Raw genomic sequence first — 57,644 nt, 5'->3', positions numbered from 1 at the left:
TATCGGCACCGGGGGTTCTGGCAGCCTGCCGACACGGTCAAGGAGCGCACCGCGTTGGAGGCGGCCTACCAGGGCGGCACCCGGCCGTGGATGCTCTGGGAGAACAGTGCCGGCGAACGCGACCCCCTACAGGCCACCATTGCGGCCATGAACGACGCCAACATCGAGCGATGAGATCGTGCTGAGCCTGCTGCCGGAGCGCATCGACCGGATCCTGCTGCTCGGCGCCCACTGCGACGACATCGCGATCGGCGCCGGCGGGTCCCTCATCGAGCTGTGCCGCGCTCATCCCGGCGTCACGGTCTCCGCGCTCGTCCTCACCGGGGGCGGCTCGTTGCGGGAAGAGGAGGAGCGCGCGGCCCTGGCGGCGTTCTGCCCCGGCGCTCAGCTGGAGGTGGCGGTCCTCGACCTGCCCGACGGGCGCGTCCCGACGCGCTGGGAGCGTGCCAAGCTCGCCATCGAGGAGCTGCGCACCCTCGGCGAACCGGACATCATCTTCGCGCCCTCGCCGCACGACGCCCACCAGGACCACCGGACGCTCGCGAAGCTCGTGCCCACGGTCTTCCGCGACCACCTCACGCTGGGCTACGAGATCCTCAAGTGGGAGAGCGACCTCGCGCAGCCCACCGTGTATCTGCCGCTCGCCGAGCCGGTGCTGCGCGAGAAGGTGGCCAAGCTGCACGAGCACTACGGCTCGCAGCGCGACCGCAGCTGGTTCGACGCCGAGACGTTCGGAGGGCTGGCCCGCATCCGCGGTGTGCAGTGCCATGCGCGGTACGCCGAGGCGTTCCACGCGTCGAAGCTCGTGCTCGGAGTCGCCCCTCTCACCGGGGTCGACCACCCGGTGGACTGAACCCCGCCATACGAACCACTCGAAGGGATCCCCGTGCGAGTTCTGCTGACCGGTCACCAGGGCTACCTGGGCACCGTGATGGCCCCGATCCTCACCGCGGCAGGCCACGAGGTGACGGGGCTCGACAGCGGCCTGTTCGCCGAGTGCGTGCTCGGCTCGCTGGACACCCCGGACGTTCCCGGGATCAGCACCGATCTGCGGGACGTCACCGTTGAGCAACTGCAAGGCTTCGACGCCGTCGTCCACATGGCGGCGCTGTCCAACGACCCGCTGGGCTCGCTGGCCCCCGAAATCACCTACGACATCAACCACCACGCCTCCACCCGGCTCGCCCGCCTGGCCAAGGAGGCCGGGGTCTCGCGCTTCGCCTATGCCTCCACCTGCTCGGTGTACGGCGCACAGTCCGGCGATGAGCTGGTGGACGAGGACGCCCCGCTCAAGCCGGTCACCCCGTACGCGATCTCCAAGGTGCGGGTGGAGGACGACCTGGTGGAGCTCGCCGACAGCGACTTCGTGCCGTTCTCGCTGCGCAACGCCACCGCGTTCGGATTCTCCCCGCGGCTGCGCGCCGACATCGTGCTGAACAACCTCGTCGGACGAGCCATCCTCACCGGCAAGGTCACCGTGCTCTCCGACGGCACGCCGTGGCGTCCCCTCGCCCACGCCGAGGACATCGCGGGCGCCGTGCTCGCAGGCCTCGCCGCGCCGGCCGACGTCGTGCGGGCGCGGGCATTCAACGTGGGTACCGAGAAGAACAACCGCACCGTCGCCGAGATCGCCCAGGCCGTGGTAGAGGCGGTGCCGGGCTCCGACCTCGAGATCACCGGTGAGGCCGGCAACGACCCGCGCTCCTACCGGGTGGACTTCTCCCGGGCGCGCAAGGAGCTCGAGTTCGAGGCGAAGTGGACCATCCCGGACGGCGCCCAGCAGCTCTCGAAGGAGTACCGCGACCGCGGCCTGACGCAGGACGCGTTCGACAACAAGTTCACGCGCCTGGCAGTCCTCAACGCTCGCCAAAAGGCAGGCGAGCTGGACGAGTCAATGCGCGTGCAGGGCTGACCAAGGCGTTTCGGAACCGTAGTGCTGTGGGGGCGCGGCCCTGACAGCACTACGGCTCCACAACGCCGGGGCTGTGGATGGGCGATCGCTCGCCCGCGTGTTTTGCGTCAGCCTCTTGTGCATGGCGATCTTGCTGCCCTCTGTTTTTCGTGGGTCCGAGGCTGTGGCCTGCGGGCTTCTCACTCGCGCCCAGCTGCGTGGGCCTTCGGTGCGGCGGCTCTGCCGTGACGTCTATACGGCCTCGTCGCGCCCGGTCAGCCACGAGCTGCGGTGCCGGGCGATGGCGCTCGCTCTGCCGGCCGGGGCGGTGATCACCGGTCGGTCGGCGGCAACGATCAGGGGCGTGCCGCTCTCCTGGCCCGACGACGACGTGCAGGTCCTCGCGCCGCCGGAAATGCGGCTCGGACATCGTGGCGGGCTGAACGTGCGGCGCACCGGGATCGAGCATGTCGACTGGGAGCCATGGGCCGGTGGTCGGCTGGCCACACCGATGCGGCTCGCCCTCGACCTGCTGCTCGGACGTGCCTTACCTGACGCCGTCGCTGATCTGGACGCCGTGCTGCGCGCCCGCCTGGTCGAACGCGCGGCGGTCGCGATGATGGTGGCGCAGCGGTCGGACAACGGAATCGTTGTCGCGCGTCGGGCCGTCGAACTGGCGGATCCGAGGGCGGAGTCGTTGCCGGAGTCCAAGCTCCGCGTCCACCTCGTGCTCGACGGCCTTGCGCCTGTACCGCAGTACTGGATTCAGGACGCGGGTGGCCGGATCGCGCGGGTGGACCTCGCCTTTCCTGAGCACAAGATCGCCATCGAGTACGACGGCGACTGGCGCGACGGCGAGACGTGGGCGTTGAACCGTGACCGCGACCGTCTCAACCGCGTGCACGCGGCAGGCTGGGACGTGGTCTTCGTGACAGCGCCGCTACTCCGCGACAGGGGACGACTCGTAAGAACGGTACGGGCAGCGATCCCCGGCGCCTGAACAGTTGGGAGCCGTACAGCTGTTCGAGACCCCGCTCCAACAGCACTACGGCTCCACAATGCTGCAGGATCTATCCCATGTGTCGCAATATTCGGACTCTGCACAACTTTGAGCCGCCTGCCACCCGGGATGAGGTGTACGGGGCTGCGTTGCAGTACGTGCGCAAGATCAGCGGGTCGACCTCGCCGTCGCAGGCCAACGAGGAGGCGTTCGCCCGGGCCGTGGAGGCGGTCACCGCCGCAACGCACCGGCTCCTGGACGAACTCGTGACGTCGGCGCCGCCGAAGAACCGCGAGGTGGAAGCGGCCAAGGCGCGTGAACGCGCCGCCGCGCGCTACGCCACAGGCTGAGGCGCGCGGCGGCCGCAGATCACTGCGAAGCGGCCATGGCGTCGGCGAACTCCTCGGCCTTCAGCGGCTCGAGGTCGGAGACGCGCAGGAAGTCGCCGAGCGTGGTGCCGGTGGCACCGCTGTCGACGTTGCGCGGGCCGCGGGCGGCACGCACGTCGTCGATGTTGATGGTGCGCAGGTCGTAGGAGAAGCGGGTGACGCCGGAGAGGTTCGGCGCTGACGCGTGGAGGTGGTTGGACGAGAACATCATCACGTCGCCTGCGCCCCCCGCGATCCTGATCTCGCCGCGGGACTCGATGTCCTCGAGCGGGAGCGGGTGGGGCCGGTCGTCGGTGGTGGTCTTCTCGGCGGCGGCGTGGCGGTGCTTGGCCACCCACTCGTCATAGTCGTACTGGTTCGAGCCGTTCTTCACCGGCTTGTCGAAGTAGTCGGTGTACATGCTCATGACGTTGTCGCCGACCACGGGGAAGACCGGGGTCCAGTAGTTGACCAGCTGCTGCGGGTGGCCGTACCACATGTCGCGGTGGGCCTTGTAGTTGTAGCTGACGCCGGCGGTGAGGTAGTTCTCCGCGGGGATGACGCGCAGCCGGGGGATGTCGAAGTAGGTGCGGTCGGGGTCGACTCCGAAGTCCACCGCGAACTGCTGGCACAGTTCCTTGGTGCGTTGCCCGTTGGTGAACTCGGACTTGAGCGGACCGACCCGGCCGATGAACTCGTCGACGCTCATCTCGAACTGGGCGCGCTCGGGGTCGAGGTCGCCGAACGTCTCGGCGATGAGGTTCTCGGCGTGCTTTACCAAAGCGGCCGCGCCGGGCAACCCGGTGTAAAGGTAGAAATCACCGGAGAACAGCGACTCACGTCGGCGGTCGTCGGCGATCTGACGGTTCAGATAGAGCGTGATCACGCAATTCCTCGCTTCTCCGGTCGAATGCCCTGCAAGTTCGCGGATGGAGGTTACCGTACGACCTGGACACGTCGGTCCTACGAAGGAAGTTAGTAGGCCGCAGCCACTAAGAATCGTAGTAGTCCTCGAGTAAAACGGTCAAACCGGATCGACTCTGAGGACCCGATCGTCGGTGCCATTGGATGTGGATACCAGGAGCGCGCCGTCGGGCGCGAGCCTGACGGCACGCAGCCGCCCGAACGCACCGTCGAGACCGGACGGAATGGTCACCTGGGCGACGGCGCCGTCCGCACCCAGGCGCATGAGAAGCAGCTTCTGACCGCGCAGTGCGCCCACCGCGAGCACCCCGTCGAGATCACCCCATTGTGGACCCGTGAGGAACGCGGCCCCGGACACGGCCTCCACCGGGCTGCCCGAGTTCCACGCGGCGGACACGGCGTCGGGGAAGCGCTGGAGGTCGGTCATCGGCACGGACTCGTCGTACCCGCCGACCGTGCCGCCCCGGGACGGGTCCCAGCCGTAGTTGGCGCCGGCCCGGAGGAGGTTCACCTCGTCGTCGGTGGTCGGGCCGTGCTCGGCCGAGTACGCCGCTCCGGAGCGCGGGTCGACGGCGACGCCCTGCACGTTGCGATGCCCGTAGTTCCAGACGAGCCGCTGTGCGGGGTTGCCCGCGTCGGCGAACGGGTTGCCGGGCGCGGGCCCGCCGGTGGCCAGGTCGATGCGGAGCACCTTGCCGCCGAGCGACGTCAGGTCCTGCGGAATGGCGGCGCGCGCGGTGTCGCCGGTGCCGACGAGCAGCGTGCTGTCCGAAGCTAGCGTCGGGCGGCACCCCGAGTGCCGGCCCGACGGGTTGATCGGCATCCCGCCGACCAATGGGTCGGCGACTCTGGTTGCGGCCCTGCCGTCGGCGGAGAGCTGCCAGGTGACCAGCCGCACGTCGGTGGGGGTGCCACCCTCCATATGGGTCTGGCACGTGGTGAATCGGCGGGTCTCGGCGAAGTCGGGGTGGACGACCATCCCCATCTGCCCGCCTTCGCCCCGGACGTACACATCGGACTGATCGGCGTCGACGGGCGTGACCGTGGCCCCTGGCTTCGTGCCCGACAGCATCGCGATCCGGCCGTCGCGCTGGGTCAGCAGCACGCGTCCGTCCGGCAGGAATCCCAGGTCCCACACGTGCGACAGGCCCCCTGCGACGACGCTCGCCCGTAGCTCGGGCGTGCCGGTGCGGGCGAGTGGCGTGGGGGCGGAGACCGGCGCCGAGCTCCCGGTCTCGCCCGAGATCGCAGCCTCGGGCGCTGTGCATCCGGTGAGCCCCAGCGCCACAGCGGCCACCGCCGCGACGACGAAGCGGCTGGCCGTGGTCCGCAGCATGAGCCTCATCTTGCCGCCGCCCGGGTGAGGACACAGTGTGCAAAACGCCCATCCACCCGTGAACGGGTCGATCTACGGCTCCCTGTCGACTCTGATGATCGCTACCGTCTGGACCATGCCCCGCAGTTACCTCCGCTTCCCCCACCTACACGCGGACACTCTCGTCTTCGTCGCCGAGAACGACGTCTGGACTGCGCCGGTGTCCGGTGGGAGGGCCTACCGGCTCACCGCCGACGACGTGCCGGTCGCTCATCCGCGCCTGTCGCCCGACGGCACCCGGGTTGCGTGGACGTCCTGGCGGGAAGGGGCGCCCGAGGTGTTCGTCAGCGACATCGACGGTGGCGGCGCGCGCAGGATCTCCTACTGGGCAGATCCCCGGGCGCACGTGGTCGGGTGGACGCCCGACGGCGATGTGCTCGCCGTGAGCACGGTGGGGCAGGCGTCCCGGCGGGGTTGGGCCTATGCGATCCCGCCGAGCGGTGGGACGCCGCGCCGGCTCGACCTCGGACCGGTCTCCGACGTCGCACTGGCTTCGGACGGCAACCCGATCGTGGTCGTCACCAGCGTCATATCGCGGGACATGGCCTGGTGGAAGCGGTACCGGGGCGGTACGGCAGGCAAGCTGTGGTGGGACGCGAGCGGGTCCGGGCAGTTCGTGCGGCTGGCGGCCGATCTCGACGGGCAGATGGCGGCCCCGATGCTCGTCGGCTCCGGCGACGGGAGGCGCATCGCCTTCATCTGCGACCACGAGGGCTGGGGCAACATCTACTCGCTCGGCGCGGACGGTTCCGGGCTGCGGCGCCACACCGACCACGGCGGCCCCGATGCGCCGCCGTTCTATGTGCGGCACGCGAGCACGGACGGCGAGCGGGTCGTGTACGAGTCGGCGGGCGAGCTCTGGATCCTCGACTCGCTCGACTCCACCGGACCCCGGCGCCTCGACGTGCGACTCGGTGGCCCGCGCACGGCCCGCGAGCCGTTCCGCGTCCGCACCGCCGACGAGCTCACGTGGGCCGCGCCCGACCGCACCGGCCGCACAAGCATCGCGCTGGTGCGCGGCACCGTCCACCGGCTCACCCACCGCGACGGGCCTGCCCGCACGCTCCTCGCGGAGCCGGGCGCCCGGGCCCGGCTGGCGCGGCCGCTCGGCGACAACCGCGTGGTGTGGGTCGACGACGTCGAAGGGGAGGACGCGGTCTGTGTGGCCCCGCTCGACGAGCGGGCCGACGGGGCGGCACCGCTGGGCCGGCACGGGGTCGGCGAGGTCGGTCGCGTGCTGGAGCTGGCCGCGGCCCCCGACGGGTCCAAGGTGGCGCTCGCCGCGCACGACGGGCGGCTCATGGTGCTGGAGCTCACCGGCGACCGCGAGGGCGAGCTGCGTGAGCTGGCGCGGGGAGCCGACGGGGAGATCAGTGATCTCTGCTGGTCGCCCGACAGCGCCTGGCTGGCCTACCGCGACCCGGTCGAGTCCGGCCTGACCCGGATCATGATGGCCCGGCTCGCCGACGACACGCTCGTGGCCGTCACCGAGCCGCGGTTCGTGGACATGGATCCGACGTTCACCTCCGACGGTAAGTACCTGGCCTTCCTGTCGCGCCGCAGCTTCGACCCGATCTACGACGAGCACTCCTTCGACCTCACTTTCCCGGCGTCGTGGCGTCCGTTCCTGGTTCCGCTGGCCGCCCGCACGCCCTCTCCGTTCGGGGCGAGCCCCGACGGGCGTCCGGTCTCGCCGGAGGAAGAGGGGCCCTCGGACCTGCCCGCGACGGCGGCTACCGACCCGTCGGCCGAGCCGGACGCCGCCGCCGAGAGCAAGGCCAAGCCGGAGAAGAAGAAGGGCGACACCCCGCCCGAGGTGGTGGTGGACGTCGAGGGGCTGGCCGCCCGAGTGGTGGCTGTGCCGGTCGTCGCGGCGCGGTACAGCGGGATGCGGGCCGGGAAGGACTGCCTGCTCTGGTACCGGATCCCCGTCTCCGGCGTGCTCGGCGACACCCGCGCGGGCACCGACGAGAAGGCCGAACGGCCGGTGCTGGAGCGCTATGACCTGGTGCGCCGCAAGCTCGACGTGATCGCCGACCCCGTCAGCTGGTTCACGGTGAGCGGCGACGGCTCACGGCTCGTCGTGCGTGACGGATCGGCGCTGCGGGTGCTGCGCACCGACCGGCCCGGCTCGTCGGCGCCCGGGGACGGGGACGGCGACGAGTTCGAGATCGACACCCGGCGCATCGTCGTCACGGTCGATCCCACCGCGGAGTGGCGCCAGATGTTCGACGAGGCCGGCAGGCTGATGCGCGACCATTTCTGGGCCCCGGACATGGCGGGCGTGGACTGGGCCGCGGAGATCGCCAGGTACCGGCCGCTCGTCGATGCCGTGGGCAGCCACGACGACCTCGTCGACCTGCTGTGGGAGCTGCAGGGCGAGCTCGGCACGTCGCACGCCTACGTGACGGGCCGCGGGGCGGGCGACCACTCGGGGCAGCCAGGTCTGCTCGGTGCCGACCTCGAGCCCACCGACGACGGGTGGCGCGTGGTGCGCGTGCTGCCCCCGGAGACGTCGGCCCCCGCCGCCAGGAGCCCGCTCTCCGGACCGGGTGTCGACGTCCGCGCGGGAGACGTGATCCTCGAGGTCGGCGGCAAGCCGATCGACCCCGCATACGGACCTGCACCGCTGCTCGTGTCGCGGGCCGACGAACTGGTGGAGCTCACCGTCCGCTCCGGTCCGGACCGCGAGGACGCGGGCACGGTGCGCCGGGTCGTGGTCAAGCCGCTGTCGTCCGAGGCGTCGTTGCGCTACCAGGACTGGGTGGCCGGCCGCCGGGCGTTCGTGGCCGACCGGTCCGAGGGCAGGCTCGGCTACCTGCACGTGCCCGACATGATGGCGCCGGGCTGGGCGCAGCTGCACCGCGACCTGAGCCGCGAGACCAGCCGGGAGGGCCTGATCCTCGACGTCCGCGGCAACAGCGGCGGGCACACGTCGCAGCTGGTGGTGGAGAAGCTGGCGCGCAAGGTGATCGGCTGGGACCTGCCCCGGCACCGCCAGCCCACGACCTACCCCGAGGACGCCCCGCGTGGCCCCGTCATCGCCCTGGCCGACGAGCTGTCCGGCTCGGACGGAGACATCGTCACCGCGGCGATCAAGCGGCTCGGCATCGGCCCGGTTGTCGGCGTGCGTACCTGGGGTGGCGTGGTCGGCATCGACGGGCGCTACGGGCTGGTCGACGGCACGCGCGTGACGCAGCCGCGGTACGCGTTCTGGTTCGACGACACGCACTGGAACGTCGAGAACCACGGCGTCGACCCCGACGTGGAGGTGGTGATCGCGCCGCAGGACTGGGTGGCCGGGCGCGACCCCCAGCTGGAGCGGGCCGTCGACATGGCGCTGGAGGCGCTGGCCGAGCGGCCCGCGGTGCGTCCGCCCGACGTGGCCACCCGGCCGAGCCGTCGCCGCCCGGAGCTGCCGCCCCGCCCCTGACGGCCCACCTCGTACGAACGGCACTCCCGCCCGATAGGTACGGACGGGAGTGCCGCTCGTACGGACGCGTGAAGGCGCATGTGGGGGACCGATCGGGTGAGGGTCGGCCGCCGCCGCTCACATTCGTGCCTGTCATCACGAGTGTGTGCTGGTGAGAGGGGGGTGCACCCGTGACGGCACGGCGATCGGCGGCGCTGCTTGCGCTGGGTCTCGTGCTGCTCGCGGCGTGCACAGCGCCCCCGCGCGTCCCGATGCAGCGCGGCCACAGCCCCATCACGGGCGAGCTGCGTGGCTCCGAGGTGCCCCCCACCCCGGCGCCGCTGATCGTCTCGACGAACGAGCCGGCGATCCCGTTCGCCGCCTCGAACGGGAAGGTCATCGCCACCTACGAGCTGAGCCTGCGCAACATGACGCCGCTGATGCTCACGCCCATTCGGGTCGAGGTGCGCAGTCCGTCGGGTGCGGTGCTCCAGACGCTCGACGCGGCCCAGATCCCGTCCGCTCTCGCCCTGCCCAGCGCGCGGTCGGGCGTCACCGGGCTCGGTGACGGACAGGTCGGAATGCTCTTCATGACGCTGGAGTTCGCCACGCGTGCCGAGATACCCGACCGGCTCGAGAACCGGGTGACGGTGACGGCGCCCGGGTTCCCACCGGTGGGTGTGACGTCGACGTCGGTGGCGGTGCCGGTGAGCGACGCGACGGTGCCGGTGCTGGGGCCGCCCCTCGTCCCCGGGTCCGGCTACATCGCGGCCGACAGCTGCTGCGATTCGGTGCGCAATCGCCGGGCCGGGGTGTCGGTCGACAACGGGCTCTGGTTCGCCCACCGCTTCGCGGTGGACTGGGAGCAGCTCGACGCGCGCGGCCGGACCGTCGCCGGGGACGACCCGGATGACCCCGCTGACTACACGATCTACGGGAAGCAGGCGATCGCCGCCACGGACGGCACCGTCGTCAAGGTCATCGACGGCCTGCCCGACCAGGAGCCGGGCGAGCTACCGGCGGGCATCAGACTCGACCAGGCCGACGGCAACAGCGTGATCGTGGCGATCGAGGACGGCCTCTACATGCTCTACGGGCACCTGCAGGCGGGCTCGCTGCACGTCGCGGAGGGGCAGCAGATCGCGCGAGGCGACCCGATCGGCCTGGTGGGCAACAGCGGCAACAGTTCGGCACCGCGCCTGCACTTCCACGTGACGGACGGGGCGTCGCCGGTCGAGTCCGAGGGCGTGCCCTACGTCATCGACTCCTTCACCGTCACCGGGCAGGTCACGTCGACCCAGGCTCTCGACGGGCTGCAGAACACCACCCAGCCCCTTCCGGTGCAGCCCACGCCCAGCGACGGCGCACACCGCGACCAGTACCCGCTGGACCGGCTGGTCGTCACCTTCCCCTAGGAGTGCGGATCCCGACCCCGGACCGGCGTGCCCGATCCCCGGCGTAGCCTGGGAACCGAGGCCCCACCGGGCGCCAGTCCCGGGTAGGGGTCTGTCTGTGCTGCCCAGCTCCTGCCATGCGAGGGGTATCTCGAACCGTGGCCATGCTCTCCGGTCTGCTCCATTCCACCCTGTCCGACCCCGATCTGCGCGCCGTCCTCGACGCCGCACGAGGCGTGCGACCCGTGGTGGGCGAGATGCCCGCTCTGCGGATCGAAGGACCGTCCGCGCTTCGCCCGATCCTCGCCGCCACCTTCGGCTCACCAGTGGACGACGGCGGTGCCGGGCGCACGGTTCTGGCCGTCACCGCCACCGACCGGGAGGCCGAGGACCTCGGCGCCGCGGCCGCCGACCTGCTCGGGCCCGACGACGTGGCCGTCCTCCCGTCCTGGGAGACGCTGCCGCACGAGCGCCTTTCCCCGCGCCCCGACACCGTCGGACGGCGGCTGTCACTCTTCCGCAGGCTGGCCCGCTCCGAGACCGCGCCGCGCGTGCTGGTCACAGCCGCCCGCAGCCTCATCCAGCCGATCGCACCAGGTCTGGGCCGGCTCGACCCCGTCCAGCTGCGGGTGGGGGACACCGCCGAGTTCGACGCGTTGCTCGTCCGGCTCGTGGAGCTGGCCTACACCCGCGTCGAGATGGTCACCGCCCGGGGCGAGTTCGCGGTGCGCGGCGGCATCATCGACATCTTCCCGCCCACGGCCGAGCACCCCGTCCGCGTCGAGTTCTGGGGCGACGAGGTGAGCGAGCTGCGCTACTTCGCCGTCGCTGACCAGCGCTCGGTCGGCCCCGTCGAGGAGCTGGTGGCGCCGGGCTGCCGGGAGCTGCTGCTCACCGAGCCGGTGCGCGAGCGGGCCGCGGAGCTCGCCCGCATCCACGAGAACAACCCGCCGCTGCGCGAGCTGCTGGAGCACCTGGCCGAAGGCATCCCGTCGGAGGGCATGGAGTCGCTCGTACCGGCGCTGGTCGGTGGCGAGCTGGAGCTGCTCACCGACCTGCTGCCCGCGGGATCGCCGGTGCTGCTCGCCGACCCCGAGCGGATCCGTACCCGCAGTGCCGACCTCGTCCGCACGGGGCAGGAGTTCCTCGAGGCGAGCTGGTTCGCGGCCGGCACGGGCGGGGCCGCGCCGATCGACGTCGGGGCGTCGGCCTACCGCGACCTGGACGACGTGCTCGACCACGCCGCTGCCACCGGACGGCCGGTGCTCACGCTGAGCCCGCTGCTGAGCGGGCGCGAGGACGCCCTCGCCCCGGCCGTCCACGAGGTGGAGTCCTACCGCGGCGACACGGACCGGGCGCTGGTCGATCTGCGTGCCCACGTCACCGCGGGCGGCACCGCTGTGCTCGTGGTCGGTGGCCAGGGCACCGCGCAGCGCTCGCTCGAGCAGCTGCGCGAGGCGGACGTGCCGGCCACGCTCGTGGACCGGCTGACGGAGCCGCCCGAGAAGGGCCTGGTCACGGTCACCTGCGGGCGGCTGACGGAGGGCTTCACGGCCACCGCCAGCGCGCTCGTCGTGCTGACCGAGGCCGACCTCACGGGTAACCGGGCGGCGGGCACCGAGCCGCGCAAGCTCGCGTCCAAGCGACGCAACGCCGTCGACCTGGTGACGCTGCAGCCCGGCGACTACGTCGTGCACTCCCAGCACGGCATCGGCAAGTTCGTCGAGATGCGCGAGCGCACGGTCAGCGGCGCCACCCGCGAGTACCTGGTGCTGGAGTACGCGTCGTCCAAGCGGGGCCAGCCCGCCGACCGGCTCTTCGTCCCCACCGACGCGCTCGACGAGATCAGCCGCTACGTCGGCGGCGAGGTGCCCACGCTCAACAAGCTCGGCGGTGGCGACTGGGCCAAGACGAAGGGCCGCGCCCGCAAGGCCGTCCGGCAGATCGCCGCACAGCTGGTGCAGCTCTACGCCGCGCGCCAGTCCTCGCCCGGCCACGCGTTCGCCAAGGACACCCCGTGGCAGCGCGAGCTGGAGGACGCCTTCCCGTTCACCGAGACACCCGACCAGCTCGCCGCGATCGAGGAGGTCAAGCGGGACATGGAGCGTCCGGTCCCGATGGACCGCGTGATCTCCGGTGACGTGGGCTTCGGCAAGACCGAGATCGCTGTGCGCGCGGCGTTCAAGGCCGTGCAGGACGGTAAGCAGGTGGTGGTGCTCGTGCCCACCACCCTGCTGGCCACCCAGCACCTGCAGACGTTCTCCGACCGGATGCGCGCCTTCCCCGTCACCGTCAAGGGACTCTCGCGCTTCACCGACGCCGCCGAGGCCAGGGAGACCGTGGAGGGCCTCGCCGAGGGCACCGTCGACGTCGTGGTGGGCACCCACCGGCTGCTGCAGACGGGCATCCGGTGGAAGGACCTCGGCCTCGTGATCGTCGACGAGGAGCAGCGCTTCGGCGTGGAGCACAAGGAGCACATCACCGCGCTGCGCACGCACGTCGACGTCCTCACGCTGAGCGCGACACCGATTCCCCGGACGCTGGAGATGAGCCTCGCGGGCATCCGCGAGATGTCCACGATCGCCACTCCGCCCGAGGACCGCCACCCCACGCTCACCTACGTCGGCGCCTACGACGAGAAGCAGGTCGCCGCCTCGATCCGGCGCGAGCTGCTGCGCGACGGCCAGGTGTTCTACGTGCACAACCGCGTGTCCACGATCGACCGCGCGACGCGGAGGATCCGTGAGCTCGTGCCCGAGGCGCGGGTGGCGATCGCGCACGGCCAGATGAACGAGGACCTGCTGGAACGCACGGTCAACGGGTTCTGGCACAACGAGTTCGACGTACTGGTCTGCACGACGATCGTGGAGAACGGCCTGGACATCTCCAACGCCAACACGCTGATCGTCGAGCGGTCCGACACGTTGGGTCTCTCGCAGCTGCACCAGCTGCGTGGCCGGGTGGGCCGCGGGCGCGAGCGTGGGTACGCGTACTTCCTCTTCCCGCCCGAGCACCCGCTCACCGAGACCGCCCACGACCGGCTCGCGACGATCGCCCAGCACTCGGAGCTCGGTGCGGGCGCCGCCGTGGCGATGAAGGACCTCGAGATCCGCGGCGCGGGCAACATCCTGGGCGCGGAGCAGAGCGGCCACATCGCGGGTGTCGGGTTCGATCTCTACATCCGGCTCGTCGGCGAGGCCGTGGCCGCCTTCCGGCAGGCAGCAGGCGCGGGCGACGGCGAGGAGGAGGAGCAGCTCGCGGAGGTGCGGGTCGACCTCCCGATCGACGCGCACGTCCCCCACGACTACGTCACGGGGGAACGGCTGCGGCTGGAGGTCTACCGCAAGATCGCCGAGGCGGGCGACGCCGCGGCGCTGGAGGCGATCGTCGACGAGCTCACCGACCGCTACGGAGAGCCGCCCGTGCCGGTGCGCAACCTGCTTGCCGTCGCCGCGTTCCGCCAGAGCTGCCGCACGCTCGGCGTGGCCGAGGTGGCGGTGGGGGGCAACGGCATCCGGATCGGCCCGGTCGACCTGCCCGACTCGGCCCAGCTGCGGCTCAAGCGGCTGCACCCGAAGGCCACGTACCGGGCTGCCACGCGGGCCGTGGTCGTGCCGCGGCCGATGGAGAGCGGCCGGATCGGCGGTACCCCGCTGCGCGATGCCGAGCTGCTGGACTGGTGCACCACCCTGTTGCGCGATGTGCTGGCCCCGACCAAGGTGCCTGCGCCCGTCTGAGCCGGGCCTCGTACCCGACCGGGTGTTGCACGGTCGGGTACGAGTCGGGCCGGATTCGTAACACTGTCCGGGTCCAGGGAGAGGTTCCAGCAGAAGCTCACCCGGGATCGGCCTGGGGCGGGCCTGACCCCCGGAGCGTTGCGTTGTCCGTTCCCCACCTGGCGACCCAGCCGTCACAGCGGGCGCCGTACGTGCCCGTGCCTGCCACCTACGGGCAGCGGGTCGGTGGTTTCCTCATCGACGTCGGCATTCCGATGGGCCTGCTCTTCACCGTGATGATCGCCGCGCTGATCCCCCGCGACCGCACCCTGGCGCTGGTCGTCTACGCGGTCTCGGCGGTGGTGGCGGTCGTCTTCGTGCTGTGGAACAGCGGGTACTGCCAGGGCCGCACAGGCCAGAGCCTCGGCAAGCGCGCGCTCGGGGTGCGGCTCGTCGCCGCGGCGACCGGGAAGCCCGTCGGGTTCCGGCGTGCCGTCGGGCGTCAGATCGCCCACCTGTTCGACGCGATCCCGTTCCTGCTCGGGTACGTGTGGCCGCTGTGGGACGAGCAGAAGCAGACCTTCGCCGACAAGATGTGCCGCACGCTCGTGGTGCAGGCCGACCTCTGACCGTGACGTCCCGGTCGGCGACGTCCCCGCGTAACGCACGGGCGCCGGTGGACGGGTGAGACGGCCGTGAAAGAGTGTGGCCGTGCGCATGCAGGTAGGGCGCGTTGCAGCGGCCGTAGCGGTCCTGGGCGCGGTGATCAGTGGGTGCGGCGGTCCTGATCAGGCGGGGTCGGCGGTGATCATCGGCGCCGACGCCGTGCCACTCACACGCGTCCAGTCGCAACTCGACGTGGCGTTGAGCAAGACCGACCAGATCGCCCGGATCACGGCTCAGGGCGGCACCACCGCCGACCTGTCCCGCAGCATCGTCACCCGCGAGGTGATGCACGACCTGCTCCAGCGGCGGGCCGCCGCGGACGGGATCGTCGTCACCGACGCCCAGATCGACGCCGAGCTCGCCGGCAGCGGTGGCGTCGACGCGATCGTCGACGGCTCGCTCTACGACCACTCGACATTGCGCCAGCGGGTGCGCGACGACCTCATCGCCGCGGAGCTCGCGAAGCGTTCGGTGGCCGGGCTCGCGGTCACGGTCGACCTGGTGGCTGCCACGTCCCGCGCCGACGCCGAGGCGAAGGCGCAGACGTTGCAGCACGGAGGCCCCGCGGCCGACGCGCTGTTCACCGATCCCCGAGTCGCCGAGCGGGGCACCACCGTGCAGGCGGCCACGAACCCGAACGAGGCGGGCAGCGTGCTGTTCGGCGTTCCCGTGGGCGGGGTGGTCGCCTTCCAGCCCAGCCCGCAGGAAAGCACCTGGATCGTGTTCAAGGTCACCGACCGGAGCACCAACGCCGCGTCCGACCCTGCCGCGGTCAACAACATGAGCCAGGCACAGCTCACCACCATCGGTGAGCGGCTGCTCCAGCCGGACGCCGAGAAGCTGGGGGTCCGGGTGAACCCGCGGTACGGCGTCTGGGACCCGATCCAGCTCCGTGTCGTCGCCGACGGGCAGCAGACGGGCATGGTCCTGCCACCGGTGGCCGCGCCTGCCCCCGCTCCCGGCACCGCCACAGCGGGCTGACCGGTGGCGTCGCGCTCCGTCGTCGTCCTCTCCGTCCGCGCGCCGCACGCCGTCCCTGCAGCCGCGTTGCCCGCACTGCGGGACGCAGCGCGCATCGTCGCTGATCGGACGGTCCCGGACGAGGTGGTCGCCGCCGCAGGCGCGTCCCGCGGCGAGGACGTCCCGGACGGTGGGGTCCTGCTCACCACCGACCAGGAGCACCCCTCGATCCCGTCGGCCGACACGGTGGTCAGGGCGCCGGAGCCGCCGGGTGCCGCACTGCTCGACGCCGTCGCCGTGATGGACCGGCTGCGCTCGCCCGGCGGCTGCCCGTGGGACGCCGAGCAGACCCACGCCTCCCTGCTGCAGTACCTCGTCGAGGAGTGCTACGAGCTCTACGAGGCGATCGAGGACGGCGACCGCGACGCGATGCGCGAGGAGCTCGGCGACGTCCTCCTGCAGGTGCTGTTCCATGCCCGCATCGCCGCCGAGCCCGACCCCACCGAGACGGGCGCGCCGTTCGACATCGACGACGTGGCGACCGACCTCGTGGCGAAGCTCGTCGGGCGGCATCCGCACGTGTTCGCCGGCACCGAGCAGATCGACTCGGCCCAGCGCCAGGAGCACCGCTGGGAGGAGCTCAAGCGCGCGGAGAAGCAGCGGGAGTCCAGTGTGGACGGTGTGCCGCTCGGGCAGCCTGCCGTCGCGCTCGCGGCGAAGCTGACCAGCCGCACCGCCCGCGCCGGGCTGCCTCCCGAGCTGCTGCCTGCCGGAAGGGGCGTGGGGGAGCAGCTGTTCGCGGCCGCCGCCTCGGCGAAGCTCGCCGGCATCGATCCCGAGGCCGAGCTGCGCGCCGCGGCCCGGCGGTTCGTCGATCACGTCCGCACCGCCGAGCGCAACGCGGCGGCCGTCGGCGAAGATCCGCACGCCCTCGACGCGGAGGCGTGGCGGCGCCACTGGCCGCGCCAGGGAAGCTGATCGCGGATTCTCCGAGAATCGTCATGATCCGCGAGCGCTCCGGCTGACTAACCTGATCTAGTGGCCGTGCGGAACGCTCCCCGTGCTCCTCGTCGGCGCAGCGCCGCGATCATCATCGCGTTCGTGCTGGTGGGGGTCGGGCTCGTCGCGGTGGTACTGACCGGGATCGCGGCGATCGACGACGGCGGGCAGGCCGCCCGGCGTGGCGACGGGCTCCGGCCGGCGAACGTCGGCCAGGGCACGCCGGTGCCGCAGCCCCCGGCTCTCGCGGCCGGTCTCGACCTCGTGGCCTGGTCCGCGCACACGGCCGCGCGTAGCGGTGTGCCCGCCCGCGCGCTGCGCGCTTACGCGGCGGCCGAGATGGCGCAGCGGGCCAAGACGCCGGCCTGCCGGCTCTCCTGGACCACACTCGCGGCGATCGGTCGTGTGGAGTCCGACCATGGCCAGCTCGGCCGCGCCGACCTCGAGCCCGACGGCATGTCCAGGCCCGCGATCGTCGGGGTGCCCCTCGACGGGTCCGACGGTGTGCGAGAGATCCGCGACACCGACAGCGGCCGTTTCGACGGCGACACCACCTACGACCGCGCGGTCGGCCCGATGCAGTTCCTGCCCACCACCTGGGACCGCTACGGCGCCGACGGCAACGGCGACGGCGTGCGCGACCCCTTCCAGATCGACGACGCCGCCGCCGGCGCAGCCGCGTACCTCTGCGCCGGCGGGCGCGACACGGCGAGCGGCGAGGGCTGGTGGGCCGGGGTGATGACCTACAACCGGTCGGTCTCCTACGCGCGGCTGGTGTGGGCCGCGGCCGACCGGTACGCGGGTGCGGTCGCGCCGTGACAGCGCCGCCAGCCCGTACGAACGGCACCGTCGCCCGATAGGCCCGCACCGATGCGCCGTCCGTCCACCCGGTGAGTCCGCCGCGGTCTATGGCACCTGCCGACGGTCCCCTCGTTCCTGGTCGGGCATGCGCTGCTTGCCGATCGGCGGGGAGGGCATGGAGAGTCGCTTCGCCTCGTATCGGGCCAGGTTGTACCGACCGGTGGTGCTGGGGAGCGTCGGTGGCTTCTCCGTGCTGTCGAACCGGAAGACGGATGTCAGGTCGCCGACTGTCTTGCGCCGCCACACGCTGATGTTCGTCTCGACCACTCCGGTGAGCCGTTCGAGCAGCAGCAGCTGCGAGGTGTGGTCGAACGTCTCCGAGCTGACCCAGCCGCCCACGGTCCACGGGGAGACGACCACCGCGGGTACCCGGAAGCCGAGCCCGACCGGAAGGTCGCCACCGTCCACGCCCGTCACCGATGTCTTGGTCACGTACTCGTCCGGTGTGCCGTGGGGCGGGGTGGGCGGCACGACGTGATCGAACATCCCGTCGTTCTCGTCGTAGGACAGGATGAACACGGTCTTCGCCCACACCTCGGGATTGGCCGCGATCGCATCGATCTTGGCGGCCACGAAGGTGGCGCCTGCCGCGGGCAGGTGTGCCGGGTGCTCGTCGAAGTCCGACGGCGGCAGGATCCAGCTCACGGTGGGCAGCTTGTCGTTCATCGCGTCGTACTCGAACTGGCCGACCGGGGTGGAGGCCATCGCGTGTTCGTAGAGGTCGGAGCCCTTCTTCGCCTCGTAGTACTGCTTGATGTGCTGGATCGACGGCAGACCGGTCGTCGAGCCGGGATCGTGGTAGATCCGCCAGGACACCCCGGCCTTGGTGAGCCGCTCGGGGTAGGTCGTGAACGAGTAGGCGCCGTTGGGTGCGGAGGTCGTGAGCGACGGTCCCCCGGCCTTGCCGTTCGGGTCGATCGTGCCCGCCATCCACATGTGCCGGTTCGGTCCTGTGGGTCCCAGCACGGAGCAGTGGTACCCGTCGAGGACGGTGAATGCCTCGGCCAGGGCGTACTGGAACGGAATGTCCTCACGGGTGAAGTAGCCCATGGTGAACGCGCCCGTGGTGTCACCATCGGAGGCCCGGTGCGCCGGCAACCAGTTGTCGTTCTTGCCGCCGTTCAGCGCCTGGTGCTGGACGGTCCACTCGTGGCTCATCGACGGGATCGCCTGCGCGGCCGTGGTGCGCGTGTCGAGCCGGTAGGGCATCAGGTAACCGTCGGGGTTGCCCGGGTCGGGCTGTTCGAAGACCGAGCGACCACCCGCGATCTTCATCGCGTTCGGGTCGCTGAAGCCGCGGACTCCCGCGAGCATCCCGAAGTAGTGGTCGAAGCTGCGGTTCTCCTGCATGAGCATCACGACGTGCCGGATGTCGTTGAGCCGTCGGTTCGTGGGCGGCGGCGCCGCGAGCGCCCGCTGGACGTTCGGGGGCAGAACGAGTCCGGCGGCCGCGAGCCCACCGGCCGCGGCTGCCGAGCCGAGCAGCCGACGGCGGGTCATCCGGGTGGGCGCGCCGGATGAGTCCGGGATTTCACTCATTGCCGCAATTTCGGGACGGTACGTGTCGGTTCAGAACCATGCACCGGACCTTCGTCGCGATGATCGACGTCGGCGCTCATACGGCGATGACGCGAGCTGAACTCCAGTTGAAGCGGATGCCGGCCGCTCGAACGTCTGGTGCGGGGGATCAGGGCTCCAGCAGGCTGCGCCCCCAGTAGTCACCCTCGCCCAGCCCGGCCGGGCACGCGAACACGGCCGAGCTCGTGTGCTCGATGTACTCCATCATCACGTCCGACTTGGCGAGCGCCCGCTGCATCGGCACGAACTGGGCGTGTGGGTCGCGCATGAACGCGAGAAAGAACAGGCCGGCGTTGAGGTGTCCCTGCCCGTCGCTGCCGTCGACGAAGTTGTAGCCCCGCCGCAGAATCCTCGCGCCCCCCAGCGACTCCGCGGACGCGAGCCGGATGTGTGCGTCCGTCGGGATGCGCGGCCGGCCGTCGGGCCCTGTGGCGTTGAAGTCGATCGGGTCGAACTCCGCGGCCGCTCCGAGTGGCGCGCCCTCGCCCTTCGTCCGGCCGATGATCACCTCCTGCTCGGCGAGTGATGTGCGGTCCCAGATCTCGATGTGCATGCGGATCCGGCGCGACACCAGGTAGGTGCCGCCCTCGAGCCAGGCCGGCCCGTCGCCGGGTTGTACCCACAGTTGCTGGTCGAGGGCGGCGGAGTCCTCGGCCTTGAGGTTGCGGGTGCCGTCCTTGAAGCCGAAGAGGTTGCGCGGGGTGGCCTGCCCCGTGGACGTGGACGACGTGCGCCCGAACCCCAGCTGCGACCAGCGCACCGAGGTGGTGCCGAAGCCCATCCGGACGAGGTTGCGCACCGCGTGCACCGCCACCTGCGGGTCGTCGGAACACGCCTGGATGCACAGGTCGCCGCCGGAGAGGGCGGGGTCGATCTGGTCGCCGGTGAAGCTCGGCAGCTCGGCGAGGCCAGGGGGGCGCTGCGCGGCCAGCCCGAAGCGGTCGACGCCGTCCTTCTCGAACAACGTCGCGCCCACCCCGAACGTCAAAGTCAGGGACGAGGCGGGCAGCCCGAGCGCCTCGCCTGTGTCGGACGGCGGGGCCTGCGGGTTCAGGTTGACCGCGCCGCCCGGTGCGGCCTCGGCGCCCGCCGTCATGCGCTCGGCGGCGGTGGTCCACTTCTGGAGCAACGCCCGCAGCCGGTCGCGGTTGTCGGCGGTGACGTCGAGCGCGACGAAGTGCAGCCGGTCCTGTGCGGGCGTGATGATCCCGGCCTGGTGATCACCGTGGAACGGCACCACACCGGGGTTCGCGGGGGCGTCGGTCCCGGCCCCGGCCGAGCCGACCGCGAAGCCGGTGGCCGCGCCGACCCCGGCCAGCGCGGCCCCGGCGCCCGTCCAGCCGAGCAGCCGGCGTCGAGAGATCGGGCTCACGACGTGACGACCCCTGCGACCTGGCTCACGGGCTCACCCAGCGCGTCGACGGCCTCGGACATCTTGCGCGTGTCGTCCGGCGTGAGCTGCGTGTAGAGCACGAACCCGTCGCCCGCCCGGTATCCCTCGAGCAGGGTGTCGACGGCGGCGAAGCGTTCGTCGAGCGTCGGGCCGAGGGTCGGGTCCTTGTCGTCGAGCACCGGGCGCAGTGCGGCGACGGCCCCTTGCGAACCCTCGACGTTGGCCTTGAAGTCCCACAGGTCGGTGTGCGAGTAGCGGTCCTCCTCGCCGGTGATCTTGCCGGTGGCGACCTCGTCGAGCAGTTCCTTCGCACCGTTGGCGAGCTGCACCGGCGTGAGCTCGACGGTGGTCACGCGGCTCTGCAGGTCCTTGATGTCGGCCATCAGCTGGTCGGCGATCGCCGGTGAGTCGGGCTGCAGGCCGTCGACCCAGAGGTCCTTCTCCAGGCGGTGGTAGCCGGTGAACGCGACGCCGGGGTCGCGTTCGTCGTCCTCGCGGCCGTCGATCTTCGGGTCGATGTCGCCGAAGGACTCCGCCACGGGCTCGATGCGCTCCCAGTAGGTGCGCGACACCGGGAACAGCGCCTTCGCGCCCTCGACGTCCTGCCGCTTGACGGCGTCGGCGAACTCCTGCGTCTTCGGTACCAGCGCGTCGATCTGCGAGGTGACATAGCGCTTGTAGCCGGCGGTGGCCTCGGCGAGCTTCGTGTTCTCGTCCACGGAACGTGCGGCGGTGCCGGTGACGGTGAAGGGCGCCCGGATGCCGTCGCCGACCATGCCCGGCTTGCACGCCGTGGTGTACGTGCCGCCGTCGGGCACCTCGACGATGAGCTGCCTGGTGAGGCCCGGACCGATGTTCTCGACCTCGCCCATGATCCGGTCGCCCGTGCCGTACAGGTAGAACTCGGTGACCTTGCTCCCCGTGTTGTTCACGGCGAACGTGATCGTGCCCGCGGGTGCCTCGGCGCCGCCGACCTCGCAGGCGTCGTCCGCGGCCCGGACGGCGATGGGGCCGCCGGCCGCTGCGCCGCCGGTGGTGGGGGCCGGTGCCGTGCTGGTGCAGCCGGCGAGGGCGGCCACCGCGAGGGCGGCCACGGGGAGCCCGGCGCGAGCTCTGCGGGACATCATGCTCCTAGACGATCGAGTGGGGGACGATCAGAAAGAACGGTCACGACGTGGTGGGGGCTGACGCGACAGGCCGGGGGCTGCGCTGAGGCAGTACGAACAAGGTGAGGACGACGGCCACGTAGGCGACCCAGACGATCGCCTCGAGCACCGTGGTCTGCGGGGAGAAGTTGAAGATCCCCTTGAGCAAGGTGCCGTACCAGGAGTCCGGCGGAACGGCCGCGCTGACGTCGAACGCGAGTGTGTTGAGCCCGGGGAGGATGGCGGCCTCCTGGAGGTCGTGCACGCCGTACGCGAGGATCCCCGCCGCCACGAAGACCAGCAGCACGCCGGTGACGGTGAAGAACTTGCCCATGTTCAGCGTGACGGCGCCGCGGTAGATCAGGTACGCGAGCAGGATCGACACGGCGATGCCGAGCAGGAACCCGATGAGCGGCTCGGTGGTCTCGCCGGCGGCCTGGGCCGCGGCGAAGAAGAACACCGCCGTCTCGAGTCCTTCCCGTCCGACCGCGAGCGCGGCCATGACGACGACGGCGGTGGATCCCATCTGGATGGCGCTCTCCAGACGCCCGCGGAGCTCGGTGGAGATGGACCGGGCCGCCCGCCGCATCCAGAAGATCATCCAGGTGACGAAGCCGACGGCGATGATCGAGAGGCCACCGCCGAACGCCTCCTGCGCCTCGAATGTGAGAGCTTGCTGTGTGAGGGTCAATGCGAGTGTGACGCCGACGCTGATGGCAACCGCGATAGCGACGCCGAGCCACACCTTCGGAAGTACGGATCGGCGTCCGGTACGCACCAGGAACGCAATGAGAATGCTCACCACCAGGGCGGCTTCGAGGCCTTCCCGGAGGCCGATCAGAGCGTTTCCGAGCAATGGGACCCTCTTCTCCACGCGGCATTATTAGGCCAGCTTGGCCTCAAGCGGACCGAGGGTAGCCTTAGTACAGCTGGGAGGAAAGGGTCGCGCCAGTGTGATCCGTGACGACCGGTCTGACCGGCCCGACTTGTCCTTTTCGTGGCGATTCGAGGAGCCCTCGATGTCCGATCGTTACGTACGACCGAGATCGACAGGCCGGGCTGGGCCCTTCGGGCAGGTCCGCGGCGGGCCGCTCCGCCGGTCACCGCGTCGACGGCCGCGCTTCCCGATGGCCACTACGGATGATCGATCCGGTTGATCCGTTCCGGGCGTTTGAATACTATTTGTGGGAATTGCTCGGAACGCCGCGCTGTTTGACACGGAAGCTCAGGCCAACCTAACTTGAACGCCGGATAGGCAAGCCTGGCAATCGTTCCCTGCCCGCCCTTTTGGAAAGTGGGTTGATGCTGTGCTGGCGACCTTTGTGATTGGCCTCCGGGAAGGTCTCGAGGCGGCACTGATCGTCGGGATCATCGCCGGTTTCCTGGCCAACCAGGGTCGTCGGGACGCACTGCGTCAGGTGTGGGTGGGCGTCGGGATCGCCGTGCTCATCTGCGTGGCCGTCGGGGTCGCGCTCGAGCTCCTCACCGCTGACCTGCCGCAGGCGGCGCAGGAGGGCCTCGAGACGCTCATCGGACTCTTCGCCGTCGCCATGGTCACCTACATGATCCTCTGGATGCGGCGCCACGCCCGTCACATGCGCGTGGAGCTCGAGTCGTCGGCCACCGCCGCGCTGGCCCGCGGCTCGGCGGGTGCGCTGGTCGGGATGGCCTTCCTCGCGGTGCTCCGGGAGGGCTTCGAGACCGTGGTGTTTCTGCTGGCGGCGTTCCAGGCCAGCACCTCCCCGCTGGAGGCGGGCGGTGGCGCGCTGCTCGGCGTGATCCTCGCGGTCGTTCTCGGCTACGGCATCTACCGCGGTGGCGTCCGGCTGAACATGGCCCGCTTCTTCCGGATCACGGGTGCGGTGCTCGTCATCGTCGCCGCAGGCTTGCTCATGACCGCTGCCCACACCGCTCACGAGGCGGGCTGGATCAACTTCGGTCAGCAGCAGGCAGCCGACCTGTCGTGGCTCGTGCAGCCCGGCACGCCGATCTCCTCGCTGCTCACCGGTGTGCTCGGCATCCAGCCGTTCCCCACGATCGTCGAAGCCGTGATCTGGCTGGTCTACGCGGTGCCGATGCTCGTCCACGTGCTCTGGCCGCAGCGCGGACCGGCCTCGCGGCGCCGGGCCTCGGAGCCGGCGCCCACTCCGCAGCCGGAGCCGACCCGCGGTTGAACCCCCTGCGGGTGGTCGCGTCGATCCACCCGTCCCTCTCTTTTCGTCGCCGAAGGATGGCATGTTCATGAGACCGTTTCGCCCGCGCGCGCTGGGCACCGTCGCGGCCGCGCTCTCGGTCGGCCTGCTCGCCGCCGCCTGCGGAGGCGGTGGCGACTCGGCCGGCGCGCCGGGCGGAGAGCAGACCGAGGTGAAGGTCGCGCTGTCCGACCAGGGCTGTGCGCCCGCGCCCGCCTCGGTGGCGGCCGGCCCGGTGACGTTCACGGTCACGAACGCAGGCACCGCGAAGGTGACGGAGGCCGAGCTGCAGAGCAACGGCAGGATCCTCGGGGAGAAGGAGAACATCACCGAGGGCCTCAACGGGAACTTCGCCCTCCGCCTGGACCCGGGCACCTACACGATGTACTGCCCCGGCGCCGCTCAGGACACCTCGACGTTCACCGTGACGGGCGGGGGCGCCGCACCCACGCCGCCTGCCGACACCTCGCTCACGAAGGCGACGCAGCAGTACCACGACTACGTCGTCTCCGAGGTCGACGCGCTGGTGCCGGCCACGAAGGCGTTCGACGACGCCGTACGGGCGGGCGACATCCCCAAGGCGGAGTCGCTGTTCGCGCCGGCCCGTACGCACTACGAGAGCATCGAGCCGGTGGCCGAGAGCTTCGGCGACCTCGACCCCGACATCGACGCGCGGGTCAACGACGTCGCCAACCCCGCCCAGTGGACCGGGTTCCACCGCATCGAGAAGGCGCTGTGGGAGGACAAGTCGCTCGCCGGGATGACGCCGATCGCCGACAAGCTCGACACCGACGTCGCCACCCTGCAGAAGAACGTCGCCACCGCCACCTACCAGCCTGCTCAGCTCGCCAACGGTGCCAGTGAGCTGCTCGACGAGGTGTCGACGTCGAAGGTGACCGGCGAGGAAGACCGCTACTCGCACACCGACCTCTGGGACTTCGCCGCCAACATCGCCGGTGCGCGCAAGGCCTTCGAGCTGCTCCAGCCCGCGCTCGCGGCGAAGGACCCTCAGCTCGCGCAGCAGCTCGAGGCGCGCTTCACCGACGTCACGTCCGGCCTCGCGAAATACCAGCAGGGCAACGGCTACGTCGACTACAGCACGGTCCCGCAGGACCAGCGGCGTCAGCTCGCGGATGCGGTCAACGCGTTGGCCGAGCCGCTGTCCCAGGTGGCGGGGAAGGTGGTCTGAGGGGCATATGGCTGATCTCTCGCGGCGTCGGTTCCTCGGCAGCCTCGCCGGTGCGGGCGTGGCCGGTGCCGGTCTCGCGATCGCGGGCACCTCGATCTCGGCGGCGGCATCCGCGTCCGCTGCCGCCGACACCATGGAATTCCGCGGCGCCAACCAGGCCGGGATCAGCACGGACGTGCAGAACCAGCTCGCCTTCGCGGCGTTCGACGTCACCAGCACCGAGCGTGCCGACCTGGTCTCGATGTTGCAGAGCTGGACCACCGCGGCCGAGGCGATGACCCGGGGCGCGCCCGTGCCGGGTGACTCGGCCACGCCCGACATTCCCCCCGCCGACACGGGCGAGGCCGAGGGGCTGGCGCCGTCCCGCCTGACGATGACGATCGGGTTCGGGCCATCGCTGTTCGACAACCGATTCGGGCTGGGCGCCCGGCGGCCCGCGGCGCTGCAGCCGTTGCCTGCGCTGCCGGGTGAGCTCCTCGACACCACCCGCAGCAACGGGGACATCGCGGTGCAGGCCTGCGCCGACGACCCGCAGGTGGCATTCCACGCGATCCGCAACCTGGCCAGGATCGGCCGCGGCACCGTCGTCAACCGTTGGACCCAGCTCGGCTTCGGCCGCACCTCCGTGACGGGCTCGGGCCAGTCCACCCCGCGCAACCTCATGGGGTTCAAGGACGGCACCCGCAACATCCGGGGCGACGACACGACCGCACTCGACCAGCACGTCTGGATCGGCGACGGGGCCGACCAGGCGTGGATGCGCGGCGGGACCTATCTCGTGGCCAGGCGGATCCGCATGTTCGTCGAGAACTGGGACCGCGACTTCCTGTCCGACCAGCAGGCGGTCTTCGGACGGACGAAGTCGGTCGGCGCCCCGCTCACGGGCACCAAGGAGTTCGACACCCCGGACTTCGCCGCGAAGGGCCCCGACGGCACGCCCGTGATCGCGGACGATGCCCATATCCGGCTGGCCGCCTTCGAGAACAACAACGGCCTGCGGATCCTGCGCCGTGGGTACTCCTTCAACGACGGGATCGACCCGAGCACCGGTGGGCTCGAAGCCGGGCTGTTCTTCATCAGCTTCCAGTCCGATCCGGCCACGTTCGTCACCCTTCAGCGCAAGCTGGGTGCGAACGACGCGCTCAACGAGTACATCCAGCACGTCGCGTCGGGCCTGTTCGCGTGCCCGCCCGGCGTGACCCGGAACGGGGACTACTGGGGCAGCGGGCTGTTCGAAGCGTGAACCGACTCGTGTCAGGCCGGTTCCGCGCCCTCCACGGCGATGCGGGCCAGCACCTCTCCCAGCGCCTCCTGGTACTCCGGGCGCGGGTCCATCGCGGCCGCCATCTTCAGCTGCGCCTGCGCCTCGGCGAGACGTCCCTGCCGTTGCAACGCCTTGCCGAGCGCGAAGCGCGCGTAGTGATCGGACGGATCGAGGTCGATAACGCGGCCGAAGGCCTCCTCGGCGCGGTGCAGCTGGGCCGAGTTGAGGTAGGCGCGACCGGCCAGCAGATGCACCGACGCGTCGTTGGGTTGGCTCTCGAGCACGGGGCCGAGCGCCTGCAGCGCGTCCAGCGGACGGCTCCGGGCGATCAACATCTCTGCCCGGCGGAAAGATTCGAACAGGCCGTCGGACGCGGGCTGGCTCGTCATGGTCGTCCCTACGTTAGGTGTACGGGACGCGATCTGCGAGGGGTTGACATGGGACGCAAGGGCGAACTACGGAGGACCCTGAGCCCAGTGGCGAGTTCCTGCGCCGATCGGGAACTCTCCACGACTACGCTGAGCCACCGGACACCGCGCCCAGCCCCGGCTGAGCGCACACAGGCGTCGTAACGAGCCCGGACGGGAGCACTGGTGGCGGTCATCGAGCAGGTCGGCGCACGCGAGATCCTCGACTCGCGGGGCAACCCGACGGTGGAGGTCGAGGTTGCGCTCGACGACGGGACCCTGGCCCGCGCGGCCGTCCCGTCGGGGGCGTCGACGGGTGAGCACGAAGCGGTCGAGCTGCGCGACGGCGATCCGCTGCGGTTCGGCGGCAAGGGCGTCGAGAAGGCCGTGGCTGCGGTGCTCGACGAGATCGGCCCCGAGCTCACCGGCATGGAGGCGGTCGACCAGCGGCTCGTCGACCAGCGGCTCGTCGATCTGGACGGCACGCCCGACAAGTCGCGCCTCGGCGCCAACGCGCTGCTCGGTGTCTCGCTCGCCGTGGCCAAGGCGGCCGCCGAGTCGGCAGGGCTCGAGCTGTTCCGCTATGTCGGCGGCCCCAACGCCCACGTGCTTCCCGTGCCGATGATGAACATCATCAACGGTGGCGCGCACGCCGACAGCTCCGTCGATGTGCAGGAGTTCATGATCGCGCCGGTCGGGGCCGACTCGTTCCGCGAGGCCTTGCGCTGGGGCGCCGAGGTCTACCAGGCGCTCAAGTCGGTGCTGAAGAGCAAGGGCCTGGCCACCGGCCTCGGAGACGAGGGCGGCTTCGCGCCCGACCTGCCCGGCACCCGCGCAGCGCTCGACCTGATCGCCGAGGCGGTGGAGAAGACCGGGTACAAGCTCGGCCGGGACATCGCGCTCGCACTCGACGTCGCGGCCACCGAGTTCTACTCGGACGGTGTCTACGCCTACGAGGGCAAGAAGCTCTCCTCGCAGGAGCTCATCGCCATCTACTCCGAGCTGGTCTCCGGTTACCCCCTCGTGTCGATCGAGGACCCACTGGCCGAGGACGACTGGGACGGCTGGGTCGCGCTCACCGAGGCGCTCGGCGACCGTGTGCAGCTCGTCGGCGACGACCTGTTCGTCACCAACCCCGAGCGGCTCGACGAGGGCATCAGCCGGGGTGCCGCCAACGCGCTGCTGGTGAAGGTCAACCAGATCGGCACGCTGTCGGAGACCCTCGACGCCGTCACGCTCGCGCACTCGTCGGGCTACCGCTGCATGATGAGCCACCGCTCCGGCGAGACCGAGGACACCACGATCGCCGATCTGGCCGTCGCCACCGGTTGCGGGCAGATCAAGGCGGGCGCGCCGGCACGGTCGGAGCGCGTGGCGAAGTACAACCAGCTCCTGCGCATCGAGGAAGCTCTCGGCGACGCCGCCCGGTACGCGGGCGACCTCGCCTTCCCGCGCTTCACGGTGGCGGAGGCAGGAGCCTGACGTGCACGCGAGCCGCCCCGTTCCCGTGCGCGAGTCGCCCGTGAAGCGGGCCTGAGGCGGCGCGATGGTCGAGGAACGCACCCGGGTTCGGGGCGAACGGACTCCCCGCACACCGCCGCGCCGCGGCGCCGGCACGGGAGCGACGCGGCGGCGGAACAGGGAGCCCAAGCTGAACCGGGTGGCACGAACCCGCGGTGTGGTGGCGGCGACCACGGGGATGCTCGGGCTGTCCACCACACGCCGAGCGGCGGTGCTGGCTCTCGTGGTCTGCGCGCTCGCACTCACTGTTGCGGTCCCGCTGCGCAACTTCGTCGCCCAGCGTCAGGAGCTCGCCGCCGTGACCAAGCAGCAGCAGGCGCTCGCCGCCGAGGTGGACGAGCTGTCGAAGGAGCGCGCCCGGCTGTCGGACCCTGCTGAGGTCGCCGCTCAGGCCAGGACGCGGCTCGGCTACGTCCTGCCCGGGGAGGTTCCCTACGTCGTGCAGCTGCCGTCCGGCCCGGACCTGACCGGCGCAGGCGAGGCCGGGGCCGGCATGCCGTGGTACCGCCAGCTGTGGCGCGAGGTCGCGGAGGGTTCGCGATGAGCCCGTCGACGCCGCACGGGCCCGCCTCCGCGGCCGGCATCAGCGAGGAGGACCTCGCGGCCGTGGCCGCCCAGCTGGGACGGGTCCCGCGTGCCGTCCGCGCGGTGGCCTACCGCTGCCCGTGCGGGCATCCGGCGGTGGTGCAGACCGCTCCCCGGCTGGAGGACGGCACTCCGTTCCCGACGCTGTACTACCTGACCTGCTCTCGGCTGAACTCCTGGGTCAGCCGCCTGGAGGCCGAGGGCCGGATGCGCGAGATGACCGAGCGGCTGGCCGAGGACCCGGAACTCGCTGCGGCCTACCAGCGGGCACACGAGTCCTACCTCGCTGAACGCGACGCGATCGAGCCGTTGGGCACCGACGTCAGCGCAGGGGGTATGCCGAGCCGGGTCAAGTGCCTGCACGTGTGCGTCGCGCACGCGCTGGCCGCCGGCCCCGGCGTGAACCCGTTCGGCGATGAAGCGCTCGCCGAGCTGGGGGAGTGGTGGCAGGTGAGCGCGTGCGCGCGCCCACCGGCATGACGGTGTCCGTCCGAACGAGCGGCACGTCGGACCGATAGCTCCGCACGAACGCGCCGCTCGTCCGGCTGGGTCGGCTCAACCAGGTGTGACCCGCTCCAGCAACGCGGCCGCGGGCGTGCCCTCGGGGAGGGTGCCCGCGGTGCGCCACGGGCCGTCGGCGTCGAAGCGCGCGCCCAGGAATGCCGACGAGACCTCCTCCGGCGCGTGCCGCACGAGCAGCGATCCCTGCAGGCACAGGGCGAGCAGCTCGGCGAGCCGCCGGGCCCGCCGTGCCTCACGCCCGTGCAGCTCGGCGCGCAGCGCGCGGATGGCGCGGTCGAACCGGCTGTCCACGCCCCCGGCGGCGTCGACCTCCGCCAGCACCGCATCCACCGAGTCGGGATTGCGGCTCACGGCGCGCAGGACGTCGAGCGCCGTGACGTTGCCCGAGCCCTCCCAGATCGAGTTGAGCGGGGCCTCGCGATAGAGCCGCGGGAGCGCCGACTCCTCGACGTACCCGTTGCCGCCGAGGCACTCGAGCGCCTCGGCCACCACCGCGGGCGCCCGCTTGCACACCAGATACTTCGACGCCGGGAGCGCGAGCCGCAGCAGCGAGCGCTCGCCGCGGTCCACGGCACCCGCGAGCCGCAGCGCCAGCGCGGTGGCGGCCTCGGACTCCAGCGCCAGGTCCGCGACCACGGCCTGCATCAGGGGCGTGTCGGCCAGCCGCGAACCGAAGGCGCTGCGGTGCGCCACATGGTGCGCCGCCTCGCTCAGCGCGGCCCGGACGAGCGCTGCGGAGCCCAGCACGCAGTCCAGCCGCGTCATCGACACCATCTCGATGATCGTGGCGACGCCCCGGCCCTCGTCGCCCAGCCGCCAGCCCGTGGCACCGATGTACTCGATCTCGGCCGAGGCGTTTGACCGGTTGCCCAACTTGTCCTTGAGCCGCTGCAGCTGGATGGCGTTACGGCTGCCGTCGGGCAGGACGCGGGGGAGCACGAAGCAGGTGAGCCCGCCGGGGGCCTGCGCGAGGGTGAGGAACAGGTCGTTCATCGGGGCCGAGGTGAACCACTTGTGCCCGACCAGCTGATACGTCCCGTCCGCCGCTTGGGTGGCGACCGTGGTGCCGGCGCGCACGTCGGAGCCGCCCTGTTTCTCGGTCATCGACATGCCGGCCAGCAGCCCGGCCTTCGTCGCAGGCTCGGCGAGCCCGAACTCGTAGGACGTGGACACGAGGCCCGGTTCGTAGGCCGCTGCCAGCACGGGGTCGTGACGCAGCGCGGGGACGGCGGCGTAGGTCATCGAGATCGGGCAGCCGTGCCCCGCTTCGAGCTGGCTCATCAGATAGAAGCCCGCGGCTCGCCGCACGTGCGCCCCGGTGCCGGGCTCGTCCACCCACGGTGCGGCGTGCAGCCCCCACTCGACCGCGGTGCCCACCAGCCAGTGCCACGACGGATGGAACTCGACCTCGTCGATGCGATGGCCGTACCGGTCGTGGGTGCGCAGAACGGGTTCGTGCACGTTGGCGAGCCGCGCGTGTTCCTGCGCCTCGGGTGACGTGATCAGCGCACCCAGGCGGCCGAGATCCGGCAACGCCTCCTGCGCTCCCTCCCGACCGACCGCATCCGTCAACGCCGGGTCGCAGGCCAACGGGTCGTGCCCCGAGAGCGGTGGCGGCTGGTTCTCGACGCGGTGCGTGCCGTGGTCCGTGACCGTCAGGGGGCCCGCGGGGACGGACAAGGCGGTGGAGCTGCGCTGGTCGACCACGCTGCGAGGGTAGTCGCGCACACCGCGTCGTGTGCCGTCCGCGATCCGGCTTCCGTGCCCCCGTCCCGCGTACGGTGACCGCTGTCGCCGTGTGAGCCGGACCAAGGAGAGTGCATGTCGCGCGTGGCCGCCATCGACTGCGGAACCAACTCGATCCGCCTGCTCGTCGCCGACATCACGACCGGCGACGGCGGCACCACCGAGCAGCGCGACGTGCATCGCGAGATGCGGATCGTCCGGCTCGGTCAGGGTGTCGACGCGTCCGGCGAGCTAGCGCCGGAGGCGTTGGAGCGCACGCGAGCGGCGCTGGTCGACTACGCGGAGGTGATCGGCCGAGAGGGTGCCGAGCGGGTGCGGATGGTCGCCACCAGCGCCACCCGCGACGCCCGCAACCGTGAGGACTTCTTCGGAATGGTCCAGGACACGCTCGGCATCGACGCCGAGGTGATCTCCGGGGACGAGGAGGCGAACCTGTCGTTCATCGGAGCGGTGGGCGACCTCGATCCCGACGACGGCCCGTTCGTCGTCGTCGACGTGGGCGGTGGCTCCACCGAACTCGTCGTCGGGACCTTGGAGGGCGGGAAGGCCACCGTGCAGGCCGCACGGTCGGTGGACGTGGGGAGCGTCCGCCTCACCGAGCGCTGCCTGGCGGGCGACCCCCCGTCGGGCGACGAGGTGGCGGAGGCCCGCCGGGTGGCCACCGGCATCCTCGACGAGGCGTTCGACGCGGTGCCGGTGGAGGGCGTGCGCACCTGGGTCGGCGTCGCGGGCACGATCACCACGCTCTCCGCCGTCGCGCTCGGCCTGGAGGAGTACGACGCCGAGGCGGTGCACCACTCGCGGCTGGAGAACGAGGACCTGCACCGCGTGGCGGACGAGCTGCTGGGCATGTCCCGCGAGGAGCGCAAGCGCCACGGTGCCATCCACTCCGGCCGGATCGACGTGATCGGCGCCGGCGCCCTCATCGTCGACGTGCTGGCCCGCGAGCTGAACGATCGCGCAGGCGTCACCGGGATGGTGGTCAGCGAGCACGACATCCTCGACGGGATCGCGCGCTCGATCGCCTGACCACGCGCAGCAGTGTCGGGCGCGGACTACCGGCCCGACCCCGCGATCACGAATCAGGCGCAGCCGTGACGAACGCCGCCAGGTGCTCCGACTGCGCCAGCCGCGAGGGCTCGTGCACGTACATCATGTGCCCGGCCTCGTAGTGGCGGACCTCGATGCGGTCGCGCAGCTCGTCCGGGATCGGGAGCTGGGCGAACACCTGCTCGGCTGCGAAGTACGGCGTGGCCCCGTCGTGGTAGCCGCAGGCCACGTGGACGCGCAGGTGCGGGTTGTGGCGCATCGCCGCGGAGAGCTTCGAGACGACCGACACGGCCCGGCCCTCGAACTCCTTGTACGACCACGGCTGCACGCGCCCGCTCAGCACCTCGTAGGGCAGGTCGCTGACGTAGCCGAGGCTGCTGCGGACGTGTGAGTTGAACGCCGCGGTGTACGGCCCCGTGATCGCCGCGATGGAGGGGTCGTAGCTGGGCTTCTCACCGCCACCGTCGTCCTCCCAGCCGGTGAAGCGACCGTCGATCCTGCCGACGGTGCGGCCAGGAGCACGCAGCAACTCCCGGAAGAACCGGTGGTGCTCGATCCGCAGGCGCACCCGGCGCACATAGCCCTCGTCGAGCCCGCTCAGGGAGGCCAGGCGCCCGGCGACCCGGTCGAGATCGGCGGCTTCGATCCGGGAGCCGCGGGCGAGCGCCCACGGGTAGTCGCCTGCGGCGAACTCCTCCGCGTCGGCGAGCACGTCGTGCAGCTCGCGCCCCGGGTGCAGCCCGTGGTGGTGCGCGATCGCCGCGTAGGTGGGCAGGAAGAGCGGGTAGGGCCGGTCGTTGCCCTCTGTGAAGCGGATCGATCCCATGTCCAGCACGCTGGAGATCAGCATGAGGCCGTTGAGGTACATGCCGTGCCGATCCTGCAGGTGCTCGGCGAGCGCAGCGGCGCGCAGCGTGCCGTAGGACTCCCCGGCCAGGAACTTGGGCGAGAGCCACCGCTCGTTGCGCGTGACCCAGAGCCGGATCACCTCGCCGATCGTCTCGACGTCGGAGGTGTAGCCGTGGAAGTCGGCGGGCTTCCCGCCGGTGATGGCGCGCGAGTAGCCGGTGGACACGGGGTCGACGAACACGAGGTCGGAGTGCGCGAGCAGCGACTCGTGGTTGTCGGTGAGTCCCCACGGCGGCGGGGTGAGGGCGCCTGCGTCGCCCATCACGACGCGGCGCGGCCCGAAGAGCCCGAGGTGCAGCCACACGCTCGACGACCCGGGCCCGCCGTTGAAGGCGATCGTGACGGGCCGGGTGGCGGGGTCGGCGCCGTCGAGGGTGTAGGCGACGAGGAAGACCTCGGCCCGCGGCTCGTAACCGTCGAACGTGCCGTCGGTGTGCTTCTCGTGCCGCAGCACGACCCGGCCCGCTGTCGCCGTGTACGCCAGCTCGCCCGTGGGCGTGCGTAACGTGTGAGACGTGGTCACGAGGTCGTCGACGGGCGGTGCGGGCGTTTCCGGTGCGCTCTCCTCGCTCACGTTCCAGACCCTAGGTGATCTCGATGCGGCACTGGTCGACTGTCGGGAATGTCCTCGGCTGGTGGCCTGGCGCGAGCTGGTGGCCAGGGAGAAGCGCGCGGCGTTCCGTGACCAGGATTACTGGGGACGTCCCGTGCCGGGGTTGGGTCCGGCGGACGCCCCGCTGCTGATCGTGGGGCTCGCACCTGCCGCCCACGGCGGGAACCGGACCGGCCGGATGTTCACCGGCGACCGGTCGGGCGATGTGTTGTTCGCGGCCATGTACGCGGCGGGCCTGGCGAACCAGCCGACCGCCGTGCACCACGGCGACGGGCTTGAGCTCCTCCACACCAGGATCACCGCCCCGGTCCACTGCGCGCCGCCCGACAACAAGCCGACGACGGTCGAGCGGGACACCTGCGGCGCCTGGCTGCGTGCGGAACTGGCGCTGCTGCGCCCGCGTGCGGCGGTGGTGCTGGGCGCCTACGGCTGGCAGGCGCTGCTGCCCGTGCTCGCCGACGCGGGATGGGTCGTTCCGCGTCCCCGGCCCCGGTTCGGGCACGGGGTCCACGTCGAGCTGGCCGGGGACCGAGGTCCACTGCACCTCTTCGGCTCGTACCACGTCAGCCAGCAGAACACCTTCACCGGCAAGCTCACCCCCGCGATGCTGGAGGACGTACTCCGTCAGGCGGCCCGAGCAGCGGAGATACCCGCGAAGAGGTAGCCGTTATCACGTGCGTCAGAGGAGTAAAGCCGCCGTGAGGGTGGGACCCTGGAGGCATGGCGCGCAACACCAGGATCGTCGTGGTAGGCGGCGGATACGTCGGCATGTACACGGCCCTGCGGCTGCAGAAGAAGCTGCGACGCGGGGAAGCCGAGGTGACCGTCATCGACCCCCAGTCGCACATGACCTATCAGCCGTTCCTGCCGGAGGCCTCGGCCGGATCGATCGAGCCGAGGCACGTCGTCGTCCCGCTGCGCAAGGTGCTCAGAAAGTGCCACCACCTCACCGGCCGGGTCACCCGCATCAACCACGCCACCCGTGAAGTCACCGCGGAGCTCGCCGCCGGCAACTTGACGACCGTCGGCTACGACGTCCTGGTCGTGGCGCCGGGCTCGGTGGCACGCACGCTGCCGGTCCCCGGCCTGGCCGAGGTCGGCATCGCGTTCAAGACCGTCGGTGAGGCCATCTACCTGCGCAACCACGTGCTGTCGCGGCTCGACGCCGCGTCCACCACCATCGACCCGGCGCTGCGCAAGCGCTTCCTCACGTTCCTCGTGGTGGGCGGCGGCTACGCCGGCATCGAGGCACTCGCCGAGCTTCAGGACATGGCCCGCTACGCCACCCGCTACTACGAGAACATCACTCCCGACGACCTCCGCTGGGTGCTCGTCGAGGCCGCCAACCGGATCATGCCCGAGGTGGGTCCGAAGATGGGCCGCTACACGGTCGAGCGTCTCCTCGACGCCGGCATCGAGGTCAATCTCGACACCCGCGTGAAGTCGATGGTGGGCGGCCACGTCGTCCTCGACGACGGCAACGAGTTCGACGCCGACACGATCGTCTGGACCGCGGGCGTGAAGCCCAACCCGATGCTGGACCACACCGACCTGCCGCGGGACGCCCGGGGCCGGATCGAGTGCACCGCCGAACTGCAGGTCGTCGGCATGCCGGACGTGTTCAGCGCGGGCGACTGCGCCTCGGTGCCCGACCTGTCGAAGGACGACCCGGAGGCCAAGACCAGCCCGTCGGCGCAGCACGCGGTGCGGCAGGCCAAGGTGCTCGCCGACAACATCGTGGCGCACCTGCGGCACCGACAGCTCACCAAGTACAGGCACAGCTACGCCGGATCGGTGGCGAGCCTCGGGCTGTACAAGGGCGTCGCGGAGATCTACGGGATCAAGCTCCGCGGGATCATCGCGTGGTTCATGCACCGCACGTATCACGTGAGCCGCATGCCCACCTGGAACCGCCGGGTCCGCATCCTCGTCGACTGGACGGGCGCTCTGTTCCTGGGCCGGGAGGTCGTGGCGCTGGGGCAGATCAACGACCCGAGGGCCGAGTTCCACCGCGTCGCGAACCCGCCGGCGCCACCGGCCCCACCTGCACAGCGGCCTGGACCGGAACAGGCAGGTGCGCCCGCCGGCGCAGGTCAGGGCGAGGAAGCCGTCACGCCAGGGATCAGACGAGGGGCTTGACCTTCCAGAAGCCTCGAAAGGCCCGTTCCGGTTCTCCGGAACGGGCCATTTCTTTTGCCGGGTCATCGCTCTACACTCAACCAAGTGGTTGGTGGAGTGCGGGGCGATCGTCGCGAGCAGCTGGTCGTCGCCGCGTATCGACGGGTGGCGGAGGCGGGTTTCGAAGGCCTGCGGTTGCGGCAGGTCGCCGAGGACGTCGGCATCGACCACTCGACGCTGCACCACCACTTCGCCACGAAGCAGGACCTCATCGGTGCCGTGGCCGAGTACACGACCCGCCAGTTCTGGACGACGGCACCGCAGGGGCCGGAGCCTGCCGCCGCGCTGCGCGAGCACCTGCAGGCGTTGCGCCGGTTGATCGAGGACCGGCCGGACCTGTTCGCCGTCACGGTCGAGCTCGACCTGCGGGCCCGCCGCGACCCGGCGGTCGCGGCCGCCATGGCCCGGCACGAGGCCGGCTGGCGCGAGGTGCTCACGACGGTGCTGAGCGAGGGCGTCGCGCACGGTTCGTGGACGGTCCCCGTCGACGTTGCGGCCGTCGCGGAGCTCGTGATCGCGGCGGTGAAGGGTGCGCGGCTCGTGCCAGAGGTGGCGGGTCAGGTCTTCGAACAGCTCCAGGCGCTCCTCATCGACGGGGCGCACGATCACGCAGAGGGGGAGCGGTCATGAGCGGGCCGGGGAGAGTGATCGTCATCGGAGGTGGCATCGGTGGCCTGTGCCTCGCGCAGGGCTTGCGCCGGGCGGGGGTCGACGTCGCCGTCCACGAGCGGGACGCGGCCGTCGGCAGCCGGTGGGAGGGCTACCGGATCCACATCAACCCGGTGGGCGCGAGGGCGCTGCACGCCTGCCTGCCCGACGCGGTGTGGCACGAGTTCCTCGCGACGGCGGGGCGTGCGGGCGACTTCGGATGGTTCACCGAGCAGCTGCGCGAGCTGCTGGTGGTCGAGGAGTCGATCATGTACCCCGGTGCCGAGGACCCGTCGGAGAGCCACTACGCCGCCGACCGCCCCACGCTGCGCCGACTGCTCCTCACCGGCCTGGACGACGCCGTGCGGTTCGGCGCCGAGTTCGTGGGCTACGAGCAGCGCGACGACGGCACGGTGCTGGCGCGCTTCGCCGACGGGCGCACCGCCGTGGGCGATGTGCTCGTCGGGGCGGACGGCGCCGGATCCCGGGTACGCCGGCAGTACCTGCCGCAGGTGCACGCGGCCCCAGCCGGCGCGGTAGGGGTGGCGCACAAGATCTGGCTCACCGACGAGGTACGCCGCGCGCTGCCGCCGCGGCTCTGTGCAGGCATGAACATCGTCCACGTCGACGCGCCCTGCTTCCTGTTCACCTCGGTCTTCGAGCCGCCTCCCGGCACCTCCGCACGGCCGTACCTGCTGTGCGCCCTGGTCACGCGCCCCGATCTGCTCCCGCCTGACGTCACCGAACTCGACGGCGACGCGCTGCGTGCCGTGGTCGACGTTCTCGTCGCGCGCTGGCACCCACAGCTGCGGCTGGCTCTGGCCGCGTCGGACCCGGAGAGCCGCGGCGCGGTCGCCTTCCGCTACGCGGAGCCGGGCCCGGCGTGGCCGAGCACGCCGGTCACCGTCATCGGCGATGCGATCCATCTCATGCCCCCGATCGGCGGGCTCGGCGGCAACACGGCACTGCGCGACGCCCACCTGCTCAGCCGCCTGCTGGGTGCGGCGTCCCGCGGCGAGCAGGACACGCTGGCGGCGATCAGCGAGTACGAGTCCGACATGCGCGACTACGGCACCGCTGCCGTCCGCTTCGCTCTGGCACAGAAGGACCAGGCCCTGTCCCACGGCACTGTTGCGACGACGGCCGCACGCAGCTGGTTCAGGCTGTGTGCTGCCGTGCCCGCCCTGCGCAGGCGCACCTTCGGCCCCGGCACCACCGATCCCGCCGCCCCGAGAACATGGGAACGCGTGCGTGCCACGGCAGGACCGCCCGTGCCCGCTCCGTAGGCTGTAGGTCGCGCCCCCGTAGCCCAATCGGCAGAGGCAGGCCCCTTAAAAGGGTTCCAGTGTGGGTTCGAGTCCCACCGGGGGCACCGTGCCACAACCAGCAGAATCGGCCGCTGACCAGTAACAACCGACCCGCCGGGCGATCTTGTGCTGTCCGGCTGTGTCTGGTGGGCACCTGTGATCACCGGCCGTCTGTGCTGAAACCGAATGGGACCGCGAGGCCGAGTCGTGCCGCTTCGGCCGGTGAACGGGAGTCAGCGGCCCCGTCGTTTCCCGCCGGCCTTGAGGGGCGAAGCAGTGGGCCAGTCGAGCGGCAGGGTGCGGGACGCTTCCAGTTCACCGAAGAGGCGGCCGAGCCGTCGCAGCTCGGTGACAGCGATGATTCTGCGGTCGGGCGAAAACGGGCACGGCGAGTCGCGGACGCTCGACCACGCGCGCTCGATCTCGCATGTCGCAGCGGTGTCACTCAGCTGCAGGCCGCGGTGCACCGCTCCGACCAGGACCTCGGCGAGAGCCAGCTCGTCGGCGTTGGCCCGGCGGACCGCCTGTGATCGGGCTGCGTCGTTGTGCCGCCGCTTCCCGGAGATGAGCTGCAGGCTGTCGAACAGTGCCCCCGAGGCGATGCTGCCCCACAACCCCCGCCGCAGGCCGAGGTCGCGTTCGGCGACGAAGTGAGCGAGATCGTGCGGGACGGTGTTCGCGCGGTCGTACGAGGTCAGCAGGAGCCGGACCCCATCCGGGCGGTCGATCGTGGCTAGAGAACCCCCGCCTTTGCGCCTCGCGAACTCGATGTGCACGAGCCAATCCTCGCCGCCGTACCCTGCCGCCTGCATCCCGATAACTCACCACCGGCCCGCCGGCACAGCAGTAGCCGGTGCGACAACCGCAACCATGCCGCGAACCACTCAGGACCCGCCGTGCGAGGGCAGCAACGGACCGCGCGGACTATGCACGGACGCGGACCCGGGTATGGGGCATCGCCGCATGTCAGAGCACGGATGCCAGCCCACTGTAAAACCGTCGTCGGCCAGTCAGTCCGGCGTTGAATCTCTGTCGGCCTTCCGCGGACGAAGGGCCCATTGACGCACTGCCTCCTCGACCGGCGGCGGCAGTAAGACCACCTGCGGTTCGGCCTCCACCCAGCCGGGTTGCTTCGTGCGCTTCGCCGCGGCGAGGTGGTCCCGGTCGATCGGGCATTCGAGATCGAGCCCGGATCCTTCCGAGCCGCAGACGGTGAGCCAGTAGAGGTAGTCGTTGCCGTCCTCGCGGAGTCGGAAGACGATCTCGATGGCCATCCGCTCGCGGTCGAGGGTGGCGATGCACTCCTGCCGTCGGTCCCTGAGCATCTGCATCCAGCGGTCGGCTTCGTCGCTGCGCCCGTCCAGGACCTTGCCGCGAGACAGTTCGACCACCAAGCCGTCGGGGATACCAGCTTCCTCACCGAAGGTCATGCTTGCGAGCGTGGCAGGTCCCGACCCCTCGGCCGAGGAGTTTTCACGCCGCGGCGCCGGTCACGCCAAATGCGTGCCGAAGTTCGGGGGTTATGCCGTGCTCGCATCTTGTCGCCGCAGCTCAGTCGGGTGCTCATGCGCGAGCGCGGTTCCCCTTAAAGGGGTTCAGTGTGGGTTCGAGTCCCACCTGGGGCACCTCGCCACAACCAGTAGAATCGCCCGCTGACCAGTAACAACCGACCCGTCGGGCGATCTTGTGCTGCCCGGCTGTCCTCACGCCGCCGCCCACTGTCGGTCCACGGGGCGCCGGCTTCTGGTGTCGACGATTCCGACAGCGGCCACAGCCAGTGCAGGCTCACCGCTCCGTTGGCCTGTCGGCGATCTCCGTCACTTCCTCGAAGGCGGCGACTAGGGCGGTGAGGTCCTCGGGACGCATCGGCCGACCGTGATCCTTGCGCAGGTCCGCTGCCTCTTTCACGAGCTCCACCGGCACTTCTGGCAGCCCGAGACGAAGCGCCACAGCGATCCGATGGTTCCCGTCAAGGAACCCGAAGCCGGAGTTGAAGCCCAGCCGCAACGGTACGAGGATCCCGTGCTCTCGGACACTCGCCGTCAGAGCGTCAAGATGCGCCGGCGTATCGACGATCGCGATCGGCGCACCAATGAACTCACGATTCACAGCCCGGTAGCGGACTACCAGCTCGGTTGGTAATGAGACAACCACGCTGTCGGCTGACAGCGGGCGCATGTGGTCGCCGGATTGGTCGTTGTTATCCATTGCTTGCCCCCTCGGCCACAATGATCTCAACGACGAAAGCAAGTTGCACGGACGCGAGCCGGGCCGCCTAGGTCCCGATCCGCGCAGAGGGGCAGCATCTCTTCAACCCGAGATCGGCGGAGTCTCGGGCCGTTGTCGTGGTCCGCTGTGAAGGGAAGATCGGGGCTACCCATCGACACCGAGTACGTCCGGGCTCGTGGCGTGCGGAGGGCCTGCCGCCGTTTGCGTCGCGACGTTACGCGTCCAGAACTCCACGACGTGCCCGTTGGGATCCGTGACATAGGCCGAACGCTGTCCCGGGGCTGTTGGATCGTCGCCGAAGTAGACCTCGTCGACGTGCACTCCGTGTGAACGGATCTGGGCGACAACGGCGTCGTAATCGCCCTCCGCGACGGTCATCGCGAAGTGAACATGCGCGCCGCCTCGCGAGCCGGCGATGCCGATCTGCGGCTTCCACAGACCGATGCGGGTCTGGCTTCCCGACTGTAGCCAGACCGCTTCCCGCCCTCGGAACGCCTCTCCTTCCCAGCGTCCTATGACTGGCAAGCCGAGTACGCCGGTGTAGAACTGCTCGGACGCCGCAAGATCGCGCACTTCCAGCACGAGTTCGGTCACACCCATCGTCGGGACTGGCATCTGCTTCTCCATCACTTCAGCCGGACTGTTACTGGCACGGTCGACCTTGAAGCCGGGTTGAGGTCAAGAGCAGAGGGTGAGGTCGGGGAGCGCGTCGGTCGATCGGCCGTGCCGAATGCGTGCCGAAGCTGGGTATCGGGTTGCGGCCCGAGCCGCGTCTGTGCTGGTCAGTGGGCGTTATTGCTGGAGCGCAGGTGGGGGGTGGGGCTCGCCGACATTTCGGGGTGTCCGAGTCTCGTGGATCGCGATCACGACCCTGCTGCCTACGGGAGGTGTCGCGGTGGCGGGCAGGTCGCCGGTGTGTAGGCAGGTCAGCGATCCGCTTGTGGTGTCGACATCGATCCGGGTCGCGGCGCCGAGGGGAACAGTGCGGCGGAGCGTCCCGGTCACCGTGACGCCGTTCTCGGGACGGTCGGTGGGCTCCAGGACGAGTCGGCTGTGCTCAGGGCGGGCAACGAGGATGTGCGGTGCGCCGGTGAGCGCCGGCAGAAGCAGGTTGGTGAAGCCGAGAAGTCGCGCTGTGTCGATGTCTGCCGGGTTGTCGAGGACGTCGGCGGTGGGCCCCTGCTGGCGGATCTGGCCGTTGATCATCAGGGCCGTGTTCTCGGTCAGAGCTGCGGCGTCGTGGCGGTCGTGGGTGACCAGGATTGTCGCTGTGGGCTGTCCGCCGAGCGCGGCGCGCAGGTCGGCCAGCAGGTCTGTGCGGGTGGTGGCGTCGAGCCCGGTGAATGGCTCGTCGAGCAGCAGTACCCGTGGGCTGACGGCGAGCGCGCGGGCGATGCTGACCCGTTGGGCCTCTCCACCCGAGAGGGTGCGGACGTCGCGCTCGGCGAGTTGGTCGACGCCGAGGGCTTCCAGCCAGGTGGTGGCGCGTTCGCGAGCGTCGCGGCGATTGACCCCGCGGAAGCGCAGGCCGCTGGTGGCGTTGGCCATGACGGTTCCTCGGCGCAGGATCGGGCGCTGCAGGACGGCTGCGACGGCGTCGCGCATCTGTGAGCGGGTTGCCGGCCGGTCGTCGAGCAGGATCTCCCCGCTGACGCGGTGGGTGGTGAGCATGCCCAGCGCGCGCAGCAGGGTTGACTTCCCGGCTCCGTTGGGGCCGAGGACGGCAAGTGTGTGGCCGCAAGGCACATGCAGGTCGGTGACGTGGAGCAACTGCCGGTCGCCGACGTGCACCTCGAGGTTTCGGCAGCCGATGCCCTTGCGCCGGTCGGTCATCGGACCGTGGCGGGCTGCTTGTGCTGGATCAGGGTCAGGGCCAGATTGACCGCGAACGCGATCGCCAGCAGAACCAGTCCGAAGGCGATCGCGAGCGCGAACTGCCCGCGACTGGTGGCCAGAACGGCTGCGGTGGTCAACACGCGGGTGTCCCCAGCGATGTTGCCGCCGACCATCTGAGCCGCTCCGACCTCACTAACCACGGCACCGAACCCGGCCATGGCTGCAGCCAACAGCGGGAGTCTGGCCTCGGCCAGCAATGCGACGAGCGCTTGTGGCCGGCTCGCGCCCAGGCCTCGCATCTGGACCATGAAGTCGGGGTCGATCTGTTGGAGAGCGACGGTGACCAGCGCGATCACGATCGGGGTGGCGATCGCGGCCTGGGCGATGACCATCGCGGTCGGCGTGTAGAGCAGCCCGAAGGCACCCAGGGGGCCGCTTCTCCACAGCAGTACCGTGACGAACAGGCCGACCACGACCGGTGGCAAGCCCATCCCGGTGTTCGCCCCGGCCAGCACGACCCGCCGGCCGGGGAAGCGTGTCAACGCGATGGCGGCGCCGACCGGGAGCCCCACGAGCAAGGCGATCGCCGTGGCGGTCAGCGACACGCGCAGGGTCAATGCCGTGATCGACCAGGTGTCCTCGTCGCCGGTCAGCAGCAATCTGATCGCCTCGGTCAGGCCGTTCAACAGCACGTCCACCGGTTCATCCTCCGCAGCGCAGGCGCCTGCTCAACGACCCAGGGCGGCCTCGTCCTTGCCGGCGTCCGGGGTGAACAATGGCTGACCGAACTTGGCCACCCCGAACTGACCGATCATTTGCTGTGCGGGTGGGGAAACGATCCAGTCGGCGAAGGCTGTTGCTGCTTCGGGCTGCACCCGGTCGCCGGCTTTGGACGTCATTTCGATGACGTGGTAGACGTTCAACAACCCGGGGTCGCCCTCACTGAGAATGTCAAGTGACAACGTGTCGCGTTGAGCGAGGTAGGTCGCCCGGTCCGACAGGGTGTAGCCGCCCTTCTCGCTTGCCACCCGCAGGGTCTCGCCCATGCCCTGCCCCGTGGACTGATACCACGAGCCCTCTGGAGTGACCCCGGCCTTCGCCCAGAGGTCCTTCTCCTTCGCATTGGTTCCCGAGTCGTCACCGCGCGAGACGAACACGGCCTGGGCAGCGGCGATCTTGCCCATCGCCTCCACACTCGGGGTGCCGCGGATCCCAGCAGGGTCCGCCGCCGGTCCCACCAGCACGAAGTCGTTGTGCATCACCAGCAACCGGCGTCCTGCAACGCCCTCGGCCATGAATGCCTCCTCCGCCGCGGGGGAGTGCACCAACAGCACGTCCGCTTCTCCACGCCTGCCCAGCTCCAACGCTTGCCCGCTTCCGACAGCAAGTGTCTTGACCTGCCAGCCGGAGTCACGGGTGAACGCGGGTAGAAGTTCGTCGAGGAGTCCGGAATCCTGCGTGCTCGTCGTGGTGGCCAGTATCAGCGACTTCTCGGCCGACGGACCGGCGGGGCCTGGGTTTCCACATCCCGCGATCAGGGCGATCACCGCCAACGCGAACATCACATAGCGCATACGAAGCATCAGATCGGCCCCTTTACGACAAGTTGGAGGGTGCAACCCTATAAGCCGCGGCGACGTGCCCGGCTGGACGCGAGTCGAGCCACCAGTCGTCGCCGACCAGCCGCCCGGGCTCGACCGCGACCGTGACGACGCTCGGCCGGTTCAATTGCACGCGCAGGCAGTTCCGTTCGCTGCCGCATCCGCGAATAAGGAATCACGGCCCCGCTTTGCGGCGAGTTTGCGGCAGGTCGGCATCAGCCGGACTTGGCCTGCCTGACGCGGTTGACAGGCGTTTCGACGAGTACGTTCGTCGACTTGATCACCGCAACGGCCAGGACGCCCGGCTGCAACCCCAGTTCGTTGACCGCTTCGGTGCTCATGAGAGACACCACGCGATGTGGGCCGCACTGCATCTCCACCTTCGCGACCACGCGGTCGGCCTCAACCGCGGTCACCAGACCGACCAGCCTGTTCCGTGCAGATCGCTCCACACCTGATGGATCTGGTGCCGAGTACGCGAGAGAGCGCGCAAACTCGGCGAGAACGACACCATCGATGACGAGCCGATTGGACATGTCGCGATCAGCGGAGAGAAGGCCGGAATCGATCTGGCGCCGGACGGTGTCGTCACTGACACCCAACAGCGCCGCCGCCTCGGACACCCGGTACTCGGCCACCCGCGGAGCATAGAGGCCCCTACCGGCCATCACCCCGCGAAGACACCGACACAGACGTGGGCTCCGCCCACACCCGACGCTGCTTCGGAGATCAGGGACGAGTCCACACCGCGAGGAGATCACCACCAAGACCCAGGCTTACGTGGTCAAGAACAACCCGCGCGGACCACGCAAGGATGCGAACTGGCGACGGCTAGCCGTGCGCCGCGGCGGCCGGCAGCCGCACACCGCCGGGCGGCAGGCCGAGCGATTCCCGGAGGGTCTGCCGAGGCGATTCCGTGCGGAAGATGCCCTTCTCCTGCAGGAGGGGGATGACGCGGTCGATGAACTCCACGTTGCTCATCGGGACAACCTGGGGTGCGCTGATGAACCCGTCGGCGGCGTCGGTGTCCATCCAGTGCTCGACGGTGTCGGCAACCGTCGTCGGCGAGCCGACGATCGCCGGCCGTACGGTCGCCCGACGGACGAACTCGCGGATCGACCAGCCTGCCTCCTCGGCCATGGTCCGCCGCTCCGCGATGTATGCGTGCGGATCCTTCTGGGCGGAGGGGCTCCGGCGCAGGTATGCCCCGAGCGCGGCGTAGTCCGGCTCGATCGTGGGCAGCGGGCCATCGGGGTCCACTCCGGACAAGTCGCGCAGCCAGAGGCGCTGCAGCTCCTCGATGACGGCCTGGTCGGTGAACTCGAGATCGAGCAGATGGTCAAACTTCTCGTGGGCCTCGGCGTCGGTGTCGGCCACGACGAACCGCTGCCCGACGATCAGCTTGAAATCGTCGCGATTGCGGCCGTACTTCGCGAGGCGACCCTTCACATCGGCGTAGTCCGCGCGCGCCTGCTCGATGCTGCGCGGGATGATGTACTTCACTTCGGCGAATCGGGCGGCGAACTCGGCGCCCTCCGAGGACGCCCCCGCCTGGACGATCACGGGGTGCCCCTGGGGACTCTCCGGGAGCGCCGGTGTGGCGCGCAAGTCGAACTGCGTCGTGTGGGCTTCAACCAGATCCGGCGCCGGCCCGCCTGACCAGCTGTGCCACAGCTCTTGGGAGACCGCGAGAAATTCGCGGGCACGCACATAGCGCTGTGAGTGGTCCAGGAAGTCGCCCCGACGAAAGTTCGGGTGGGTCGTGCTCTCGGCGGCGGTCACGAGGTTGAACGCCACCCGCCCGCCGGAGAGGTGATCGAAGGTCGCGATCTGGCGGGCGAGATCGTACGGCTCGTTGTAGGTGACGTTGAGCGTTGTCAGGAACCCGATGTCGGTCGTCGCCCCGGCCAGCGTGACCAGGATGTTCAAGGTGTCCGGCCGCCCGTTGAGGGTGTGGGCGAGGACGGTGCCGTCCTTCTCGGCGAGTGTGAGCGCGTCGGCGAGGAACAGGAAATGCATGTTGCCGCGTTCGGCGGCTCGTGCGTTCGCGAGGAACGTGTCGACATCGATGAGGCTCATGTTCGCCGGGTGCCGCCACGCGACCTGTTCCTTGCCGGGGAAGTGTGCCCCGAGGATCAACTGTCGACGTCCCATCACGCCCTCCTGGCCCGCGTGTACTGGTTGTCCGCGACATCGAGGCCGAGGGCCTCGCGCAAGCTCGCTCTGGGTGGGAGCCGGCGAAGGGGCAGGCCCGCGGCCAGCTCCGAGATCGCGGACAGGGGCAACGCCGCCCCCGCCGGGCAGACGAGCACGAGGCCGTCCGCGCACGCTGTGGAAACCTGTTCCCGCAGGTCCGCCGCGGTCTCCTGGCCGGTCAGCGGGACCTCCAGGAGCGTTCGCGGGGTACCTGGTGCCGTCGCCTCGTCCGCTGCGATGGCGACGTCGGCCCAGTCCTTGGCGAATCCGGCCGTTCCCGCGTCGACGACCCGGGTGAAGATCGGGGGGCGGCCCTGGGGTGAACGCGGGTGCAGTGACGGGCCACGCACGGACAGGAAGCGGCCGCGGAAGTTGATGTGGTGCACCCGATCGAGATCCAGGTAGAGGCCGCGCTCGACGTCGCGGATCACAGCGCCGGCTTCCCAGGAGTCCCACAACTTCGTGACGACATCCGCGAACTCACCGGCTTCTGCCAGCTCATCTTCCGCCGACATCTTCGTGCCCCGCCCGATGTGTGCGACGGCCATTGCGCTCTGGCCGACGCGCACGCTCCACCCCGCGCGGCCGTGGCTCGCGTTGTCGACGGTCTGCAGATGCTTGGCGACGTGGAACGGCTCCAGTTGCGCGGTCTGAGTCGTGATGACCAGCCCGAGCCGGGTGCACAGCTGCGCGATGAACGAGCAGAACACGGTGGGGTCCGGTCGGGGGATCCACCGATCCCCCTCCCGCAGGGGTCCGAGATCGTCGTCGAAGAGCAGGAAATGCACGCCGGCTTGCTCGAGTGCGGTGAGCGCGGTGCGCATTCGGTCGCGATCGAAGGCGGCGGTGGTGTCGGGCAGTGCGTGGCTGGGGTCGCCGGCGAGTGCGTAGCCGGTCGCGAGTGCGACCCCGAGCACCAGGTCAGCCATCGATGTGTCCGCTCAGATCGACGACCAGATAGTCCTCTTCGACGGAGACGGGGAACGTCTCGGCGGTGTAGGGGCCAGGTACCTTTCCGGGCGGCCCGGTCAGGTCACTCCCGGATGTGACTTCGACCGGGTAAGCCCGGGCGCGCAGCTTCTCGGGGTCGCACCACGAGCGTCCCGTCGTGATGTCGAACTCCCACTGGTGCCATGGGCAGCGCAGGATCGAGGCACGGGGGTCGAACTCGTACACACCTGGGCGCGGCGACGACACGGCACCGGTTTGTTGGCCCTTGCACAGCGGTCCGGCCTGATGGGGGCATCGGTTACGCACCGCGTAATAGGCGCCGTCGATGTTGAACACGCCGATCTCCCGACCTTCGACGGTCACGATCGTGCGTTCTCCCGGCCGCAGCTGCGCGGCGACCCCCACGACATGCCGGCTCAACGGGCACCGTCCGAGGCCGGATTGCCGGGCAGGCCGTAGAGCGCCCGCGCGTTCTCGGACATGATCTGTGCCCGGACCGACGGGGAGAACGGCACGGTGCGCAGCGCCTGGTCGGGGGCGTCGAAGTCCCAATGCGGGTAGTCGCTGGAGAACATCACCCGCTTCTGCAGCGTCGGGAAGTCCTCGAACACGCGTAGCAAGCTGCGTGGATCCGGCGGTTCCTCCACCGGCTGTGTGGTGAACCAGAAGTGCTCCGCGAGGTACTCCGATGGGCGGCGCGAAAGGTGCGGCACCTCGTCGTGCATCCGCTCGAACGCGGCGTCCATGCGCCAGGCGAGCGGCGGTGCCCAGGCGATCCCACCCTCGATCAACACTATGCGCAGGTTCGGCAGCCGCTCGAAGATCCCCGAGAACACCAAGCTCACCACCTGAGCCTGGAAGGACTGTGCGTTTCCGGCATGGTCCTCGAGGTAATACGACGCCCAGCCGGAGGCGGTGCTCGGCTGGCCGCCGACACCGCCGAAGTGCACTCCGACCGGAAGGCCGTGGCGGGCGGCGGACTCGTAGATCGGCCAGTACTTGCGGTTGCCCATCGGTAGCGGGGTTTTGATCTGCATATAGATCTGGACGAACCGCGGGTCGGGCGCAACGCGCTCGATCTCGGCGACCGCGTATTCGGTGTCCTCAGCAGGGATCACGATCGAGCTGCGTAGCCGTGGTTCAGCGTCGAGCCATTCGCGCGCTGCCCAATCGTTGGTCGCACGGCAGAGCGCGTCGGCGTACTCCGCGTTGCGCATCCCGGACTGATCAGCCCGAACCAGCGGGCCGAGCACCGCGTACTCGACGTCCCATTGGTCCAGCAGTTGCTCACGCAAGAACGGCAGATCCGAGGCGGGCGCGCCGCCCGTGGGCGGCCAGGCGTCGCCGCGCGCCGCGCCCTTTGCCATCCGCGGGTACAGCGAGGCGTGGTAGGGGTTGCCGCCGTAGCGGTCGTGTCGGTCACGCCATTGCTCGGGCAGGTGCTCGCGGAGCACGGCGGGGGAGTGCATCGTGATGTGAACGTCGCAGTCGATGCATCTGGTGCGTTGCCGGGGCCGAGTCCGGACCGCGGTGTCGGTAACCGCGCTCATGACCGGCCTCCGGTGGGCATCGTGGCGTCGAGTCGGTAGAAGTCGCGTGCGTTGTCGAACATCATCTGGTTCGCCTCCGCAGGGCTGAAATGGCTGGGCACCGCGTCACGAGGTCGGGCGGGGTGGTCGTGTGGGTAGCCGGAGCCGAACAGCAACAGCTGCGCCCCCCACATGTCGGACAGGACGTGGGCCAGCGCGGCGCCGTCGCGCGGCGCGTCGTGCGGGCCGCTGACGAACCGGAAGTGCTCGCGCACGTACTCCGACGGTGGATGGCGCAGCCACGGCACCTCGCGGCGTAGACCGCGCCAGTTCTTGTCGAAGCGCCACATCGTCGCCGGGAGCCAGGTGTATCCCGCGTCGACGACAGCGACCCGCAGGTCGGGGAACGCGTCGCACACCCCTTCGATGATCATGCTCATGACCTGCGACTGGGCGATCGAGGCCATACCGACGTATTCCTCGATCAGGTAGTTCGGCCAGCCGACCGGCGTCGGGGCGTTCCCGGTGAAACCGCCGTACTGCAGGCTCACCGCCAGCCCGTGATCGACCGCGGCGGCATAGACGGGGTGATATTCCCGCCTGCCGTAGGGCATCGCCGAGCGAATGGGCAGGAACACCTGGACAAAGCCGGGGTGATGGCCGATCCGTTCGATCTCGGCGACTGTGAGCGCCGGGTTCTGGCTCGGCACCACCAGGGAGGCCCGCAGGCGCGGTTCCGGCTCCAGCCACTGGGCGATCTGCCAGTCGTTCACCGCGGCGGCCAGCGCCGCGGCGGCGTCGGGGTTGCGGATCGATTCGATCGCGTAGCCGCAGTTGAGGATCCCCTGCTCCAGATCCCAGGCATCCAGCGTCTGCGTCCGCAAGAGCTCAAGATCGCTACCGGCCGGACCGCCTTCTGGACGCAGGGCGCTCGGATGCTCGGACATGGGCATGCCGGGCGGCCAGGCCGACTCGGTGGGTCCCCGAAAGGCGGTGGTCGCGATCTGCTCCCGCCAGAAGGCTGGCAGGTGCGGAAGGAGCGCCGATATCCCCGGAACGACGGCGTGCAGATTCGCGTCGATCACTCGGTTCATAGTCAGTTCACCGATCCAACCAGATGTTGGCGAAGAAGAGGTCGCGCGTGATGTAGCGGTCGATGCCACGTACGTCCGGTTTGGTAATCGTTGAGAGGTAGCTCGAGGTCATCCAGCCGAGGACGACATCTTCGTTCAGGATCCGTTCGATCTGCTGGTAGGCGCTCGTCCGCTTGGCCGGGTCGGTGGTGGCGGCGGCATCGTCGATCAGCGCGTCGACCCGGGGGTTCTTGTACTTCCCGTAGTTGGCGCTGCCATCGCTGCGGAACGTCCGCGATACCGCAGGAAACGGGTAGTCCATCGGCGTGACGCTGCTCGTCAGCTCGAAGTTCCCGCCTTGCAGGACTTCCGTGGTGAACTGCGCGAGGTCATAATAGCGCGGCGTCACCTTCATGCCGGCCTTGGCCATCTGTGCCTGGACGAACTCCCCTTGTGTGACCTGACTCGTGCTGGTGGTGTAGGAGAAGCTCGGATCCCCGCCGTCGGCGACGTATTCCTGGACGAGTTTCTTCGCGTCCTCGAGGTTCTGTTTCGGGAAGATGTCGGAGGCCTGCTGCGTGTGGTACGGGCTGCCCTCGCGGAAAAGTGAGTCCGTGGGGACCCGCTGGCCCATGTACAGGCTCGCGGAGGCCGCGTCGAGATCGAGCGTCTCCATCACGGCCTTGCGCATGCGCAGGTCGTCGAAGGGCGGGTGCGTGAAGTTGAAGACGAAGTACGTTCCGGAGTTGCCAGGGCCGAAGTAGACCTTCAGGTTCGGGTTGGCGAACGCGCGGACCACCTCGGCGTTGTAGCCACCGTTGATCATGTCGACGTCGCCGTTCTGCATGGTTGCGTAGCGCGTCTCGGTGTCGGACAGCGGCCGGATCTCGATGCCGTCGAGGTAGGGCATGCCTTGCTGCCAATAGTGCGGGTTGCGGGTGAGCCGCATCCTGTTGTCGCGCTGCCAGCTTTCGAGGACGAAGGGGCCGGTCCCGACCGGTTGCTTACCGATGTCGGTGCCGTTCTTGAGCGCGGTCGGCGAGACGAGCATGCCAAGGGTGGCACTGAACGGCTGGGCGAAATAGACAGGGAAATCGCCAAGCGGGGATTTCAGGGTGAACTCGACGGTCGTCGGGTCGACCGCACGCATGGAAGCGATGGTCTCGGCGAACGAGTGGGCCGGCGAGGCGACCTTGTCGATATGCCGCTGGGTGTTGACGATGACCGCATCGGCATCGACTGGGGTGCCGTCGCTGAACTGGACGCCGGGTCGCAAACCCATCCGCCAGGTCAGGCCATTGTCGGGGGTTTCCATCGACTGCGCGAGGTAAGGCTTCACCGTGCCGTCGGGGGCCATCTTCAGCAACATGTCGTAGACGGCGGTAGACGCCAGGTTCGCGTTGGAAACCGTGGGGTCGAAGCTGACGATTTCCCGGTCGTTACCGATGATGAGGGTGCCGCCGCGGCGGGGGGTTCCCTCGGCGGCCAGATCGCCACCGTAAGGATCGAGCTCCTTCACCTTCTCATTCGCGGGGATGGTCGAGCGGTCGTTCGCGCCGACGGCGCCGCAGGCGGCCAACGCCGGCAGCGCGAGCGCCACCGTGACGAGGCCGAGGATTCGCGTTCGCAACCGCATGGGCTGTCACTCACTCTCCGTTGAGTCGAGCGTCGTCGGTTTGCGGGCTGCCAGGTGGCCGGCGCTTCGTCGCGCCGGTCACGCGTGCGGGCTGCCGGCCGCACAGGTGGTAGGTGGGGGGCACCACATTACCTTGCAATGCTAAGTATCGTCATTACTCCGCGGAGCGGACCAGTGACTGTGCGCTAGTAAACTTGGCGATGCGTGCACCGGGGCCGACGACGTCAAGCTAGCGACACGGTCATCGGGCCACCTCGTGTTGTCCGGCTGTGTCCGGCCGATGCCGCCCTCTGCCGGGTATCTGTGCCCAATAGGAGCCCAAGGTCTACCCGCTCTGCGCTTCGGGGCGATTGCTGATTTCCCGAGGCGTTAGCGTCACGCCGTGACGGCACGAAGGACCATCATCAGGTCGGCCACGCTCACGGACGAGCCAACGGTCTACGCGCTAGCCGCGGAGATGGCCACCACGTTCGTGGTCGAGCGAGAGAGCTTCCGGCGCAGCCTCGGCGAGCTGCTGGCCTCTGACAACGCAGTGCTGCTCGTCGCAGAAACGGACGGCAAGGTCAGCGGCTACGTCCTCGGCTTCACGCACCCTGCGTTCTACGCCAACGGCCGGGTTGCGTGGGTCGAGGAGATAGCGGTCGAGCTTGAGCAGCGGCGGCAGCGCGTCGGAGCGTTGCTCATGGAGGAGTTCGAGCGCAGAGCGTTCGACGCAGGCGCGAGACTGGTCGCCCTCGCAACACGTCGAGCAGCTGACTTCTACGTGGCCATCGGCTACGAGGAGAGCGCGGCCTATTTCCGTAAGCTTTTGTAGCTATGTGGGCTCGCTGCGCCGGCCCCCGCCGACTCGCTCCCTCTACATCCGGCCCGGTCGTGGCAGGCTACCCGGCCCGGCTTGCCGAATAGCTGCGCGTGACAGCGGTGGGCCGGAACCCGAATCGGGCGTAGAGGCGCTTCGGGGTGTCGTCTACCTCGGCACCGATAAGGACCGGCCCCGACCCTCGCCCGCGGGCGACTCCGATCGCGAAGCGCAGCATCTCGGTCGCGAGCCCCTCACCACGTGCCTCGGGGTGCACGAAGACGTCCTCGATCATGGCTGCGCCATCCGAACGAGTCCACACTCCGATGCACCCGACCGCCCGGGAATCCCGATGAGCGACGAAGTAGGTGGCCGGTACGAGGCTCCGCCGGAGGAGCACCGCGGCGTGAGTCTCTGAGACAGATCGTTCCCCGCGCCCGGCCCGGCGGTCTTCCTCGATGTGGTCGATCCTGAACAGTTCCTCGACGGCCCGCCAATCCTCGTCGTCTCGGGCGGTTTCCAACATCGAGGTCGCTGGGCCGACGGCGACCGACGCCGGGAGCACGAGCTGAAGTTGTGTGTCGAGCGACCAGTCGTTGAGCACGAGCAGTGCTTCGACTGCCGGTGGAGTCCGCGGCGAGATGAGGACCCGCGGCATAGTGAGCCAGTGATCGCTTCGACGTCTGCCAGGAGCGAGACGAGCTGATCTTCGGAGCCGGCTCTCAGCGAGGTGAGGAAGTTCCCGAGGGGATGGCCCGGAGCGGCCGGCGACCTCACCAGCCGACCACGCCCGAGATCGACACTCTCGCCGCCCAGCGACCAGAACTGCTCGACGAGATCGGCCACCTCATCGGCCGCCAGCTCCATCACCGGCATCGTCGACCCCCGTTTCGATCCCGTTCCGTCGTACCACGGAAGGAGCCGGGCTCCGCCGACGCCCGGCACCGTCGCCGGTCAGAGGCCGACGGGGCGGGGATCGGTGGTCTCAGCTGGGCGGCGTCAGTGCCAGGCGATCCCCATGCAGGCGACGAGCGCAAGGACGATCACCAGCTGGATGCCGAAGGCGGTCAGCTCGTGGCGGCTGGGGAGCCACGAGCCGCCGTGGGCGACGACGGGGAGCCGGCGGGCAGCGGGAGTGGAAGAGGGAGCGGGAGTCACGGCGATCAGATTCCTCCTCGGTTGGTCGAACGGAGCGGGGCGGCGCCGTGTCAGCTCGGGCGGCGAAGGCGTCCACACCACTGCCTCGGCGCCTCGAGCCTGTTCTGTCGGTGGTCGCTTGCACACTGGTCGTGCCGATGATCACTGATTTAGCAGGGGGGCGGGATGAGCGCAGGCCGGGACGTGCCCGGGAGACCGGAACGGAGGGGTCCGGCGCGCAGCCTGCCCGGTGGCGGCGACCGGTCCCGGTCGGCGACGAAGCATGACCGAGTGGCCCCCGCCCGTCGACGGCGACAGATCCACGATCACGTTCGAAGATCACTACGGTCGTCGCATGGCGGAACTGGTCGAGCCGACGACGCATCTGTACAGCGCATGGCGGGCAGCTCGCGACGACTGGGGCGCCGGAACCCACGAAGACGGATTCGGCCTGCTCGCCGCAGACGCAGTCGAGACGCCGGACGGGTTCGAGACCTGGGTGCGGCGCCTGCAAGGCGAGCAGGACTCGACGTACCGGTGGATCGTCGAGGGCGAGGACCTCCTCGGTGCCATCGCGCTGCGGCACCGGCTGGAGGATGGCGCGCTCGACGTGGGGCAGGTCGGCTACGGCATCCGTCCATCAGCCAGACGACGAGGGCTGGCGACCTGGGCGCTGGGACAGATACTCGCGACGGCCAGGGCGATCGGGCTCCACCGCGTCCTGATCGTCTGCGCCGACGACAACGCCGCGTCGGCACGGGTCATCGAGCGCCACGGTGGAGTCCTGGAGGGCGTCCACAACACCGCGTTGGGGCCCGCCCGGCGGTACTGGGTCGCGCTCGGTCCACCGACCGTGCTGCTACAAAGCCGCTGACGCAGGCGGAGAAGAGCCCGCAGAGGGACCCCGCCTGCCCCGATTTGCTGAACCTGCAAAGATCCGTGCCAGTTCGGACGGGTGCGGGAAAGCTGGTTCTTCCAGCGCAACAGGAGGAGCACCCGTGTCCATGTCCGCCACTCACGAACCCGACCGCTTCTGGGACGAGCATTACCGAGGAAACGCTCCGACCGTCGAACCCGGGGTGAACGCTCGGCTTGCGGAGATCACCGCTGACCTGTCCCCGGGCAAGGCGCTCGACCTGGGCTGCGGTCCCGGCGGTGACACGCTGTGGCTCGCCCGCCGGGGTTGGCGGGTAACGGCAGTCGACATCTCTGCCGTCGCGATCGACCGGCTCGCCGATCGTGCGCATTCGCTCGGGCTCGCCGATCGAATCACCGCGGAGCGGCACGACCTGGCGGAGAGCTTTCCCGCCGGCCGGTTCGATCTCGTATCGGCGCACTACCTGCAAACACCCTTCGAACTGCCCCGTACGCGCGTCCTGCAGACCGCCGCACATGCGCTGTCCACGGGCGGGCGGCTGCTGGTCGTCGACCACGGCTCGATCGCGCCCTGGTCGTGGAACCAGGACCCGGACACCCATTTCGCGTCCCCGCTGGAGATCGTGGAGGCTCTCGACCTCGACCCCGAACGGTGGACCGTCGAGCGCGCGGACGCGCCCCGCCGGATGGCCACCGGACCCGGCGGACAAACCGCCGAGGTCGTCGACCACGTCCTTCTGATGCGCCGAACCGGCTGACCCCGCCTGACCGAACCGGTGGCCCGCCTCGCCACGCCGACGGCCGCGTGGGCCACCCTCACGAAGGCGATGTCGACGCGTTCACCGCACGGCGTGCGCGGTTTTGCGGGAGTGGGCGCCGCTCGACGAGGCATCGACAGCGGTACCGTCACGATCGTGGTTGCGGCGAGCGCTCACTGGATCGCTGCGGCGCGGGCGCGGGAGTCTCGGCGCGAGGACGCGCTGTTCATCGACGTCTTCGCGGCCGACCTCGCCGGCGACCTCGGGTTCACCATGATGGCGCGCAGTGAGGATGCGACCGGGCAGGAGAACTCCTACATCCCGGTACGAGTCCGTTGGTTCGACGATGCCGTCCTGGCTGCGACGTCGGGGCGCATCGACCAAGTGGTCCTGCTCGGAGCGGGTCTGGACACCCGTCCGTTCCGGCTCGACGTTCCTCACCGCGTCCGCTGGTTCGAGGTCGATCGTGCCGAGGTCCTTGCTCGAAAGCAGCAGATCCTCGGTGAGACGCCCAGCAGATGTGATCGTCGTGTCGTCACCGCGGACCTTCGCGATGAGTGGATCGCACCTCTGAAAGCTGCCGGTTTCGAGCCGAGCCTGCCGACTGCGTGGATCGCCGAGGGACTCTTCTTCTACTTGGGCGAGGCGGGGGTTCATTCGCTGCTCGGCCAGGTCGCGGGCTTGAGCGCCGCCGGTAGCAGGCTCCTGGCCGACATCATGGGTGCCGCCGGCCTGAACGGGCCGGCCATGCAGCCGTATCGCGACCACTGCGCATCCCACGGCCTGCCGCCGCCTTTCGGCTCGGACGACCCTGTCGGCATGCTCGAGGCCGCCGGATGGCATCCCGAAACGATCGCTGTCCCGGGAGCACCGGGAGCGAACTACGGTCGCCTTCCGCCGGTGCCCGAGGGGCCGATCTCCGGCGCGACCCATTTCGTCGTCGCCTACACGCCGTAAATGGGTCCCGGTGCGGAGGAGAACAGATGTCATCGCCCAACGGATCACGTGCAGTAGCGGGCGCGCCGGGACCGACGCCTGAGCAGGACGCCGAAGACCTGGGACTGGTCCTCCGTGAGGCGGGAGACCCAGGGGGTCAGCGTGGCGGAGCCTCCGTTCGCCCTCTACACGAGGGCGCTCGGCTTCAGCGCCTAGTGAATGGAGCTTGACCTTCGAGTCGGGTGGAAGGCTTACCGTCGATCGGTGAGCACTTACCGGATATCCCAGCTCGCCGAATGTGCTGGTGTCCCGGCGACGACGCTGCGGTTCTACGAGAGGGAGGGACTGCTGCCGGTGGCCCGGACCTCTTCCGGCTATCGGCAGTACACCGACTCCGACCGCGAGCGGGTGCAGTTCATCACCGCCGCCAAACACCTGGGACTGCCGCTCGACCAGATCCGCGAGCTGCTGACCGTATGGGACGGAGGAAGGTGCCGCAGCGTCCGTGACGAGTTGCAGCTGCTGATCACTACGCAGGTAGCCACGGCGAGCGAGAGGATCGACGACCTGCGCATCTTCCGTGGTCGACTCGCCGCCGCATTGACGCACCTGCGCGAGCTTCCGGCCAACGACGGACCGTGCGATCCGGCGTGTTCGTTCCCGCCCGACCTCCCCGCCCGTCCGCCCGCTCCTCCACTGGGCCGTCGAGCGGCGGTCGCCATTCCAACCGCGGCCGAGCAGCACGAGTCTGCTCCGATCGCCTGTTCCCTGGACGGGAGTGCGTACGGCGATCGGATCGAGGAATGGCGCCGGCTGTTCGACGGCGCTGAGGTCGAGCGGCTGCCAGACGGAGGGCGCGCGGCGCGGCTGCCGGCGGACCGAGCCGCGGTACTCGCTCAGCTCATCGTGGCTGAGCAGCGATGCTGCCCGTTCTTCTCCTTCCGGCTCACATTCGCCGGCGCGCACGTCGAACTGGTGGCGCAGGCTCCCGAGGGCGCCGAACCGCTTGTCGCCGCACTCTTCGACCAGGACCCGTCGGCAGCGGGGGAGACCTGTCCCTGCTGATCGCGAGTCCGGACGGCTCCCTACGGCAGGTAGCTGGGGGATGTGCAGACTGGCGAAATGCGAATCTTGTTCCGAGGTGACGTAGAAGTCGGTTATGCGCAGGCCTCCGTGGAGGCGGGGGATGGACCGGCCGACATGTCGGATCCGGAAATGTGTTTCGCCGGGCAGAGCAACGGGCTCTGCGGCGCGGGTGAGCCGGGTCTGCTGTCCCTGGTAACCGGGTTGCACACGGGGGCGGCGCCATTCGTCGTCGAGGCGCACGACGCGCCGCCGGACGTGCCGGACTGGGAGGAGGTCGTCGAGGTGTCCTTCCCGGTGCCCCGCTCGCCGGTCGTGCTGTGCGGCTGGGCGGGCGAGAGCTCCGCATCGTTGGACCTGGCGCCGGACGTCTACCGGGTGCGGTACTGCGCCTCCGGAATGGACGCCGGTAAGGCGGCAGACGTGCGCCGTGCCGGGGAGCCCGAGATCGATCGCTACCTCCTCCAGTTCTGGCCCGCCCCGGCGGAGAAGGATCGGGTGCTGCGCCAGACCGGTGCCGTGGCTCTGTACTGGCACGAATACGCACGTAGCGCACCGACGCCGGAACAGGTGCGCGCCCGCCGCGCGGAGGCCGCGAAGCAGCGACAGCGGGAGATCGATCATGCGCGCCAGATACACGAGAGCCTGCTCTGGCGTGGGGCCCGCCCTGCCGGGCCGCTCGGAGACGTGCCATCCGCACGAACACTGGTGCTGCTTGATCGCCCGCTGGCCGAGGCCATCGCCGCCGCCTCGCCCGCCCGGCAGAGGGCGCTCGCGCGCTGGACCGCCCGACGGGCGCTCGCCGAGGCGGGCCTGGAGTCGATCGACTGGATCGCCTCCGGGCTCACCGCGCTGGACGCCGACGAGCAGTTGCCCGAGCCGTTCGACGACGACCAGACAGCCTGGCGATCGCTCTGGGCCGATGAGCGCGTGCCGCGGAGCGTGGTGACCTCACCGGACGAGCAGAGCTCCACCTGCCTACAGCAGGCCATGGCGTTTCCCGTGCTCGCTGCCGCGGCACACCCGGATCCGGTGGTCGCGGTCTTCGACGCCGTCCACCACGCCACAGCCGCGTTCGGCGCCCGCGGCTATCAGACGTTGTACGGCGAGTTGCAGCGCAAGCTGAGTGCCCTGTCGGGCGGGATCCTCACTTGACGGCCGCGCACACCCCCGAGCCCCCGTGCACACGTC

53 protein-coding genes and 1 tRNA gene are annotated in these 57,644 nt (G+C 70.1%); 29 read left to right on the top strand and 25 right to left on the bottom strand.

Annotated features, from left to right (window positions below):
- Positions 1–178: 178 nt before the first annotated feature.
- The 4 genes from ABD743_RS13095 (at position 179) to ABD743_RS13080 (ending at position 3,241) form a co-directional block, all read left to right on the top strand.
- Positions 179–853: a PIG-L deacetylase family protein gene (locus ABD743_RS13095; RefSeq protein ID WP_344722145.1), complete on the top strand. Its 675-nt coding sequence runs from the start codon at positions 179–181 to the stop codon at positions 851–853.
- 33 nt (positions 854–886) lie between these two features.
- Complete coding sequence (locus tag ABD743_RS13090; protein WP_344722143.1) at positions 887–1,912, top strand: NAD-dependent epimerase/dehydratase family protein; 1,026 nt, start codon at positions 887–889, stop codon at positions 1,910–1,912.
- Positions 1,913–2,033: 121 nt separating this feature from the next.
- A complete protein-coding gene (locus ABD743_RS13085) occupies positions 2,034–2,891 on the top strand; it encodes an endonuclease domain-containing protein (RefSeq protein WP_344722141.1) in 858 nt (285 codons plus the stop codon).
- Between the two features lie 77 nt (positions 2,892–2,968).
- The gene (locus ABD743_RS13080) at positions 2,969–3,241 is read left to right on the top strand and encodes a DUF2277 domain-containing protein (RefSeq protein ID WP_344722139.1); all 273 of its coding nucleotides are present in this window, start codon (positions 2,969–2,971) and stop codon (positions 3,239–3,241) included.
- A gap of 19 nt (positions 3,242–3,260) precedes the next feature.
- Here the strand turns inward: ABD743_RS13080 and ABD743_RS13075 are convergent, their stop codons facing one another.
- Together ABD743_RS13075 and ABD743_RS13070 are read right to left on the bottom strand one after the other, a co-directional pair.
- The gene (locus ABD743_RS13075; RefSeq protein WP_344722137.1) at positions 3,261–4,145 is read right to left on the bottom strand and encodes a phytanoyl-CoA dioxygenase family protein; all 885 of its coding nucleotides are present in this window, start codon (positions 4,143–4,145) and stop codon (positions 3,261–3,263) included.
- A 138-nt stretch (positions 4,146–4,283) separates the two neighbouring features.
- Positions 4,284–5,519, bottom strand: a complete 1,236-nt coding sequence (locus ABD743_RS13070) for a PQQ-dependent sugar dehydrogenase (protein ID WP_344722135.1) — start codon at positions 5,517–5,519, stop codon at positions 4,284–4,286.
- A gap of 115 nt (positions 5,520–5,634) precedes the next feature.
- Between ABD743_RS13070 and ABD743_RS13065 the strand changes: the two genes are divergently transcribed.
- The 7 genes from ABD743_RS13065 to ABD743_RS13035 all read left to right on the top strand — a co-directional run bounded on the left by ABD743_RS13065 (position 5,635) and on the right by ABD743_RS13035 (position 17,524).
- Positions 5,635–8,991 carry a S41 family peptidase gene (locus ABD743_RS13065; protein ID WP_344722133.1) on the top strand — a complete coding sequence of 1,119 codons (3,357 nt, stop codon included), beginning with the start codon at positions 5,635–5,637 and terminating at the stop codon, positions 8,989–8,991.
- Between the two features lie 170 nt (positions 8,992–9,161).
- Positions 9,162–10,385: a M23 family metallopeptidase gene (locus ABD743_RS13060; RefSeq protein WP_344722131.1), complete on the top strand. Its 1,224-nt coding sequence runs from the start codon at positions 9,162–9,164 to the stop codon at positions 10,383–10,385.
- Between the two features lie 143 nt (positions 10,386–10,528).
- On the top strand, positions 10,529–14,101 hold the full coding sequence (gene mfd, locus ABD743_RS13055; protein WP_344722188.1) for a transcription-repair coupling factor: 3,573 nt from the start codon (positions 10,529–10,531) through the stop codon (positions 14,099–14,101).
- 143 nt (positions 14,102–14,244) lie between these two features.
- A complete protein-coding gene (locus ABD743_RS13050; protein ID WP_344722129.1) occupies positions 14,245–14,709 on the top strand; it encodes an RDD family protein in 465 nt (154 codons plus the stop codon).
- Between the two features lie 82 nt (positions 14,710–14,791).
- Positions 14,792–15,727 carry a hypothetical protein gene (locus ABD743_RS13045; RefSeq protein WP_344722127.1) on the top strand — a complete coding sequence of 312 codons (936 nt, stop codon included), beginning with the start codon at positions 14,792–14,794 and terminating at the stop codon, positions 15,725–15,727.
- 3 nt (positions 15,728–15,730) lie between these two features.
- On the top strand, positions 15,731–16,684 hold the full coding sequence (locus tag ABD743_RS13040; protein ID WP_344722126.1) for a nucleoside triphosphate pyrophosphohydrolase: 954 nt from the start codon (positions 15,731–15,733) through the stop codon (positions 16,682–16,684).
- A gap of 60 nt (positions 16,685–16,744) precedes the next feature.
- Positions 16,745–17,524, top strand: a complete 780-nt coding sequence (locus ABD743_RS13035; protein ID WP_344722124.1) for a lytic murein transglycosylase — start codon at positions 16,745–16,747, stop codon at positions 17,522–17,524.
- Between the two features lie 87 nt (positions 17,525–17,611).
- On the opposite strand, the gene ABD743_RS13030 is transcribed toward ABD743_RS13035, so the two are convergent.
- From ABD743_RS13030 to efeU (ABD743_RS13015), 4 genes are all read right to left on the bottom strand, one after another.
- Positions 17,612–19,105 carry an alkaline phosphatase family protein gene (locus ABD743_RS13030; protein WP_344722122.1) on the bottom strand — a complete coding sequence of 498 codons (1,494 nt, stop codon included), beginning with the start codon at positions 19,103–19,105 and terminating at the stop codon, positions 17,612–17,614.
- Between the two features lie 148 nt (positions 19,106–19,253).
- On the bottom strand, positions 19,254–20,516 hold the full coding sequence (gene efeB / locus ABD743_RS13025; protein ID WP_344722120.1) for an iron uptake transporter deferrochelatase/peroxidase subunit: 1,263 nt from the start codon (positions 20,514–20,516) through the stop codon (positions 19,254–19,256).
- Positions 20,513–21,661 carry an iron uptake system protein EfeO gene (gene efeO / locus ABD743_RS13020; protein WP_344722186.1) on the bottom strand — a complete coding sequence of 383 codons (1,149 nt, stop codon included), beginning with the start codon at positions 21,659–21,661 and terminating at the stop codon, positions 20,513–20,515. The genes efeB (ABD743_RS13025) and efeO (ABD743_RS13020) overlap by 4 nt, the downstream gene beginning before the upstream one ends.
- A gap of 43 nt (positions 21,662–21,704) precedes the next feature.
- On the bottom strand, positions 21,705–22,538 hold the full coding sequence (gene efeU / locus ABD743_RS13015) for an iron uptake transporter permease EfeU (RefSeq protein WP_344722184.1): 834 nt from the start codon (positions 22,536–22,538) through the stop codon (positions 21,705–21,707).
- A gap of 466 nt (positions 22,539–23,004) precedes the next feature.
- On the opposite strand from efeU (ABD743_RS13015), the gene efeU (ABD743_RS13010) reads away from it, so the two are divergent.
- The 3 genes from efeU (ABD743_RS13010) (at position 23,005) to efeB (ABD743_RS13000) (ending at position 26,306) form a co-directional block, all read left to right on the top strand.
- Positions 23,005–23,856 carry an iron uptake transporter permease EfeU gene (gene efeU / locus ABD743_RS13010; protein ID WP_344722118.1) on the top strand — a complete coding sequence of 284 codons (852 nt, stop codon included), beginning with the start codon at positions 23,005–23,007 and terminating at the stop codon, positions 23,854–23,856.
- Positions 23,857–23,923: 67 nt separating this feature from the next.
- Complete coding sequence (gene efeO / locus ABD743_RS13005) at positions 23,924–25,063, top strand: iron uptake system protein EfeO (RefSeq protein ID WP_344722116.1); 1,140 nt, start codon at positions 23,924–23,926, stop codon at positions 25,061–25,063.
- Between the two features lie 7 nt (positions 25,064–25,070).
- Positions 25,071–26,306, top strand: a complete 1,236-nt coding sequence (gene efeB, locus ABD743_RS13000; RefSeq protein ID WP_344722114.1) for an iron uptake transporter deferrochelatase/peroxidase subunit — start codon at positions 25,071–25,073, stop codon at positions 26,304–26,306.
- Between the two features lie 11 nt (positions 26,307–26,317).
- Here the strand turns inward: efeB (ABD743_RS13000) and ABD743_RS12995 are convergent, their stop codons facing one another.
- A complete protein-coding gene (locus tag ABD743_RS12995) occupies positions 26,318–26,716 on the bottom strand; it encodes a tetratricopeptide repeat protein (RefSeq protein ID WP_344722112.1) in 399 nt (132 codons plus the stop codon).
- Positions 26,717–26,920: 204 nt separating this feature from the next.
- Between ABD743_RS12995 and eno the strand changes: the two genes are divergently transcribed.
- The 3 genes from eno to ABD743_RS12980 all read left to right on the top strand — a co-directional run bounded on the left by eno (position 26,921) and on the right by ABD743_RS12980 (position 29,320).
- The gene (gene eno / locus ABD743_RS12990; protein WP_344722111.1) at positions 26,921–28,216 is read left to right on the top strand and encodes a phosphopyruvate hydratase; all 1,296 of its coding nucleotides are present in this window, start codon (positions 26,921–26,923) and stop codon (positions 28,214–28,216) included.
- A gap of 178 nt (positions 28,217–28,394) precedes the next feature.
- The gene (locus ABD743_RS12985) at positions 28,395–28,799 is read left to right on the top strand and encodes a septum formation initiator family protein (RefSeq protein WP_344722110.1); all 405 of its coding nucleotides are present in this window, start codon (positions 28,395–28,397) and stop codon (positions 28,797–28,799) included.
- Positions 28,796–29,320, top strand: coding sequence for a DUF501 domain-containing protein (locus tag ABD743_RS12980; protein ID WP_344722108.1), 525 nt, complete (start codon positions 28,796–28,798; stop codon positions 29,318–29,320). Before ABD743_RS12985 ends, ABD743_RS12980 begins: the two co-directional genes overlap by 4 nt.
- 75 nt (positions 29,321–29,395) lie before the next feature.
- Here ABD743_RS12980 and ABD743_RS12975 read toward each other — a convergent pair whose 3' ends face one another.
- On the bottom strand, positions 29,396–31,021 hold the full coding sequence (locus tag ABD743_RS12975; protein WP_344722182.1) for an acyl-CoA dehydrogenase family protein: 1,626 nt from the start codon (positions 31,019–31,021) through the stop codon (positions 29,396–29,398).
- Between the two features lie 162 nt (positions 31,022–31,183).
- On the opposite strand from ABD743_RS12975, the gene ABD743_RS12970 reads away from it, so the two are divergent.
- On the top strand, positions 31,184–32,137 hold the full coding sequence (locus tag ABD743_RS12970) for a Ppx/GppA phosphatase family protein (RefSeq protein ID WP_344722106.1): 954 nt from the start codon (positions 31,184–31,186) through the stop codon (positions 32,135–32,137).
- 46 nt (positions 32,138–32,183) lie between these two features.
- On the opposite strand, the gene ABD743_RS12965 is transcribed toward ABD743_RS12970, so the two are convergent.
- Positions 32,184–33,641 carry a S10 family peptidase gene (locus ABD743_RS12965; protein ID WP_344722104.1) on the bottom strand — a complete coding sequence of 486 codons (1,458 nt, stop codon included), beginning with the start codon at positions 33,639–33,641 and terminating at the stop codon, positions 32,184–32,186.
- A gap of 61 nt (positions 33,642–33,702) precedes the next feature.
- Between ABD743_RS12965 and ABD743_RS12960 the strand changes: the two genes are divergently transcribed.
- The 5 genes from ABD743_RS12960 (at position 33,703) to ABD743_RS12940 (ending at position 37,878) form a co-directional block, all read left to right on the top strand.
- The gene (locus ABD743_RS12960; RefSeq protein WP_379659241.1) at positions 33,703–34,344 is read left to right on the top strand and encodes a uracil-DNA glycosylase; all 642 of its coding nucleotides are present in this window, start codon (positions 33,703–33,705) and stop codon (positions 34,342–34,344) included.
- A 56-nt stretch (positions 34,345–34,400) separates the two neighbouring features.
- Positions 34,401–35,819 (top strand): NAD(P)/FAD-dependent oxidoreductase, encoded by a 1,419-nt coding sequence (locus tag ABD743_RS12955; RefSeq protein ID WP_344722103.1) that lies wholly within the window; start codon positions 34,401–34,403, stop codon positions 35,817–35,819.
- Positions 35,820–35,903: 84 nt separating this feature from the next.
- Positions 35,904–36,488 carry a TetR/AcrR family transcriptional regulator gene (locus ABD743_RS12950; RefSeq protein WP_344722101.1) on the top strand — a complete coding sequence of 195 codons (585 nt, stop codon included), beginning with the start codon at positions 35,904–35,906 and terminating at the stop codon, positions 36,486–36,488.
- The gene (locus tag ABD743_RS12945) at positions 36,485–37,792 is read left to right on the top strand and encodes an FAD-dependent oxidoreductase (protein ID WP_344722098.1); all 1,308 of its coding nucleotides are present in this window, start codon (positions 36,485–36,487) and stop codon (positions 37,790–37,792) included. Before ABD743_RS12950 ends, ABD743_RS12945 begins: the two co-directional genes overlap by 4 nt.
- Before the next feature lie 12 nt (positions 37,793–37,804).
- Positions 37,805–37,878 (top strand) — tRNA-Leu (locus ABD743_RS12940).
- Between the two features lie 168 nt (positions 37,879–38,046).
- Here the strand turns inward: ABD743_RS12940 and ABD743_RS12935 are convergent.
- From ABD743_RS12935 to ABD743_RS12870, 14 genes are all read right to left on the bottom strand, one after another.
- The gene (locus tag ABD743_RS12935) at positions 38,047–38,625 is read right to left on the bottom strand and encodes a hypothetical protein (RefSeq protein WP_344722096.1); all 579 of its coding nucleotides are present in this window, start codon (positions 38,623–38,625) and stop codon (positions 38,047–38,049) included.
- Between the two features lie 198 nt (positions 38,626–38,823).
- Positions 38,824–39,243: a DUF6176 family protein gene (locus tag ABD743_RS12930; RefSeq protein WP_344722094.1), complete on the bottom strand. Its 420-nt coding sequence runs from the start codon at positions 39,241–39,243 to the stop codon at positions 38,824–38,826.
- Positions 39,244–39,598: 355 nt separating this feature from the next.
- Positions 39,599–40,021 carry a ParB N-terminal domain-containing protein gene (locus tag ABD743_RS12925; protein WP_344722092.1) on the bottom strand — a complete coding sequence of 141 codons (423 nt, stop codon included), beginning with the start codon at positions 40,019–40,021 and terminating at the stop codon, positions 39,599–39,601.
- A gap of 165 nt (positions 40,022–40,186) precedes the next feature.
- Positions 40,187–40,669, bottom strand: a complete 483-nt coding sequence (locus ABD743_RS12920; protein WP_344722090.1) for a VOC family protein — start codon at positions 40,667–40,669, stop codon at positions 40,187–40,189.
- 165 nt (positions 40,670–40,834) lie between these two features.
- Complete coding sequence (locus tag ABD743_RS12915) at positions 40,835–41,875, bottom strand: ABC transporter ATP-binding protein (protein ID WP_344722088.1); 1,041 nt, start codon at positions 41,873–41,875, stop codon at positions 40,835–40,837.
- On the bottom strand, positions 41,872–42,576 hold the full coding sequence (locus ABD743_RS12910) for an ABC transporter permease (RefSeq protein ID WP_344722086.1): 705 nt from the start codon (positions 42,574–42,576) through the stop codon (positions 41,872–41,874). Before ABD743_RS12910 ends, ABD743_RS12915 begins: the two co-directional genes overlap by 4 nt.
- Positions 42,577–42,606: 30 nt before the next feature.
- Entirely contained in the window at positions 42,607–43,461 is an 855-nt protein-coding gene (locus ABD743_RS12905) for an ABC transporter substrate-binding protein (RefSeq protein WP_344722084.1), read from the bottom strand.
- Between the two features lie 233 nt (positions 43,462–43,694).
- Positions 43,695–44,117 carry a TOBE domain-containing protein gene (locus ABD743_RS12900; protein WP_344722082.1) on the bottom strand — a complete coding sequence of 141 codons (423 nt, stop codon included), beginning with the start codon at positions 44,115–44,117 and terminating at the stop codon, positions 43,695–43,697.
- Between the two features lie 193 nt (positions 44,118–44,310).
- Complete coding sequence (locus ABD743_RS12895) at positions 44,311–45,633, bottom strand: NtaA/DmoA family FMN-dependent monooxygenase (RefSeq protein WP_344722080.1); 1,323 nt, start codon at positions 45,631–45,633, stop codon at positions 44,311–44,313.
- The gene (locus ABD743_RS12890; protein ID WP_344722078.1) at positions 45,633–46,604 is read right to left on the bottom strand and encodes an LLM class flavin-dependent oxidoreductase; all 972 of its coding nucleotides are present in this window, start codon (positions 46,602–46,604) and stop codon (positions 45,633–45,635) included. Before ABD743_RS12890 ends, ABD743_RS12895 begins: the two co-directional genes overlap by 1 nt.
- Positions 46,597–47,031, bottom strand: a complete 435-nt coding sequence (locus ABD743_RS12885; RefSeq protein WP_344722178.1) for a Rieske (2Fe-2S) protein — start codon at positions 47,029–47,031, stop codon at positions 46,597–46,599. Before ABD743_RS12885 ends, ABD743_RS12890 begins: the two co-directional genes overlap by 8 nt.
- Before the next feature lie 11 nt (positions 47,032–47,042).
- Positions 47,043–48,176 (bottom strand): amidohydrolase family protein, encoded by a 1,134-nt coding sequence (locus ABD743_RS12880; RefSeq protein ID WP_344722076.1) that lies wholly within the window; start codon positions 48,174–48,176, stop codon positions 47,043–47,045.
- Complete coding sequence (locus ABD743_RS12875; RefSeq protein ID WP_344722074.1) at positions 48,173–49,240, bottom strand: amidohydrolase family protein; 1,068 nt, start codon at positions 49,238–49,240, stop codon at positions 48,173–48,175. The genes ABD743_RS12880 and ABD743_RS12875 overlap by 4 nt, the downstream gene beginning before the upstream one ends.
- A 16-nt stretch (positions 49,241–49,256) precedes the next feature.
- Complete coding sequence (locus tag ABD743_RS12870; RefSeq protein WP_344722072.1) at positions 49,257–50,864, bottom strand: ABC transporter substrate-binding protein; 1,608 nt, start codon at positions 50,862–50,864, stop codon at positions 49,257–49,259.
- Positions 50,865–51,246: 382 nt separating this feature from the next.
- On the opposite strand from ABD743_RS12870, the gene ABD743_RS12865 reads away from it, so the two are divergent.
- Positions 51,247–51,678 (top strand): GNAT family N-acetyltransferase, encoded by a 432-nt coding sequence (locus ABD743_RS12865; protein WP_344722070.1) that lies wholly within the window; start codon positions 51,247–51,249, stop codon positions 51,676–51,678.
- A 67-nt stretch (positions 51,679–51,745) separates the two neighbouring features.
- Here ABD743_RS12865 and ABD743_RS12860 read toward each other — a convergent pair whose 3' ends face one another.
- Entirely contained in the window at positions 51,746–52,189 is a 444-nt protein-coding gene (locus ABD743_RS12860; protein ID WP_344722176.1) for a GNAT family N-acetyltransferase, read from the bottom strand.
- A gap of 473 nt (positions 52,190–52,662) precedes the next feature.
- On the bottom strand, positions 52,663–52,821 hold the full coding sequence (locus ABD743_RS12855) for a hypothetical protein (RefSeq protein WP_344722068.1): 159 nt from the start codon (positions 52,819–52,821) through the stop codon (positions 52,663–52,665).
- A gap of 334 nt (positions 52,822–53,155) precedes the next feature.
- On the opposite strand from ABD743_RS12855, the gene ABD743_RS12850 reads away from it, so the two are divergent.
- From ABD743_RS12850 to ABD743_RS12830, 5 genes are all read left to right on the top strand, one after another.
- The gene (locus ABD743_RS12850) at positions 53,156–53,674 is read left to right on the top strand and encodes a GNAT family N-acetyltransferase (RefSeq protein ID WP_344722065.1); all 519 of its coding nucleotides are present in this window, start codon (positions 53,156–53,158) and stop codon (positions 53,672–53,674) included.
- A gap of 130 nt (positions 53,675–53,804) precedes the next feature.
- Positions 53,805–54,434 (top strand): SAM-dependent methyltransferase, encoded by a 630-nt coding sequence (locus ABD743_RS12845; protein WP_344722064.1) that lies wholly within the window; start codon positions 53,805–53,807, stop codon positions 54,432–54,434.
- Positions 54,435–54,590: 156 nt separating this feature from the next.
- Positions 54,591–55,391, top strand: coding sequence for a class I SAM-dependent methyltransferase (locus ABD743_RS12840; RefSeq protein WP_344722062.1), 801 nt, complete (start codon positions 54,591–54,593; stop codon positions 55,389–55,391).
- Between the two features lie 243 nt (positions 55,392–55,634).
- Positions 55,635–56,435: a MerR family transcriptional regulator gene (locus ABD743_RS12835; protein WP_344722060.1), complete on the top strand. Its 801-nt coding sequence runs from the start codon at positions 55,635–55,637 to the stop codon at positions 56,433–56,435.
- 135 nt (positions 56,436–56,570) lie between these two features.
- Entirely contained in the window at positions 56,571–57,608 is a 1,038-nt protein-coding gene (locus ABD743_RS12830; RefSeq protein WP_344722058.1) for a hypothetical protein, read from the top strand.
- The last annotated feature ends 36 nt before the right edge of the window (positions 57,609–57,644 follow it).

It is taken from the genome of Pseudonocardia yunnanensis, assembly GCF_039534065.1.
Taxonomy (GTDB): Bacteria; Actinomycetota; Actinomycetes; order Mycobacteriales; family Pseudonocardiaceae; genus Pseudonocardia; species Pseudonocardia yunnanensis.
The sequence above is the reverse complement of the archived record's forward strand: the minus strand, read 5'-3'. Positions and strand labels throughout refer to the sequence as shown.

Bases quoted from the DNA above. Each gene is read 5' to 3' on its own strand.
- ABD743_RS13065 (WP_344722133.1), top strand. From the start codon at position 5,635: ATGCCCCGCAGTTACCTCCGCTTCCCCCACCTACACGCGGACACTCTC.
- ABD743_RS12830 (WP_344722058.1), top strand. From the start codon at position 56,571: ATGTCGGATCCGGAAATGTGTTTCGCCGGGCAGAGCAACGGGCTCTGC.
- ABD743_RS12995 (WP_344722112.1), bottom strand. From the start codon at position 26,716: ATGACGAGCCAGCCCGCGTCCGACGGCCTGTTCGAATCTTTCCGCCGG.
- ABD743_RS12860 (WP_344722176.1), bottom strand. From the start codon at position 52,189: ATGTTGGAAACCGCCCGAGACGACGAGGATTGGCGGGCCGTCGAGGAA.
- ABD743_RS12980 (WP_344722108.1), top strand. From the start codon at position 28,796: ATGAGCCCGTCGACGCCGCACGGGCCCGCCTCCGCGGCCGGCATCAGC.
- ABD743_RS13080 (WP_344722139.1), top strand. From the start codon at position 2,969: ATGTGTCGCAATATTCGGACTCTGCACAACTTTGAGCCGCCTGCCACC.
- ABD743_RS12935 (WP_344722096.1), bottom strand. From the start codon at position 38,625: ATGCAGGCGGCAGGGTACGGCGGCGAGGATTGGCTCGTGCACATCGAG.
- ABD743_RS12845 (WP_344722064.1), top strand. From the start codon at position 53,805: ATGTCCGCCACTCACGAACCCGACCGCTTCTGGGACGAGCATTACCGA.
- mfd (WP_344722188.1), top strand. From the start codon at position 10,529: ATGCTCTCCGGTCTGCTCCATTCCACCCTGTCCGACCCCGATCTGCGC.
- ABD743_RS12870 (WP_344722072.1), bottom strand. From the start codon at position 50,864: ATGCGGTTGCGAACGCGAATCCTCGGCCTCGTCACGGTGGCGCTCGCG.
- ABD743_RS12850 (WP_344722065.1), top strand. From the start codon at position 53,156: ATGGCGGAACTGGTCGAGCCGACGACGCATCTGTACAGCGCATGGCGG.
- ABD743_RS12955 (WP_344722103.1), top strand. From the start codon at position 34,401: ATGGCGCGCAACACCAGGATCGTCGTGGTAGGCGGCGGATACGTCGGC.
- ABD743_RS12930 (WP_344722094.1), bottom strand. From the start codon at position 39,243: ATGACCTTCGGTGAGGAAGCTGGTATCCCCGACGGCTTGGTGGTCGAA.
- ABD743_RS12970 (WP_344722106.1), top strand. From the start codon at position 31,184: ATGTCGCGCGTGGCCGCCATCGACTGCGGAACCAACTCGATCCGCCTG.
- ABD743_RS12905 (WP_344722084.1), bottom strand. From the start codon at position 43,461: ATGCTTCGTATGCGCTATGTGATGTTCGCGTTGGCGGTGATCGCCCTG.
- efeO (WP_344722116.1), top strand. From the start codon at position 23,924: ATGAGACCGTTTCGCCCGCGCGCGCTGGGCACCGTCGCGGCCGCGCTC.
- ABD743_RS13085 (WP_344722141.1), top strand. From the start codon at position 2,034: ATGGCGATCTTGCTGCCCTCTGTTTTTCGTGGGTCCGAGGCTGTGGCC.
- ABD743_RS13070 (WP_344722135.1), bottom strand. From the start codon at position 5,519: ATGCTGCGGACCACGGCCAGCCGCTTCGTCGTCGCGGCGGTGGCCGCT.
- ABD743_RS13030 (WP_344722122.1), bottom strand. From the start codon at position 19,105: ATGAGTGAAATCCCGGACTCATCCGGCGCGCCCACCCGGATGACCCGC.
- ABD743_RS12945 (WP_344722098.1), top strand. From the start codon at position 36,485: ATGAGCGGGCCGGGGAGAGTGATCGTCATCGGAGGTGGCATCGGTGGC.
- ABD743_RS12890 (WP_344722078.1), bottom strand. From the start codon at position 46,604: ATGGCTGACCTGGTGCTCGGGGTCGCACTCGCGACCGGCTACGCACTC.
- efeB (WP_344722114.1), top strand. From the start codon at position 25,071: ATGGCTGATCTCTCGCGGCGTCGGTTCCTCGGCAGCCTCGCCGGTGCG.
- ABD743_RS12880 (WP_344722076.1), bottom strand. From the start codon at position 48,176: ATGAGCGCGGTTACCGACACCGCGGTCCGGACTCGGCCCCGGCAACGC.
- ABD743_RS12920 (WP_344722090.1), bottom strand. From the start codon at position 40,669: ATGGAGAAGCAGATGCCAGTCCCGACGATGGGTGTGACCGAACTCGTG.
- ABD743_RS12895 (WP_344722080.1), bottom strand. From the start codon at position 45,633: ATGGGACGTCGACAGTTGATCCTCGGGGCACACTTCCCCGGCAAGGAA.
- efeO (WP_344722186.1), bottom strand. From the start codon at position 21,661: ATGTCCCGCAGAGCTCGCGCCGGGCTCCCCGTGGCCGCCCTCGCGGTG.
- ABD743_RS12925 (WP_344722092.1), bottom strand. From the start codon at position 40,021: ATGGATAACAACGACCAATCCGGCGACCACATGCGCCCGCTGTCAGCC.
- ABD743_RS12915 (WP_344722088.1), bottom strand. From the start codon at position 41,875: ATGACCGACCGGCGCAAGGGCATCGGCTGCCGAAACCTCGAGGTGCAC.